This is a genomic window from Cryptosporangium sp. NPDC048952, from assembly GCF_043197895.1.
In the GTDB taxonomy this organism is placed as follows: domain Bacteria; phylum Actinomycetota; class Actinomycetes; order Mycobacteriales; family Cryptosporangiaceae; genus Cryptosporangium.
Window position 1 is genome coordinate 455,614 of record NZ_JBICTY010000001.1, and the last position, 55,823, is coordinate 511,436.

Annotated in this window: 55 protein-coding genes (1 of these 55 running past the window's edge); 30 read left to right on the forward strand and 25 right to left on the reverse strand. The window is 70.8% G+C overall.

The features are described 5' to 3' along the window. Positions 1 to 2 precede the first annotated feature (2 nt). Positions 3 to 1,664, reverse strand: a complete 1,662-nt coding sequence (locus ACGFY5_RS02140; protein WP_392716351.1) for a DNA repair helicase XPB — start codon at positions 1,662 to 1,664, stop codon at positions 3 to 5. A 233-nt stretch (positions 1,665 to 1,897) separates the two neighbouring features. Here ACGFY5_RS02140 and ACGFY5_RS02145 point away from each other — a divergent pair, with 233 nt between their 5' ends. Beyond that, positions 1,898 to 2,644 carry a L,D-transpeptidase gene (locus tag ACGFY5_RS02145; RefSeq protein ID WP_392716353.1) on the forward strand — a complete coding sequence of 249 codons (747 nt, stop codon included), beginning with the start codon at positions 1,898 to 1,900 and terminating at the stop codon, positions 2,642 to 2,644. On the opposite strand, the gene ACGFY5_RS02150 is transcribed toward ACGFY5_RS02145, so the two are convergent. Further along, on the reverse strand, positions 2,641 to 5,004 hold the full coding sequence (locus tag ACGFY5_RS02150; RefSeq protein WP_392716355.1) for a helicase-associated domain-containing protein: 2,364 nt from the start codon (positions 5,002 to 5,004) through the stop codon (positions 2,641 to 2,643). The two genes, ACGFY5_RS02145 and ACGFY5_RS02150, sit on opposite strands and share 4 nt — an antisense overlap. 89 nt (positions 5,005 to 5,093) lie before the next feature. On the opposite strand from ACGFY5_RS02150, the gene yidD reads away from it, so the two are divergent. After that, positions 5,094 to 5,501, forward strand: coding sequence for a membrane protein insertion efficiency factor YidD (yidD, locus tag ACGFY5_RS02155; protein WP_392716357.1), 408 nt, complete (start codon positions 5,094 to 5,096; stop codon positions 5,499 to 5,501). Positions 5,502 to 5,564: 63 nt separating this feature from the next. Further along, complete coding sequence (locus ACGFY5_RS02160; protein ID WP_392716359.1) at positions 5,565 to 5,750, forward strand: hypothetical protein; 186 nt, start codon at positions 5,565 to 5,567, stop codon at positions 5,748 to 5,750. 1 nt (position 5,751) lies between these two features. Here ACGFY5_RS02160 and ACGFY5_RS02165 read toward each other — a convergent pair whose 3' ends face one another. Together ACGFY5_RS02165 and ACGFY5_RS02170 are read right to left on the reverse strand one after the other, a co-directional pair. Continuing rightward, entirely contained in the window at positions 5,752 to 6,027 is a 276-nt protein-coding gene (locus tag ACGFY5_RS02165) for a hypothetical protein (protein ID WP_392716361.1), read from the reverse strand. After that, entirely contained in the window at positions 6,024 to 6,215 is a 192-nt protein-coding gene (locus ACGFY5_RS02170; RefSeq protein WP_392716363.1) for a hypothetical protein, read from the reverse strand. Before ACGFY5_RS02170 ends, ACGFY5_RS02165 begins: the two co-directional genes overlap by 4 nt. A gap of 403 nt (positions 6,216 to 6,618) precedes the next feature. Between ACGFY5_RS02170 and ACGFY5_RS02175 the strand changes: the two genes are divergently transcribed. Beyond that, positions 6,619 to 7,236, forward strand: a complete 618-nt coding sequence (locus ACGFY5_RS02175) for an HAD family hydrolase (RefSeq protein WP_392716365.1) — start codon at positions 6,619 to 6,621, stop codon at positions 7,234 to 7,236. A 42-nt stretch (positions 7,237 to 7,278) separates the two neighbouring features. Here the strand turns inward: ACGFY5_RS02175 and ACGFY5_RS02180 are convergent, their stop codons facing one another. Beyond that, positions 7,279 to 7,545, reverse strand: a complete 267-nt coding sequence (locus ACGFY5_RS02180) for a hypothetical protein (RefSeq protein WP_392716367.1) — start codon at positions 7,543 to 7,545, stop codon at positions 7,279 to 7,281. 157 nt (positions 7,546 to 7,702) lie between these two features. On the opposite strand from ACGFY5_RS02180, the gene ACGFY5_RS02185 reads away from it, so the two are divergent. Next, positions 7,703 to 8,089 carry a cold-shock protein gene (locus tag ACGFY5_RS02185; protein ID WP_392716369.1) on the forward strand — a complete coding sequence of 129 codons (387 nt, stop codon included), beginning with the start codon at positions 7,703 to 7,705 and terminating at the stop codon, positions 8,087 to 8,089. On the opposite strand, the gene ACGFY5_RS02190 is transcribed toward ACGFY5_RS02185, so the two are convergent. Genes ACGFY5_RS02190 through ACGFY5_RS02210 form a run of 5 tightly spaced genes read right to left on the reverse strand, consistent with a single transcriptional unit; the run spans position 8,086 to position 13,330 of the window. Then, positions 8,086 to 10,077: a hypothetical protein gene (locus ACGFY5_RS02190; protein WP_392716371.1), complete on the reverse strand. Its 1,992-nt coding sequence runs from the start codon at positions 10,075 to 10,077 to the stop codon at positions 8,086 to 8,088. The two genes, ACGFY5_RS02185 and ACGFY5_RS02190, sit on opposite strands and share 4 nt — an antisense overlap. A gap of 51 nt (positions 10,078 to 10,128) precedes the next feature. Further along, positions 10,129 to 10,950, reverse strand: a complete 822-nt coding sequence (locus ACGFY5_RS02195) for a 1,4-dihydroxy-6-naphthoate synthase (RefSeq protein WP_392716373.1) — start codon at positions 10,948 to 10,950, stop codon at positions 10,129 to 10,131. 17 nt (positions 10,951 to 10,967) lie between these two features. After that, positions 10,968 to 11,576, reverse strand: coding sequence for a futalosine hydrolase (gene mqnB / locus ACGFY5_RS02200; protein ID WP_392716375.1), 609 nt, complete (start codon positions 11,574 to 11,576; stop codon positions 10,968 to 10,970). Continuing rightward, entirely contained in the window at positions 11,576 to 12,043 is a 468-nt protein-coding gene (locus ACGFY5_RS02205) for a hypothetical protein (RefSeq protein ID WP_392716377.1), read from the reverse strand. Before ACGFY5_RS02205 ends, mqnB begins: the two co-directional genes overlap by 1 nt. A gap of 21 nt (positions 12,044 to 12,064) precedes the next feature. Then, positions 12,065 to 13,330, reverse strand: a complete 1,266-nt coding sequence (locus tag ACGFY5_RS02210; protein ID WP_392716379.1) for an MFS transporter — start codon at positions 13,328 to 13,330, stop codon at positions 12,065 to 12,067. Positions 13,331 to 13,548: 218 nt separating this feature from the next. Here ACGFY5_RS02210 and ACGFY5_RS02215 point away from each other — a divergent pair, with 218 nt between their 5' ends. Genes ACGFY5_RS02215 through ACGFY5_RS02225 form a run of 3 tightly spaced genes read left to right on the forward strand, consistent with a single transcriptional unit; the run spans position 13,549 to position 18,685 of the window. Next, complete coding sequence (locus tag ACGFY5_RS02215) at positions 13,549 to 14,454, forward strand: DUF3027 domain-containing protein (RefSeq protein ID WP_392716381.1); 906 nt, start codon at positions 13,549 to 13,551, stop codon at positions 14,452 to 14,454. Beyond that, positions 14,454 to 17,369 (forward strand): sacsin N-terminal ATP-binding-like domain-containing protein, encoded by a 2,916-nt coding sequence (locus ACGFY5_RS02220; RefSeq protein ID WP_392716383.1) that lies wholly within the window; start codon positions 14,454 to 14,456, stop codon positions 17,367 to 17,369. The genes ACGFY5_RS02215 and ACGFY5_RS02220 overlap by 1 nt, the downstream gene beginning before the upstream one ends. Then, positions 17,366 to 18,685: a TolB family protein gene (locus tag ACGFY5_RS02225; protein WP_392716385.1), complete on the forward strand. Its 1,320-nt coding sequence runs from the start codon at positions 17,366 to 17,368 to the stop codon at positions 18,683 to 18,685. Before ACGFY5_RS02220 ends, ACGFY5_RS02225 begins: the two co-directional genes overlap by 4 nt. On the opposite strand, the gene ACGFY5_RS02230 is transcribed toward ACGFY5_RS02225, so the two are convergent. Then, on the reverse strand, positions 18,682 to 19,005 hold the full coding sequence (locus ACGFY5_RS02230; protein WP_392716387.1) for a type II toxin-antitoxin system VapB family antitoxin: 324 nt from the start codon (positions 19,003 to 19,005) through the stop codon (positions 18,682 to 18,684). The genes ACGFY5_RS02225 and ACGFY5_RS02230 overlap by 4 nt on opposite strands. A gap of 164 nt (positions 19,006 to 19,169) precedes the next feature. Between ACGFY5_RS02230 and ACGFY5_RS02235 the strand changes: the two genes are divergently transcribed. After that, entirely contained in the window at positions 19,170 to 20,531 is a 1,362-nt protein-coding gene (locus tag ACGFY5_RS02235; RefSeq protein WP_392716389.1) for a cryptochrome/photolyase family protein, read from the forward strand. 53 nt (positions 20,532 to 20,584) lie between these two features. On the opposite strand, the gene ACGFY5_RS02240 is transcribed toward ACGFY5_RS02235, so the two are convergent. Then, positions 20,585 to 21,505 (reverse strand): aldose 1-epimerase family protein, encoded by a 921-nt coding sequence (locus tag ACGFY5_RS02240; RefSeq protein ID WP_392716391.1) that lies wholly within the window; start codon positions 21,503 to 21,505, stop codon positions 20,585 to 20,587. Between the two features lie 83 nt (positions 21,506 to 21,588). Here ACGFY5_RS02240 and ACGFY5_RS02245 point away from each other — a divergent pair, with 83 nt between their 5' ends. The 3 genes from ACGFY5_RS02245 to ACGFY5_RS02255 are packed head-to-tail and all read left to right on the forward strand — an operon-like array spanning position 21,589 to position 24,225. Then, positions 21,589 to 22,215, forward strand: a complete 627-nt coding sequence (locus ACGFY5_RS02245; RefSeq protein ID WP_392716393.1) for a UdgX family uracil-DNA binding protein — start codon at positions 21,589 to 21,591, stop codon at positions 22,213 to 22,215. 15 nt (positions 22,216 to 22,230) lie between these two features. Next, positions 22,231 to 23,241, forward strand: a complete 1,011-nt coding sequence (locus ACGFY5_RS02250) for a quinone oxidoreductase family protein (RefSeq protein ID WP_392716395.1) — start codon at positions 22,231 to 22,233, stop codon at positions 23,239 to 23,241. A gap of 15 nt (positions 23,242 to 23,256) precedes the next feature. Then, positions 23,257 to 24,225: a quinone oxidoreductase family protein gene (locus ACGFY5_RS02255; RefSeq protein WP_392716397.1), complete on the forward strand. Its 969-nt coding sequence runs from the start codon at positions 23,257 to 23,259 to the stop codon at positions 24,223 to 24,225. A 49-nt stretch (positions 24,226 to 24,274) separates the two neighbouring features. On the opposite strand, the gene ACGFY5_RS02260 is transcribed toward ACGFY5_RS02255, so the two are convergent. Both ACGFY5_RS02260 and pdxH read right to left on the reverse strand, forming a co-directional pair. Next, positions 24,275 to 25,507, reverse strand: a complete 1,233-nt coding sequence (locus ACGFY5_RS02260) for an MFS transporter (protein WP_392718619.1) — start codon at positions 25,505 to 25,507, stop codon at positions 24,275 to 24,277. Positions 25,508 to 25,635: 128 nt separating this feature from the next. After that, on the reverse strand, positions 25,636 to 26,256 hold the full coding sequence (pdxH, locus tag ACGFY5_RS02265; protein WP_392718621.1) for a pyridoxamine 5'-phosphate oxidase: 621 nt from the start codon (positions 26,254 to 26,256) through the stop codon (positions 25,636 to 25,638). A gap of 322 nt (positions 26,257 to 26,578) precedes the next feature. Here pdxH and ACGFY5_RS02270 point away from each other — a divergent pair, with 322 nt between their 5' ends. The 3 genes from ACGFY5_RS02270 to sepH all read left to right on the forward strand — a co-directional run bounded on the left by ACGFY5_RS02270 (position 26,579) and on the right by sepH (position 30,730). Beyond that, positions 26,579 to 27,682: a citrate synthase 2 gene (locus tag ACGFY5_RS02270; RefSeq protein WP_392716399.1), complete on the forward strand. Its 1,104-nt coding sequence runs from the start codon at positions 26,579 to 26,581 to the stop codon at positions 27,680 to 27,682. Between the two features lie 141 nt (positions 27,683 to 27,823). Continuing rightward, entirely contained in the window at positions 27,824 to 28,933 is a 1,110-nt protein-coding gene (gene serC / locus ACGFY5_RS02275) for a phosphoserine transaminase (RefSeq protein WP_392716401.1), read from the forward strand. Positions 28,934 to 29,113: 180 nt separating this feature from the next. Continuing rightward, positions 29,114 to 30,730 (forward strand): septation protein SepH, encoded by a 1,617-nt coding sequence (sepH, locus tag ACGFY5_RS02280; RefSeq protein ID WP_392716403.1) that lies wholly within the window; start codon positions 29,114 to 29,116, stop codon positions 30,728 to 30,730. A gap of 153 nt (positions 30,731 to 30,883) precedes the next feature. Here sepH and ACGFY5_RS02285 read toward each other — a convergent pair whose 3' ends face one another. Next, on the reverse strand, positions 30,884 to 31,690 hold the full coding sequence (locus ACGFY5_RS02285) for a thioesterase family protein (protein ID WP_392716405.1): 807 nt from the start codon (positions 31,688 to 31,690) through the stop codon (positions 30,884 to 30,886). Between the two features lie 113 nt (positions 31,691 to 31,803). Here ACGFY5_RS02285 and ACGFY5_RS02290 point away from each other — a divergent pair, with 113 nt between their 5' ends. Continuing rightward, positions 31,804 to 32,796 carry an aldo/keto reductase gene (locus ACGFY5_RS02290; RefSeq protein ID WP_392716407.1) on the forward strand — a complete coding sequence of 331 codons (993 nt, stop codon included), beginning with the start codon at positions 31,804 to 31,806 and terminating at the stop codon, positions 32,794 to 32,796. A 32-nt stretch (positions 32,797 to 32,828) separates the two neighbouring features. Here the strand turns inward: ACGFY5_RS02290 and thpR are convergent, their stop codons facing one another. Next, positions 32,829 to 33,350 (reverse strand): RNA 2',3'-cyclic phosphodiesterase, encoded by a 522-nt coding sequence (gene thpR, locus ACGFY5_RS02295; protein ID WP_392716409.1) that lies wholly within the window; start codon positions 33,348 to 33,350, stop codon positions 32,829 to 32,831. Positions 33,351 to 33,449: 99 nt separating this feature from the next. Between thpR and ACGFY5_RS02300 the strand changes: the two genes are divergently transcribed. From ACGFY5_RS02300 to ACGFY5_RS02325, 6 genes are all read left to right on the forward strand, one after another. Continuing rightward, positions 33,450 to 33,890 (forward strand): MarR family winged helix-turn-helix transcriptional regulator, encoded by a 441-nt coding sequence (locus ACGFY5_RS02300; RefSeq protein ID WP_392716411.1) that lies wholly within the window; start codon positions 33,450 to 33,452, stop codon positions 33,888 to 33,890. Next, entirely contained in the window at positions 33,887 to 35,164 is a 1,278-nt protein-coding gene (locus tag ACGFY5_RS02305) for an MFS transporter (protein ID WP_392716413.1), read from the forward strand. The genes ACGFY5_RS02300 and ACGFY5_RS02305 overlap by 4 nt, the downstream gene beginning before the upstream one ends. A gap of 22 nt (positions 35,165 to 35,186) precedes the next feature. After that, positions 35,187 to 35,573 (forward strand): hypothetical protein, encoded by a 387-nt coding sequence (locus tag ACGFY5_RS02310; RefSeq protein WP_392716415.1) that lies wholly within the window; start codon positions 35,187 to 35,189, stop codon positions 35,571 to 35,573. Between the two features lie 62 nt (positions 35,574 to 35,635). Continuing rightward, complete coding sequence (locus ACGFY5_RS02315) at positions 35,636 to 36,040, forward strand: DUF2530 domain-containing protein (protein ID WP_392716417.1); 405 nt, start codon at positions 35,636 to 35,638, stop codon at positions 36,038 to 36,040. A gap of 84 nt (positions 36,041 to 36,124) precedes the next feature. Next, entirely contained in the window at positions 36,125 to 37,072 is a 948-nt protein-coding gene (locus ACGFY5_RS02320) for an ATP-binding cassette domain-containing protein (RefSeq protein ID WP_392716419.1), read from the forward strand. After that, entirely contained in the window at positions 37,069 to 37,896 is an 828-nt protein-coding gene (locus tag ACGFY5_RS02325) for an ABC transporter permease (protein ID WP_392716421.1), read from the forward strand. Before ACGFY5_RS02320 ends, ACGFY5_RS02325 begins: the two co-directional genes overlap by 4 nt. Here the strand turns inward: ACGFY5_RS02325 and ACGFY5_RS02330 are convergent. From ACGFY5_RS02330 to ACGFY5_RS02340, 3 genes are all read right to left on the reverse strand, one after another. After that, positions 37,878 to 41,156: a BTAD domain-containing putative transcriptional regulator gene (locus ACGFY5_RS02330; RefSeq protein WP_392716423.1), complete on the reverse strand. Its 3,279-nt coding sequence runs from the start codon at positions 41,154 to 41,156 to the stop codon at positions 37,878 to 37,880. The two genes, ACGFY5_RS02325 and ACGFY5_RS02330, sit on opposite strands and share 19 nt — an antisense overlap. 107 nt (positions 41,157 to 41,263) lie before the next feature. After that, positions 41,264 to 42,040, reverse strand: a complete 777-nt coding sequence (locus ACGFY5_RS02335) for a DedA family protein (RefSeq protein WP_392716425.1) — start codon at positions 42,038 to 42,040, stop codon at positions 41,264 to 41,266. 73 nt (positions 42,041 to 42,113) lie between these two features. After that, positions 42,114 to 44,270 (reverse strand): MMPL family transporter, encoded by a 2,157-nt coding sequence (locus tag ACGFY5_RS02340; protein WP_392716427.1) that lies wholly within the window; start codon positions 44,268 to 44,270, stop codon positions 42,114 to 42,116. Positions 44,271 to 44,492: 222 nt separating this feature from the next. Between ACGFY5_RS02340 and ACGFY5_RS02345 the strand changes: the two genes are divergently transcribed. Then, positions 44,493 to 45,089 (forward strand): TetR/AcrR family transcriptional regulator, encoded by a 597-nt coding sequence (locus tag ACGFY5_RS02345; protein ID WP_392716429.1) that lies wholly within the window; start codon positions 44,493 to 44,495, stop codon positions 45,087 to 45,089. Here ACGFY5_RS02345 and gabT read toward each other — a convergent pair. The 4 genes from gabT to ACGFY5_RS02365 form a co-directional block, all read right to left on the reverse strand. Further along, positions 45,066 to 46,460, reverse strand: a complete 1,395-nt coding sequence (gene gabT / locus ACGFY5_RS02350; protein ID WP_392716431.1) for a 4-aminobutyrate--2-oxoglutarate transaminase — start codon at positions 46,458 to 46,460, stop codon at positions 45,066 to 45,068. The genes ACGFY5_RS02345 and gabT overlap by 24 nt on opposite strands. A 73-nt stretch (positions 46,461 to 46,533) precedes the next feature. Next, positions 46,534 to 47,772 carry an esterase-like activity of phytase family protein gene (locus tag ACGFY5_RS02355; RefSeq protein ID WP_392716433.1) on the reverse strand — a complete coding sequence of 413 codons (1,239 nt, stop codon included), beginning with the start codon at positions 47,770 to 47,772 and terminating at the stop codon, positions 46,534 to 46,536. Between the two features lie 49 nt (positions 47,773 to 47,821). Beyond that, complete coding sequence (locus tag ACGFY5_RS02360) at positions 47,822 to 48,130, reverse strand: DUF202 domain-containing protein (RefSeq protein WP_392716435.1); 309 nt, start codon at positions 48,128 to 48,130, stop codon at positions 47,822 to 47,824. Further along, entirely contained in the window at positions 48,127 to 48,501 is a 375-nt protein-coding gene (locus tag ACGFY5_RS02365) for a YidH family protein (RefSeq protein WP_392716437.1), read from the reverse strand. The genes ACGFY5_RS02360 and ACGFY5_RS02365 overlap by 4 nt, the downstream gene beginning before the upstream one ends. 216 nt (positions 48,502 to 48,717) lie before the next feature. Here ACGFY5_RS02365 and ACGFY5_RS02370 point away from each other — a divergent pair, with 216 nt between their 5' ends. Together ACGFY5_RS02370 and ACGFY5_RS02375 are read left to right on the forward strand one after the other, a co-directional pair. Beyond that, positions 48,718 to 49,341, forward strand: a complete 624-nt coding sequence (locus tag ACGFY5_RS02370; RefSeq protein ID WP_392716439.1) for an ACT domain-containing protein — start codon at positions 48,718 to 48,720, stop codon at positions 49,339 to 49,341. 246 nt (positions 49,342 to 49,587) lie between these two features. Beyond that, the gene (locus ACGFY5_RS02375; protein ID WP_392716441.1) at positions 49,588 to 50,058 is read left to right on the forward strand and encodes a DUF4870 domain-containing protein; all 471 of its coding nucleotides are present in this window, start codon (positions 49,588 to 49,590) and stop codon (positions 50,056 to 50,058) included. Positions 50,059 to 50,215: 157 nt separating this feature from the next. Here the strand turns inward: ACGFY5_RS02375 and rpsD are convergent, their stop codons facing one another. After that, positions 50,216 to 50,830 (reverse strand): 30S ribosomal protein S4, encoded by a 615-nt coding sequence (rpsD, locus tag ACGFY5_RS02380; RefSeq protein WP_392716443.1) that lies wholly within the window; start codon positions 50,828 to 50,830, stop codon positions 50,216 to 50,218. A gap of 63 nt (positions 50,831 to 50,893) precedes the next feature. Between rpsD and ACGFY5_RS02385 the strand changes: the two genes are divergently transcribed. From ACGFY5_RS02385 to ACGFY5_RS02395, 3 genes are read left to right on the forward strand one after another with little or no spacing between them, the layout of a single operon-like run. Then, positions 50,894 to 51,703, forward strand: coding sequence for a DUF2470 domain-containing protein (locus tag ACGFY5_RS02385; RefSeq protein ID WP_392718623.1), 810 nt, complete (start codon positions 50,894 to 50,896; stop codon positions 51,701 to 51,703). 52 nt (positions 51,704 to 51,755) lie between these two features. Beyond that, positions 51,756 to 52,481 carry a GNAT family N-acetyltransferase gene (locus ACGFY5_RS02390; protein ID WP_392716445.1) on the forward strand — a complete coding sequence of 242 codons (726 nt, stop codon included), beginning with the start codon at positions 51,756 to 51,758 and terminating at the stop codon, positions 52,479 to 52,481. Next, positions 52,478 to 53,314, forward strand: a complete 837-nt coding sequence (locus ACGFY5_RS02395) for a lysophospholipid acyltransferase family protein (protein WP_392716447.1) — start codon at positions 52,478 to 52,480, stop codon at positions 53,312 to 53,314. The genes ACGFY5_RS02390 and ACGFY5_RS02395 overlap by 4 nt, the downstream gene beginning before the upstream one ends. Here the strand turns inward: ACGFY5_RS02395 and ACGFY5_RS02400 are convergent. Further along, complete coding sequence (locus ACGFY5_RS02400; RefSeq protein ID WP_392716449.1) at positions 53,240 to 54,715, reverse strand: glutamate--cysteine ligase; 1,476 nt, start codon at positions 54,713 to 54,715, stop codon at positions 53,240 to 53,242. The genes ACGFY5_RS02395 and ACGFY5_RS02400 overlap by 75 nt on opposite strands. A 121-nt stretch (positions 54,716 to 54,836) precedes the next feature. Here ACGFY5_RS02400 and ACGFY5_RS02405 point away from each other — a divergent pair, with 121 nt between their 5' ends. Then, the gene (locus ACGFY5_RS02405) at positions 54,837 to 55,532 is read left to right on the forward strand and encodes a DedA family protein (RefSeq protein WP_392716451.1); all 696 of its coding nucleotides are present in this window, start codon (positions 54,837 to 54,839) and stop codon (positions 55,530 to 55,532) included. Positions 55,533 to 55,633: 101 nt separating this feature from the next. Further along, positions 55,634 to 55,823, forward strand: partial view of a hypothetical protein gene (locus tag ACGFY5_RS02410; RefSeq protein WP_392716453.1) — the start only. The gene runs 1,031 nt beyond the window's last position; 190 of the gene's 1,221 nt are visible here — the first part of the coding sequence; its start codon is at positions 55,634 to 55,636; its stop codon lies beyond the right edge, outside the window.

Genomic DNA, 55,823 nt, shown 5'->3' on the forward strand with positions numbered 1-55,823 from the left:
CGTCAGCCGACGTCGGGCAGTGGTGGGCCGATCACGTCGTCAGCGTCGACGATCGTGTAGGCGTATCCCTGTTCGGCGAGGAACCGCTGCCGGTGGGCGGCGTAATCGGCGTCCAGGCTGTCGCGACTGACCACCGTGTAGAAGTGGGCCTGCCGCCCGTCCGCCTTGGGTCGCAGGACGCGACCCAGCCGCTGGGCCTCCTCCTGGCGTGACCCGAACGTCCCGGAGATCTGGATCGCGACCGCGGCCTCCGGCAGGTCGATCGAGAAGTTCGCGACCTTGGAAACCACCAGCGTGCTGATCTCGCCCTTGCGGAAGGCGTCGAACAGCCGCTCGCGCTCCTTGTTCGTCGTCTTGCCCTCGATCACCGGCGCCTCGAGCTCGGCGGAGATCTCGTCCAGCTGGTCGAGATAGGCGCCGATCACCAGCACCTGCTCGCCCTGGTGCTTCTCCACCAGCTTGCGGATGACCGGCATCTTCGTGCGCGCGGTGGCGCAGACCCGGTAGCGCTCCTCCGGCTCGGCGACGGCGTACGTCATCCGCTCGGCGTCGGTCATCGTGACGCGCACCTCGACGCACTCGGCCGGCGCGATCCAGCCCTGCGCCTCGATGTCCTTCCAGGGCGCGTCGTAGCGCTTCGGGCCGATCAGGGAGAACACGTCGCCCTCGCGGCCGTCCTCACGGACCAGCGTGGCCGTGAGCCCCAGCCGGCGGCGCGATTGCAGGTCCGCGGTGAGGCGGAAGATCGGCGCCGGCAGCAGGTGCACCTCGTCGTAGACGATCAGGCCCCAGTCCCGGGCCCCGAACAGCTCCAGGTGCCGGTACTCGCCGTTCTTGCGTGACGTCATGACCTGGTAGGTGGCGATCGTGACCGGGCGGATCTCCTTGCGCTCGCCGGAGTACTCGCCGATCTCGTCCTCGGTGAGGGAGGTGCGCGCGACCAGCTCGCGTTTCCACTGCCGGCCGGCGACGGTGTTCGTCACCAGGATCAGCGTGGTGGCCTTCGCCTCGGCCATCGCGGCCGCACCGACGAGCGTCTTGCCCGCACCGCAAGGCAGCACGACGACGCCCGAGCCACCGGCCCAGAAGTTCTCGACGGCTTCCTGCTGGTACGAGCGCAGCGTCCAGCCGTCCTGGGCGAGGTCGATCTGATGGGCCTCGCCGTCGACGTACCCGGCCAGGTCCTCGGCCGGCCAGCCGACCTTGAGCAGCACCTGCTTGAGGCGTCCGCGCTCGGACGGGTGGACCGCGACCGTGTCGTCGTCGATCTTCGCCCCGAGCATCGGGGCGACCTTCTTGTTCCGAGTGATCTCGACCAGCACCGCGCGGTCGAGCGCGTGCAGCACCAGGCCGTGCACCGGCGAGTTCAGCAGCTGCAGGCGGCCGTACCGGTCCATCGTGTCGGCGACGTCGACCAGCAGCGCATGCGGAACGGGGTAACGCGAGAAGCGCACCAGCGCGTCGACGACCGACTCGGCGTCGTGGCCGGCCGCACGTGCGTTCCACAGCCCCAGCGGCGTCAGCCGATAGGTGTGGACGTGCTCGGGCGCACGCTCGAGTTCGGCGAACGGCGCGATCGCCATCCGACACGCTGACGCATCGGGATGGTCGGTCTCGAGCAGTAGTGTTTTGTCCGACTGGACGATGAGCGGTCCGTTAGGCACGCAACAAGTGTCCCTCCTGTTGAGCCCGGCCGCAGGTGGCCGGTCGTGCCGGCCGGACCGGCCTCTCTGGAGGGATGAATCACGGATTCAACCGCCCAGCGTCACTAATCACGTACGCATCGCGCAGTGCCAACTGTCACAAAGGGCAGTTGACCAGCAACGATACGTGCGCGACGGAACGGAATGCGTTGGAGACTCGGCATTTCGTGTGACGCGCGCGTAACCTTCAGCTCGTGCCCGGACGACATTCATCCTCAGCCGAAACCACAGAACTCATCTATATCGCTGAGGAAGCGCCGCGCGGCAAGCACACCCGGAACCGCGGACGGCGGCGTCGGGAGAACCCGGCCGGTCGGGCCGCGAAGGTGGCCTTCGCCGGGATGGCCGCAGCCGCGGTCGCAGGCAGCATCTCCTACGGGGCGGTCTCCATGGTCGCCCGCAGCTCCGACAGCAGCAGCCCGTCGGCGCTCGCCGCCCCGGCTCGCGTCGGCGACGACCGGGCGTCCCGCTCCGGTGGCAACTGCGGACGCACCGGCCCGGGCCAGGCGCGGGTGGAGCAGTACCTCTCGGGCCAGACCGCCCGCTTCGGCCAGATCACGATGGACGCCTCGCAGGACGCCAGTGACTGCGCCGCGATCAAGAAGTTCCAGACCGCCGTCGGGCTGCCGACCGTCACCGGCTTCGCCGACGAGACCACCGCGCAGATCGCCGACCGGCTCTACGCGTCCGCTGCCGGTTCCTGCAAAGCCGATGCCGACGCCACGACGGTGTGCGTCGACCTGTCGCACCAGACGCTGTGGGTCATGAAGGGCGGCTCGGTGGTCTTCGCCCCGGTCGTCGTCCGCGCCGAGGACACCCCCGCTGGTGAATCGACGATCACCGAGAATTTCCAGCAGCAGTTCCACGTGAGCCTGCTCGAGGACGACGCAGCGAAGGTCACCGACCTGACGGCAGCCGGCACCGCGGTCCACGTCTTCTAGTCGGGCGTCCGAATGGCGCTGACCACCCGCTGCAGCTGGAACCGGTGCTCGGTCTCCGTGCGGTCGTCCTCCGCGCGGAGGTAACCGCCCCCGACCGCGACCGGTCGGACGATGCGCGCGGTGACGCCGCCATGGGCGTCGACGTAACTGAGCCAGACGCGCGCCCGGTCGCGCGCCGCCTGCTGCAGGACGCCCAACGCGGCACCGGGGTCGGCCTCACCCGGCTGGGTCAGCACCGGCGCCCGCCGTGCCGCCCGCGCGGCCTCGTCGCCACGCTTGACCGCCACCACGGCCCCGGCGAGGTAGTCCTGGTCGAGCGAGATCTCGCTCGCTCCGCGGGGGGTACTGCGCGGCATCCGTGCCGGCGCCCGACGGGCCTCCGGCCAGCCCAGCACCAGGCCGCCGCCGGCGTCCTCGGCCGCCGGGACGTACCCGCACGCGCGGAGCGTCTCGACCACCCGGTTGACGACAGTCGAGCTGACCAGCACGGTGTCGGCGATGCGGCGGAGGTTCAGGTCGACGCAGCGCCGGTCGGCCAGCACCGTCGCGAGGAGCGCCGGGTCGTCGCTGCGGAGGTACGCCGACGCCGAGCCGACGCGCAGCCCACCGTGCCGCCGCGCCATGTCGTCGATCAGATACGTCAGGGACTGGGGAACCGGCGTCCGCGACCGTGCGGTGAAGAACGATTGCAGGTCGCTGCCGGAGCGCCCGGAGTCCAACGCACGGCGGACGCTCTCCGGCGTGAGGCGGTAGACCGTGGCGGCACCGGCGGACTCGACGTCCGCGACCAGCGCCATCTCGGCGGAGAGCGCGGGCTCCAGCGGCCCGGGGGCCACCACCGTGAGGTCGGCCTGCACGAGCACGTGGTCGACGGGCTCGGGGAGCAGCCCGGCCAGCAGCGGAACCGGGTCCTCGCCGAGGAGCAGGGCCTTGCCGAACGCGGTGAGCGTGGTCTGCGCGACGACGCCGAGCGTCGTCGCCTCGCCGAGCTGCTCACTGATGACCTCGTCCCGTCGACGGCCACTGCGACGCGGCGCCCGCCAGTCCAGGACGCTCACGATGTCGGGCTCACTGAGCGGCCCCGGGTACTCGACGAGGACGTGCAGCGTCTGCGAGCGCAGCGTCGGGGCCGCCGAGCGGGTGACCTCCACCGACAGCGCCGCGATCGCCCGATCACGCTCGTCGCGGGTGCCCACCAGCGCGGGCATCCGCGCCATCGTCAACCAGGCACCCGCCAACTGCGTCCAGCGCCGTTCCGCCGGAGTGGCCTGCCAGACGTCGAACGACGACGTCGGGAGCCAGGTCGGGTCGGCGTCGGTCGTACGGGCGAGCAGCCCGGCCTCGTGGGCGACCTCGAGCAGCAGCGCGGCGGTCGGCTCGTCGACCCCGGCGGCCCGGGCCAGCCGACGCAGCTCGCGGACTCCGAGGCCACCGGCCTTGAGAACGGGCGGCGGGTCGTCGGCGCACCCGTCCAGGAGCGAAGCGGTCTGACGGAGCACTTCCAGGACCTGTCCAGCGGCGGTGCCGTCGATCCGGTCCTTCGTCACCGTCGCGGTCGGGGTCGGCGCGGGCTCGGTCGGGTGCACCGGCCCGAACGGTTGGTCGCCACGGAGGGCCAGACCGACCTCGCGGGGGAGTTCGACGGTCGACGCGTCCAGCGGAACCAGCAGCCCGTGGACGAGCAGCCAGCGCAGGGGTGTGTCGGCGTCGGACGGGTCGGTCGGCCGGCGGACCTCCCGCACCGCACCCACCGGGTTGCCGCCGCCGGCCAGGCGCTCCAGCAGCGCTACCGCTTCCGGCGGGCAGGCGTCCAGCAGGGTCTTCAACCGGACGGGATCGCCGAACGCGTCGCTGATCATCGCCGTGGCCTCGGGCTGCGGCACCGACGGCAGGTGCAGCGCCGCGAGCACGGGTGCGAGGTCGTCGCTGCGCTCGTCGTGGATCAGCCCCGCGATCGGGCGCCCGAGACCCGCGGTGTACCGGGAAGCGACCTCTTCGAGGGTGGACGGGAGCCGCAGCGTGGTCTCGCCGTCGGGCCACGCCAACCCGAGCGTGACCAGGTGGTCGAGCGCCCGCCGCGCCGAGAACTCCGGGGCGTGGCGCAACAGATCCAGCGCCTCTTCACGGTCGGCGCGGTGGTCGGGACCGACCACCAGCCGCAGCGCGTCGAGCACTTCGAGGTGGAACCGGTCGAGGTGGTCGAGCGCGCGGGCCACCGACATCCGGGAGTGCGCACGTTGGGCCAATACGGAGAAGTCGGACGGCACCGGCACGGCCAGATCCGGGCGCGCGGCGAACAGCCGTTCCAGCTGTTCGTCGGTCAGCGCGCGGTAGTGGTCTGCCAGGTTCGCCGTGCTCACCGAATAGACGCTAACCGGTTTCTGGCCTCAACGGTCCGCATGCCGACACGGACGGACCTCACCTGGCCCGTTGGTGCCAGTCTGCGGCCGTGAAACGTCGGCACAAGAAACCACGCAGAAAACGAAGAGCGAACGCGCTCGACGGGTGCAACTGCGACGGCTGCGACAACCTGGATGGTTGCGACGGCTGCGACTGCAACTTCAACATGCTCAGCCTCGGGACGCTCCTCCTGCTGGTGCCGTTCCTGCGTGCGACGCCCGACCTGCGACCCCGCTCGACCGTGGCCGGCCGGGGCGGCGTGGTGCTCATCCGCGCCTACCAGCGTCTGCTCAGCAGACACCTGCCCACGCAGTGCCGCTACCTGCCCTCGTGCAGCGAGTACGGCGCTCAGGCCGTGCGAAGGTACGGCCTGCTCAACGGGTCCCGGCTGATCGCGACGCGGATCAAGCGGTGTACGAGGGGAGTCCCGCTGGGTACTCCCGACCCTGTCCGGTGAGAAACTTGTAACTGGTCAGCTGATGGGTCATCGTGTGCTCGTCAGCATTAGCGAGGAGGAACGATGGCGTCCGAGGCCAAGCACACCAGCAAGAACGCGGTGGTGAAGGACGGGCACCTGGCGGTCAGCGAGTTCCTCGGCGAGCACCAGGGGCCGTCCAGCCCCTTCGGTGACATCCCGCTGCCGCTGCCCGCCGACCGGATCGACTACGTGCACCCCGACAGCGGCGACGGCGCCGCTCACCACTGATCTAGCGGCCGAGAGACTTCTCGACGTTCTGCCAGATGGGGCACGGCCACTGGACGCGTGCCCACGTGCCGGAACACTCCGGGCAGAAGGGCGAACCGTCGCGCGGCTCGTGGAGACGCAGGAACTCCGAGAGTGCGAGCGAGAGGTCGGTCAGGTCGTCACGCGCGTACGCGAGCAACGTGAGGTCGTCGGCCTCCCTGGCGAGCGTGCGCGCTTCTCGTAGGCGCTGCCAGACGGAGTAGTGGCGGCTGAGCCGCTCGGCGTCCTGCCCGATCACGGGTGCCTCCTGGGCGTTTCGCTGGTACCGGGTCGAGCCCCTCCGCAGCGACGGCTCTTGCTCGTGCTGCCGCGGCGGCCTGGGTACGGACGGTGGGCGGTGGTGCCGGTGCGCTCGGACTCCGCGCTGAAGGAACCGCTCTCGTCCCAGAAGTAGACGGTCGCGTGTTCCAGGTAGTCGTTGCTCATTGGTCCTCCTGCACGGGTCCAGGCCGGGAGTTGCAAGAGAACTGTGACCCACGATGGGGACCGGATGTGATTACCGGTCGGATCTTCGCGATACCTGTGGGTATCCGGTGCTGCACCTCGCCCGAGGTCGGTGGTCAGGTCGTGACCACACATGAGACCTATGCTACATTTCGGGTCAAATGACCGTTTGTCGGGTAGGTTCTCAGCCTTCGCCCAGCTCAGGACGGTTGTTCCGGCTCCTCGGGTAGCGGCTGACAAGTGGGTCGTGGCTACTCGGGACGGCGGCGTCGCCTGGTCTGCAACGTGGCGGACCTAGGAAGGGCGTGCGACGTCGCACAGGAGGCGCGGCAGGCGGGCGCAGCTGACCGCCTCCCTGCCGCGCCTCCGACGTAACTTTGGGGGCGTGGCACTCTCTCCGCCGGTCGTCGGTTTCGACCTGGACATGACGCTGATCGACAGTCGCCCGGGTATCGGCGCGGTGTACGACGCGCTGGCCGCAGAAACCGGCGTGTACGTCGACACGGCGCTCGTGACGTCACGGCTCGGGCCGCCGTTGCCCGACGAGCTCGCGAACTGGTTCCCGGCCGCGCAGGTGCCGGCGATGGTCGATCGCTACCGCGCGCTGTACCCGACGCTGGGGATCGCGCCGACGATCGCGCTGCCGGGGGCGGTGGAGTCGCTGGAAGCGGTGCGGGCGCTGGGTGGCAGCACGGTCGTCGTCACGAGCAAGTACGCGCCAAGCGCGCTGTTGCACGTCGAGCACCTGGGCCTGCCGGTCGACGACCTCGTCGGCAACGTCTACGCGGCGGGGAAGGGGCCGGCGCTGGCCGAGCGGGGCGCGATCGTCTATGTCGGCGACCACGTCGCCGACATCGCCGCCGCCAGAGCCGCGCGAACGGTGTCCGTCGCGGTCGCGTCGGGCCCCTTTGCGGCCGACGCGCTTCGCGCGGCCGGTGCGGACGTGGTCCTGGAGGATCTCACCGAGTTCCCGGGGTGGCTGAAGTCGCACGCGGAGGCTTGAACGTTTTGGTGGGGTATACCCCACCAAACGGTTCAAGCCCGGTCAGTCGCGGGTGGCGCGGAGGGCTTCGCGGGCGGCGCGGTTGTTGGCGCGGGCCTGGCGGGTGATGCCGGCGAGCACCAGCACGAAGCCGAGCGGGCCGAGCATCGTGCCGACCGCGGCGAGCGCCGGCTGGGCCGACGAGCCGGCGAAGAACGGCAGGAACACGATCCCCACGAACACCATGCCCGCCACGAAACACGCCGTCCCCAGCCGCAACAACCAGCGTCCGGGCCGACGCGCCAGCGCGGAAATCTCGGTACTCGCCACGCGATCAGCCTACGAGCAGCAATCGCTCCGGGGTGTCACCCAGTGACCAGGGCAACTCCGTTGGTTGACGAGCGTCCGGGTCGCTAGCCTTAAGCAGGGGGCAGGCGGCGCACCGCGGCCCCCGTTTATCGCCACGAGACGAAAACGGGGTCAGGACGTGCCGACCGGCAAGGTGAAGTGGTTCGACCCGGAGCGTGGCTTCGGCTTCCTGGCCCGCGACGAGGGCGGCGACGTCTTCGTCCACAAGGGTGCGTTACCGCAGGGCGTCACCGAGTTGAAGCCCGGTACGCGGGTGGAGTTCGGCGTCGCGGCCGGCCGCAAGGGCGACCAGGCGCTGTCCGTGCGCGTCGTGGACCCGCTGCCCTCGCTGGCGGCGCAGACCCGGCGCCCGGCCGACGAGCTGCACGGCATGGTCGAGGACATGATCAAGGTGCTCGAGGCGCGCGTTCAGCCCGACCTCCGCAACGGCCGCTACCCCGACCGCAAGAACGCCCGCAAGATCGCCGAACTCGTCCACGCGGTCGCCAGGGAGTTAGAGGTCTAGCGCTTCTTCCCGCCCGGAGGAGGCGGCAGGGCCGGCGGCGTCGGGATCTGGTAATCGGGCAGCACGACCAGCTCGATCTTCAGTTCCGGGCGCCGTTTCGCGACATCCCGCAGGCCGGTGGCCAGGTCGTCCCGCGAGACGACGAACCGCACCGGCCGCGGACTCACCTCGGCGACGTGCTCCAGCGTCTTCAGCTCCTTCGAGCCGTTGATGCCGCTGACCGGCCTCGCCGCCTCGCCGCCCTGGCGTCGGAACCCGGCCAGGTACAGCGACGGCGTGTAGAGCCGGTACGCGCTGACCACGAGCGTCACGGTGCCGTCGTTGCCGTCCGGGAACAGCCGGTACGTGTTCACCGCTGATTTGCCGTCGGTCGGACGCCACAGCTTGTCGCCGTGGAACGCGCGTCCACGGCTGGTACCGGCGTCCGGCTCGGTGATCCCACCGCGGTCGGACGTGCGGGTACCGAGCATCCGGTCGGGCACCAGCAGGCCGTACCCGAGCGCCACGACCGCCACCGCGGCGCCAGCCGGGAGCGCGAACGCAGCCAGCCGCCGGAGCGCCGCAGCGGCACCGCCCTGGCCGGCGCCCCAGCTGAACGGGTCCCGGGGCAGCAACAGCGCGATCGCGCCGAACCCGACGAAACCGCAGATCAGCACGCCGTGCACGGCCTTCTCGAAGTAGTACGAGACGCCGCCGGTGTTGACGAGTTGGTAGCCGCCGATCGCGGCCACCATCAGCACGCTGAACAGGATCTGCGCGCCCACCGACCGCCAGATCGGGTTCCGCCGCCCCGCGCGGGTGAGCACCCCGAGCAGCACCAGGACGACGAGCGCGATGACCAGCCGCCGGTCGACCTCCGGAATACCGACGTCGGGCAGCAGCGCCTTCGTGGGCGAGACGCCTGCCCGCAGCGACAACACCGGCCAGACGAGCACGAGCGGGGCGGCCAGCACCGCGATCGCCACAGCGCCGAGTCGCCACGGGCCGCGTGTCCGCGAACGCGCGTAGAACAGCGCCCAGATCAGCACCCCGGCGCCCGCGACCGGCAGGAAGAAGTAGTACGTGAAGCTGACGCCGACCAGGCCGGCCGCCAGCAGGAGCATCTGCTCGCACGGACCCCGCACCGGCCGCGCGGCGAGCGCGAACACCATCGCGAGCAACGCGAGACCGAGCGCCTCACTCGGGTAGCCCCGGTCGAACAGCGACACCAGGTAGCCGCCGCCGGTGCAGCCCGCGATCACGGCGGTCGCGGCGACCAGGCGCCAGCCGCGCAGCGTCGGCCCGCCCACCCAGCGCACGGCCCAGACCAGCGCGAACGCCAGGATGCCGTAGCCGACGAGATTCCACGCGAGGTAGTGGTCGAACGCGACCAGCCCGTCGCCGAGGTCGGTGGACGACCGGGCGAAGTTGTCCATCAGCGCGCTGAACAGGTGCGAGGCCTGGGGGTAGTCGACCACACCGGGGATCACCTGGCGGGCGACCTCGTCGCGGTGGAACGGCAGGTACCCGCCGACCGACCGGATCGTGTCGAAGATCGTGAAGTGGCGGGCCAGGTCCTCCGCGCCGATCATCATCGCCAGCCGCTCGGCGGCCGACTTGCCCCAGAACGACGACCAGAGGAACACCGCCGGCCCGACGCTGCCGACGACGAGGAGCGCGTCGCCCCAGGTGACCTTCAGCGGTAGCCGGGGGGTGCGGCGGCTGATCAGCGCGCCGGCGATCAGGCCCAGGAAGCCCGTCCTGGCCACCGCGACCGGGTCCAGACCCCACGGCCAGACCGAGAACACCAGCCCCACCGCGCTGACCAGCCCGAGGAACAGCAGCAGTGCGAGCGCGACCCGGTCGAGCAGCGTCCGGCCGCCGCGCAGCAGCGAGGCGATCCCCAGCAGCAGGAGGACCGGCAGGACGCCGTCCACCCGGAGTTCGTGCGTGGCCCACGGCAGAATCCAGGCGGCCGGGATCGCGAGAACCGGTACTGCTCGTTTCACTGCTACTCCGCGATCGTCGGTCAGGATGCGTACGCAGGTAACACCGTGTCGCTAAACGGCGGACAACCGGGGGATGGCCACCGGGGGAACCAGCCCGGCCTCGGCGGCCCGGCCCAGCAATGCGTCCACCGCCGCGTAGCCGTCGGCGCCCAGATCGCGGGTGAATTCGTTCACGTACAGGCCGATGTGCTGGTCGACGACGTCGTCCTCCATCTCCTGCGCGTGCTCGAGGACGTACGAGCGACTCGCTGCCGGGTTCGCCCAGGCGGCCTCCACCGAGGCGCGGACGAGCTTGGCGGCTTGGGCAGGAGTGACCTCGGTGGAATCGTTACGGGCCAGGATCGCGCCCAGCGGGATCGGCAGGCCGGTGGTGGACTCCCACCACTCGCCGAGGTCGGCCGCGGCGTGCAGCCCGTACCGCTGGTAGGTGAAGCGGGCCTCGTGGATCACCAGACCGGCGTCGATCTCGCCGGCCGCCACCGCGGGCATGATCTCGGCGAACGGCCGGACGACGACCTCGGCCGGCGGGTGCTCGGACGACCAGAGGCGGAACAGCAGGTACGCGGTCGTGCGGTCGCCGGGAACGGCGACGGTCTTGCCCTCGACGCTGTCCGAGCCCCGGCTGAGCACCAGGGGCCCGCAGCCGCGCCCGAGCGCACCACCGCAGGGCAGCAGCGTGTACTGGTCCAGCAGCCACGGCAGCGCGGCGTACGAAACCTTGACGAGGTCGTACTCGCCGCGTTCCGCGGCGCCGTTCGTGACGTCGACGTCGGCGAAGTCCACCGTCACCGGTGGGGAACCCGGCACCAGTCCGTGCGCCAGCGCGTGGAAGACGAACGTGTCGTTGGGGCAGGGGGAGTACGCCATCCGCATGGCGTCAACGGTAACCGTCAGATCTGTGAGAGGGCCCCCACGGCCCGGCGGAGCGCCTCGAACGCCGCCGGGATGTTCCACGCGCTCCGGTCGCGGCGCCCGATCACGTTGCTCACGGCGCGCAGTTCGGCCCAGCGGACACCGGCCGCCCGCGCCGCCCACGCCACGCCGTAGCCCTCCATCGCCTCCGCGACCGCCGAAGGGTGGACGGCAGCGAGTTCGCTGCCCCGCCGGTCGGTGCCGGTCATCGTCGACAGCGTGAGTATTTCGCCGGTGAGCGCGGGAACGCCGGCGGCGGACAATGCGTCGGTCACGGCGCGACCGCCGGTCGACGGGAGCACGTCCCCGCCGGCCAGGCCCAGCCCGGAGAGGTCGAGGAAGCCTTCGTCGGTGGCGGCGCCCAGGTCTGCCCAGCGGGTGGTCGAAGCGACGACGACCGAGCCGATCGGCGCGCGGTCGCTGAACCCGCCGGCCAGACCGGTCGAGACGACGAGGTCGTACTTCTCGACCGCCAGTGCTCGAGCCGTGCTCACCGCGGCCGCGACCGGGCCCACGCCGCCGACCAGCCCGGTAACGCCCGCCGCGTCCAGTTCCGCCTGGACCGCGGTGACGAACAGGACCCGCATCAGTCGACGTCGAGCACGAACCGCCAGAGACCGCGGGCCTTCTCCGCGTTCTCACCGGGGTGCAGCGCGAGCAGCTCGAGCACGTAGGTGTTGCCGCCGGCCGCGTCGGTCGGCACCGTGAACCGGATCCAGCTCGTGCCCTTGCGGACGAACGACACCGGCGCGATGTTGCCGTCGGAGCTGGCCAGCGCCGCCGTCCAGCCGTCCTCGCCGACGTTCGGCGGTACGTCCACCTGCACTGTGGAACCGGGCCGTACGTCGATGCGTCCGGCGTTCGCCGGGCCGGCCTTGCAGTCGTCACCCGGGGTGGACCCGTTGAACGTGCCGTCCTCGAAGCACCAGGCCGTGGCTTCGCCGCCGGCGGAGTCGCCGCCGCTGGCCACGGTGGCGTAGGGCGCGGGCTTGTCGCAGGCCGCGACCAGGCCGAGCGAGGCCGCTACCAGGGCAAGAGCGAAGGCACGCTTCATACCAAAGAAGATAACTTCGGCTTACCGGGCACCCGCTGGGTGGGTCCACTCCGACGTGGGCGCAGTGGGGGGCGCCACTGCGGCCCGGTGCGACGCCCACGCCCACGCGCTCACCCGCAGCGTGACCGCCGCGACCACGAGAGCCACCAGGAACAGCCCCCACTGGCCGCTGACCGGAATCAGCCCGGCGGCACCGCCGCTCACCCACGAGATCTGCAGCATCGTCTCCGAGTGGGCGAACGCGCTGGCCCGCGACTCGTCCGGCAGCCGCTCCTGGATCACCGCGTCCACCGCGAGCTTCGCCAGTCCACTCGCCAGCGCGGTGCCGAACGCGAGCAGCACCAGCGCTGGCAGCGAGTAGAACACCGCCGCGACCATGGCACCGAACGCGACGCCGCCCACCGCGATCGCGTCCAGCAGAAGTGGTCGTTTCAGTTTGAGGCGGGTGCCGATCAGCGTCGCGACGAACGCGCCGGAGGCCAGCGCCGCCGCCACTGCCCCGAGCGCTGCCAGCGGTGAGAGGAGCAGGTCGTCGGTGCGTACCCGGAACGCCATGAACAGCGCGAGGAAGCCGTACACCGCCCGCAGCGTGCCGCCCGCGGTGATCGCGGCCCAGACCGGCAGGTTCCAGAGTTTGAGCGCTTCGGAGTGCGCGAGCAGGGCGAACACCCGGGGGAGTACTTCCGGCTTGTCCGAGTCGACGCCCGCAGGCAGCCGCAGCGACAGCACCATGCCGACGAGGAACACGACCGTCGCCAGGCGCAACGACCAGCCGGCCCCGAACTGGGCGAGCCCGGCACCGATCCCACCGGCCAGCGCGCCGAAGATCGTCCCGGCCAGCGAGCCGCGTGCGTTCGCCTCCACGAGCGTGATGCGCGGTGGCAGCAGCCGGGGCACCGCGGCCGACCGGGCCACGCCGTACGACTTCGACATCACCAGCACGCCGAACGCCGCCGGATAGAGCACCCAGGTGTCGAGCTGGTCGGCGATCGCGTACGCCAGGAACCCGCGGGCCAGCATCGTCGTGGCCAGCGCGTACCGCCGCCCGTGCCGGAACCGGTCGAGCACCGGCCCCACCAGCGGCGCCAGCAACGCGAACGGCGCCATCGTGATGAGCAGGTACAGCGCGACCCGCACGCGCGCCTCGCCCACCGGGACGTTGAAGAAGATCGTGCCGGCCAGCCCGACCGCGACCAGGGCGTCGCCCGCGCAGGACAGGGCGTGCAGGTCGAACATGCGGTGCAGGCCGGTCTGGTCGGCGCCGTCGGCGTTGCGGGCCCGTTTCACGCGGGACCACGCGGTCGCCAAGGGCTTCCGTGAGCCTTGCCGCACCTCGTTGTCCGCTACCACGCATCCATCGTTACCCACCCGAGGCCCCTACAGTCACCTCCCTACGGAGGGTTCACCTTTACGGACGATGTTCCGTTCGTAGAGTTCCAGCGAGAAACTGCACTACACGCCGATACGGCACCGGGGTTCCCGGCTTCCGGGGCGCGTGAGGAAGAATGAGCAATGTGACGACCCGCACGGTGAACCGTCCAGGTGCCGTACCCCCACTGGAGTCTGTGGTGACCGGGAACCCAGAAGCCATCGACCAGCCCCGTCCTGTGCGTCGGGCAACTCGTGCTGTCAAACTCGACGCCGTGTGCGCCCAGGCCACCGACCTGGCGCTCGAGGCCGCCCGCGAGGTCGGCCACGAGATGGTCGGCGAGGCGGTCGGTGTCACCGCCGACGGCGAGCGTCTGGTCACCCACCGGTTCGCCGCGCTGCAGCCGGGTTACTCCGGTTGGTACTGGACGGTCACGCTGGCGCGTGCGCCGCGCTCCAAGCACGTGACGATCAACGAGGTCGCGCTCCTGCCGGGGTCCGACGCGTTGCTCGCGCCCGAGTGGGTGCCGTGGAGCGAGCGGCTGCGCCCCGGCGACCTCGGCGTCGGTGACCTCCTGCCGACCGCGCCCGACGACGACCGGCTGGTGCCGGGCTACGTGCTCTCCGACGACCCCGAGCTCGCGGAGGTCGAGTACGAGATCGGGTTCGGCCGTCCGCGGGTGATGAGCCGGCTCGGTCGCGAGGAGACCGCCGAGCGCTGGCACACCAGCCGCTCCGGTCCGGAGAGCGACATCGCGAAGGCCGCGCCCGCCCGGTGCGGCACGTGCGGCTTCTACCTGCAGCTGGCCGGTTCGCTCGGTGCGGTGTTCGGGGCGTGCGGGAACCTGTTCGCGCCCGACGACGGCCGGGTGGTCTCGGCCGACCACGGCTGTGGTGCGCACTCCGAAGCGCTGGTCGAGCCGGCGCCGCCGGTGCCGCCCGCGCCGATGGCGCTCGACGACGACCTCGAGGTCATCCGTACCGTGCACACGCCCGGCTCGGTGGAGGATTCCGCCGACGCCGAGCCGCTCGGTCACGGGTGATGAGTCTTGATCTAGCGGCCCGACGGGCAGCTGTTCTCGCCTCCTGGGCCGGGGTCGCGACCCGGTTCCGGGAGGACGCCAACGCCGAGGAGGAGCTCGTCCGCGGCGGGCTCGGCGGGTACGCCGACCGTCTGGTGGTGGAACTCGCCCAGAACGCGTCCGACGCGGCCGCGCGTGCGGGTGTGCCCGGGGTCGTGCGCTTCACCTACGCCGACGGCGTCCTGTCGGTCTCCAACACCGGCGCGCCGTTGGACTCCGCCGGCGTCGACGGGCTCACGTCCCTGCGCGCCTCCGCCAAAACCACCTCGATCGACGCCGATCGAGCCGCCACCGTAGGCCGATTCGGCGTGGGATTCGCTGCCGTTCTCGCGGTGAGCGACGAGCCCTCGGTGTACTCGCGAGGCGGGGGGATCCAGTTTTCGGCCGAGCGGACGCGGGCCGAGGTTGCCGCGCTCGGTGGTGCCGCTGCGGCGGAGCTGGCACGGCGGGATGGCGCGGTGCCGGTGTTGCGGCTCGCGTGGCCGGTCGAGGGCTTGCCGCCCGTCGGGTTCGACACCGAGGTCCGGCTGCCGGTGCGGGCGGACGCGGTCGAGCTCGTGCGCACGCTGCTCGCCGACGTTTCGCCGACGCTGCTGTTCGCGTTCCCGGGTCTGACTCGGGTCGAGATCGACGGGCGGGTGATCGAGCGGGTCCCCTCCACCGGGAACACGACGACCGAGAACACGATCACGCTGGCGTCGGACGGTGCGGTCACGACCTGGCTGGTCGCGGCCGACGAGGGCTCCGTGCCTCCCGAGCTGCTGGCCGAGCGCCCCCTGGAGGAGCGCGTCGCACTGGCGAGCTACTCCACCCTCGCGGCCGTGCCCCTCGATGGTGGCGCGTTGGTCGGTGACGCCGTGCTGCACGCGCCGTCGCCCACCGACGAGCCTCTCTCGCTGCCGGTGTACCTGGCCGCGACGTTCCCGCTCGAAGTCTCGCGGCGCCGGGTCGCACCCGGCGCGCTCGCGGATTGGCTGGCCGCCCGCGCCGCGGACACCGTGGTCTCCCTGGTGGCCGCGGCGCCACCGGCAGTGGAGACCCTGGCGCTGGTGCCCCGACCGGGCCTCGGCAAAGCCCCGGTGGATGCCGCGATCTGCTCTCGGGTCCTGTCGGGCCTCCGCGACACACCCTTCCTTCCGCTCGAGAACGTCCCCGACGAGGCTTCTCGCGAAGGCCTCCCATGGGGCGAAGAGGACCTCGCCTTACTGACCGACGCTTTCGCCGACGCCTTCGGCGTCGGCGAGGAGGGGGAGGCCGCGGCCGCCCCGCCCGCCGCGGGCGGGGGTAGCGCGGCCGTGTGGGACCGGGTGGCGCCGCGCGAGGCCGTCACGTTGGTCGGTGAGTTGGCGCCCTCTGCGGACCTGCTGGTGGGGGCCCTGGCCGGAGTCGTGCCCGGGTTGTTGCCGGCGGACTGGGCCGGACGGGCGGCGGCGCACGCGCTGGACGCGCTCGGTGTGCGGCGGCTCGGTGTGGCGGACGTCGTCGAGGCAGTGGCCGGTCTCGACCGCCCGGCGCGCTGGTGGGGCGACCTGTACCACGCCCTCGAGCCCTCCAGCCGCGACCTGGACGCGCTCTCGGCGCTCCCCGTACCCCTCACCGACGGCCGCACCGTCACCGGCGCCCGGGGCACCCTCCTGCCGGGCCCGGACCTCGCCGCCATCGCCTCGGACACACTCGAACCACTGGGCCTCCGCGTCGTCCACCCCGATGCCGTCGGCAGCGACCTGCTGATCCGCCTGGGCGCCCGGGAAGCCACCGTGGCGACGATCCTCGCCGACGACCGCGTCCGCGCCGCCGTCGCGGACTCGGTCGAGGCCGAAGACCCCGAGCCGCTCGTGAACGCGATCCTCGCGCTGGTCGCGGCGGCAGGCGTCCGCCCGGGCGAGGAACCCTGGCTCGCCGAGCTCGCGCTCCCCGCCGACGACGACTGGTATCCGGCCGGCGAACTCGTCGTGCCCGGCTCGCCGCTGGTACGCGTGCTCGCGGGCATGAACACCGACGACGCCCCCTTCGGCGTCGTCGACGAGGACTTCGCGAACGACGTCCTCGCCGCCCACGGCCCCGACGTCCTCCCCGCGATCGGCTGCCTCACCACGTTCACGGTGCTCGAAGCCGACGACCTGGATCTCGTCGATCTCGTTGATCTGGACGCGGAAGACGCGGACCTGGACCTGGACGGCCTGGCCGACTGGGCAGACGCGGTGATCGAGACGATCGACCCGACCGGAACGGTCGGCGCCCCACCGGGCACCCGCATCGAGCGGTTCCGCGCCATCCGCGACCTCGACCTCGTCGACCAGGACCAGTGGCCGGCCGCCCTGGAACTGCTCGCCTCGGGACCGCCGCGTGAGGTCCTCGACGCGACCGCCCACGCGGTCACGCCGGACGGCACGCGCTACGAGATCGAGAGCTACAGCCGCTGGTGGCTGGCCCGCGAACCCGTGCTGGACGGCCACGCGCCGGGTGAACTCCGCACGCCGGACGCTGTCGACCTGGAAGGGCTCTACGAGGTCGCGCCGACCGACGTGGACCCGGCTCTGCTGCCGCTGCTCGGCTGCCGCACGGGCCTGCTGGACGCGATCGCGGCCGACCCGGCCGACCTCCTGCAGCGGCTCGCCGATGCCGACCGCACGGCGGCGCCGTGGATCGTGCCGCTGGTGTACGCGCGGATCGCCGAGGCGCTGGCTGGGGCGCGTGTTCAGGCTCCGGCCCGCGTGCGGGTGGCCCCGGACGCCGTGGCCGACGCCGATCAGATCGCGATCCTCGATCAGCCGTGGCGCATCGACGCGCTCGAGGGCCGCGCACCGATCCTGGGCGGCGACGACCCGGTCTCTGTCGCCGAGCTGCTCGACGCTCCACTGGTGTCCGAGTTGTGAAGTTCTTACGCACGCTGGTGGCTTTGGCCATCACCGTGTGCGTGGCGCTGCTGGCGGTCGCGATCGCCGGGTACGGCAGCAGCCAGAACATGGGTGACGACGCGAAGGTCCCGGCCGAGGTGTTCGAGCCGTTCGGCTGGCAGGCCAGCGTGACCAAGTCGGCGCCGGGGCCGGCCACCGTGCTGGTCAGCGGTGACGGCTGGGGCATGCAGGGGCCGGTCTACACCAAAGTCGCTGTCGTCGCGGAGTCGGGCGTCTACCGGATGCTGCGCTACAAGACCGACGTGCAGACCGGTGAGGACGTGCTGCTGTCCCCGGACGGCGGCGAGGTGGCCGACGCGTTACCGCACCAGATCGTGGGGCCCTCCGGCTCGCCCACCACGCCTCCGAAGAGCGTCGAACCGGAAATCTGGATCACCGACCTCGTCACCGGTAAGTCGACCCGCTCGACCGTCCCCGGTACCGGCTCGGCTCGCCCGATCGCCTGGTCACCGGACGGCAGGAAGTTGCTCGTCCAGGTCGCGGCCGCCCCGGACCACGGACCCTGGGTCGGCGGCGACCTGAACCTGCTCGACGTCGAGAGCGGCGACGTCCGCCGGCTGGCCGGCCTGGGCTCCGAGCCCGTGAACCGCGCGAACCTGGCCGCGTTCTCCCCGAACGGCAACCGGGTCGCCGTCCAGGTCGGCGACGCGCTCCAGGTGATCGACCTGCGCAACCGCACCACCCGCACGCTGACCCGCCTCGGCGCGGACCGCCGGCTGGCCGGCATCGGCGCGTGGAGCCCGAGCGGCGACCGGATCGCGGTGCTGACGCTCTCCGGCTGCACGAAGCTCTGCACCCGCGACGCGCTGGACGACCGGACCTGGCAGATCGACGAGATCGACGCGCAGTCGGGCTCGCCGTCGGTCGGCGGGTTCGAGCGGGTGACCGGCTCCGCGGTGCGCGTCCTGGGCCGCACCGACGACGGCGAGCTCGCGGTCGTGCGGTACCGCCCCGCCGAAGACCTGAGCAGCGACACCCAGGGCACGCTCTTCGTCGACGGCGACGTGGTCGAGGACACCGACTACGCCGCGGTCGGCGACGTCGAGCTGTTGGGGCTGGACGCGTCCGGTGACCGCCGCACGCTGATCGAGCTACCGCCCGGCTCCCGGCACGTCGACGTCGCCGCCGACCTGGTGAACGACGACCGGTTCGACGGCAGGTCCTCGCGTCCGACGCCGTTCCCGGCGCCGTTCTGGGTCAACGCGCTCGCGGTGCTGGTGCTCGTGCTCGTCGTCTGGTTCGCGCTGAAGGTGCGACGCCGGGCGCGGGCCTAGGCAGAGACCGACGCGTCGTCGGACGCGGGCTCGTACAGCAGCACGCGGACGTGCATGGTCGTACGCTGCTGCAGCGCGGCGCGGAGCGCGCGGTGCAGGCCGTCCTCCAGGTACAGGGCGCCGTCGAACTCGACCACGTGCGGGAACAGATCGCCGTAGAACGTCGAATCCTCGGCGAGCAGTTTGTCCAACGCCAGTTCCCGTTTGGTCGTCACCAGCTGGTCGAGGCGTACCTGCCGGGGCGGAATCCTCGCCCACTCGCGTAGTGACAGACCGTGGTCGGGGTACGGCTTCCCGTCCCGGACCGCCTTGAAGATCACGGTCCTTACGCTCCTTTCGTCCCCAGCCACCGTCGACTCAGCCTAGCGAGCGGCGCACGTCCTAGGGTGCCGACCGCGCGGAGGCGACCTCAACCGTCCGGTCAGATCTTGTGGATCATCACCTCGAGTAGCGAGTCTGACCTCGTCAGGTGAGGATCGGGCCCATGCCGAACACCGTCTTCTGGTTCCGCCGCGACCTGCGCCTCATCGACAATCCGGCGCTGCTCGAAGCCGTCAGCGCCGCCGGTGACGACGGTGTCCGCGTCCTGTTCGTCCTGGATCCGGTGCCGTTCCGGGCGTCCGGCGGCCCCCGGACCAGTCATTTGGCACGTTCATTGCGCGCGTTGGACGAATCGCTCGGCGGTGCGCTGATGATCCGGCACGGCGACCCGGTGAAGGAGGTTCCGCGGGCCGCGGCCGAGATCGGCGCCGAGGAGGTGTACATCGCCGCCGATTACGGTCCGTACGGGTCCCGCCGGGACCAGCGGGTGGAGAAGGCACTGTCCGAGCACGGCGTCACGCTGCACCGCACGGGGTCGCCGTACGCCGTCGCGCCGGGCCGGGTCCGCAAGCCCGACCAGACGCCCTACCGGGTCTTCACGCCGTTCTCCAAGGCCTGGCGGACGCACGGCTGGCGCGCCCCCGTCGTCGCGCCGACGAAGGCATCCTGGCTCCCGGCAACGGGCCGCGACGCCTTCCCCGACATCCCCGACCTGCCGGACGTCGATCTGCCGGAAGCAGGTGAGGATGCCGCACGCGAGCGCTTCGACGCTTTTGTGGACGAGAAGCTCCGGCACTACAAGTCCGACCGCAACCGGCCGGACCACGACGGAACCTCCCGGATCTCGGTCCACCTCAAGTACGGCGAGCTGCACCCGCGGACGATCCTCGCCGAGCTGGCGAAGCACCGCGGGGAGGGTGCGGACACGTTCCGGAACGAGATCTGCTGGCGCGACTTCTACGCGGACGTGATGTTCCACCGCCCGGAGAGCGTCTGGGAGTCGCTCGACCGGCGGGTCGGCAGCATCGAGACCGACTCCGGCAAGCAGGCCGACGAGCGGTTCGAGGCCTGGGCCGCCGGCCGCACCGGCTATCCGATCGTCGACGCGGGGATGCGTCAGCTGCGCAACGTCGGGTGGATGCACAACCGGGTGCGGATGATCACCGCGTCGTTCCTCGTGAAGGACCTGCACCTGCCGTGGCAGCGCGGGGCGGCGCACTTCCTCGACCTGCTGGTCGACGGGGACTACGCCAGCAACAACCACGGCTGGCAGTGGGTGGCCGGCACGGGTACCGACGCGGCGCCGTACGTCAGGGTGTTCAACCCGGTGACGCAGGGCAAGAAGTTCGACCCGGACGGCGGCTACGTGCGACGGTGGGTGCCGGAGCTGGCCGGGGTCGACGGCGGCGCGATCCACGAGCCCTGGACGCTCCCGGAGCAGCCGGAGGGCTACCCCGAGCCGATCGTCGACCACGCGGCGGAGCGTCGCGACACCCTCGACCGCTTCGAACGGGTGCGCGGCTGAGGGTTGCACGCCTTGGTGGCTCATCGGCCCCCAAGGCGTGCAACCCTCGGGGCTCAGACCGGCCGGACGCCCCAGGCGCCGGTCCAGCGCTCACCCGGCTCCAGGCGGATGAGGCCCTCGCCCGAGTTGAACGCGTCCGGCGGGCACGTCATCGGTTCCACAGCGACCGCCTTGTTCGGCTCACCGCTGGGCCCGACGCCGTTGTAGACCTGCACCCAGCCGAACGACGAGTCCTGCCACAGCTGCCCGCCGCGCCCCTCGGCGTCGACGAGTTCGCTGACCGCGATGCCGTCCGAACCGCGCTCGGTGACGACGAACGGGGTGTCCAGCGACGCCGAGCCGATCTTGCGACCGTCCCGGTAGTCCCACTCGGTGCCCGCGACGTCCTCCAGCTCCCCGTTCGGGAGCAGCCGGTCGTCGACCAGAATGCGTTTCCCGGCCGGGAGCGTCAGCGTCGCGGTGTCGAGCGCGTCACCCCCCAGCGTCAGGAACGGGTGGATGCCCAGCCCGAACGGAGCCGCGGTCGGGCCGACGTTGATCGCCTGGTGCTCGACCCGCAGCCCTTCCTTGCCCAGCGAGTACTTCACGCGGAGCACCAGCGCGAACGGGTACCCCGGTCGCGGCTGGACGGTCCGGGCGAGTGTCACCGCTGTCGGCGTGTGATCCAGCCGGTCCCACAGCTCCCAGCGGACCAGACCGTGGATCGCGGTCCGCTTGTCGGTCTCGTCCCACCCGAGCTTGTGGTCCTGACCGTCGAACGTGTACTTGCCGTCGGCGATCCGGTTCGGCCACGGCGCCAGGATCTGCCCGACGCCCTTCGACGCCATCGCGTCAGCCGGGTAACTCGCCAGGACGTCGCGTCCGTTCACCGTGTACTCGCGGAGCCCACCACCGACCTCGACCAGCGTCACGCGCTGGGTGCCCGCTTCGATCGTCCACTGATGTCCGGACGGGGTGTTCCACCGCGCCGTCATCGCGCCTCCACATCGTCGGGGATCCGGACCCTGATTCCTCGAGGAATGCGTAACGCACTCCATCCGGGGCACGATATCGGTCGATGGACGCCAGCACTCTCATCCCCGCCCAAGCCGACCTTCCAGCACTCAAGTCGGCAGCCGATCGATGCACGGCCTGCGAGCTCCACGGGCCGGCGACCCAGACCGTGTTCGGAAGCGGCAATCCGACGGCGAAAGTGCTGCTCGTCGGGGAACAACCAGGTGACGTCGAGGACCAGCGCGGGGTGCCGTTCGTCGGTCCGGCGGGCAAGCTACTGCAGCGCGCGGTCGGAGAAGCCGGATTCGGTCAGGGTGCGGTGTACGTCACGAACGCGGTGAAGCACTTCCGGTTCGAGCTCCGCGGGAAGCGGCGAATCCACCAGACGCCGCAGCCGGAGCACATCCACGCGTGCAACCCGTGGGTGGCGGCGGAGATCGCGGCCGTGAAGCCGCAGATCGTGGTCTGCCTCGGCGCGACAGCGGTGAAGGCGTTGCTCGGTTCGAAGTACCGGGTGACGAAGGACCGGGGTTCGCTGATGCCGTACGCGGGGCCGGGTGCGGAGCCTTCGATGCAGGCGTTGATCACCATCCACCCGTCCGCGATCCTGCGGATGCCGGACGACGCCCGCGACCAGGGTTACGCGGACCTCGTCGCCGACCTGGCCGTCGTCGCGAAAGCTGTTGCCTAGATTTACGCTGGTCAGATGCGTGACTATGCAATTCGGTTGAGCACCACCGGGGGTCCGGAAGTCCTGCAGGTGGAATCGATCGAATTGTCACCGCCGGGTCCCGGCGAGATCCGGGTTCGGCAGACCGCTGTCGACCTGAGCTACGGCGACGTCATGGTGCGCACCGGGGCGATCCCGGCTGAGTTACCCAGCGGGCTCGGCAGCTCCGCGGTCGGCGTGGTCGAAGCCGTCGGGCCGGCCCGACGCCACGCCGTCGACCGGGCGGCCGGTTCGGCGGCCGGTTTCGCCGTCGGGGACCGGGTCGCGTACGCCACCGTGCCGTTCGGGGCCTATGCGACGGTTCGGAACGTGGCGGCGAGCGCGCTGGTTCCGCTTCCGGACGCCGTCGGCGACGAGGACGCGGCCGCGGTACTCGCCAAGGGGCTGCTGGTCTGGGCGCTGATCCGCCAGGTGCACCGCGTCGAAGCCGAGGAGACCGTGGTGTTCCACGCCGCGGCCGGTGGCGTCGGACTGATCGCGGGTCAGTGGCTGAGCCACCTCGACGCCCGGCCGATCGGCACGGTCGGCTCCGCCGACAAGGTCCGGCTCGCGATCGACAACGGCTACGACGAGGTCGTGCTGTACCGCCGGGACGACCTGGCGGCCCGGGCCCACGACCTGACCGACGGCGTCGGCGTGCCGGTGGTGTACGACCCGATCGGCGCGACGACGTTCGCCAGTTCGATCGCAGCGCTGCGCCCCCGCGGCCTGCTGGTGTCGTTCGGTGCGGTGTCCGGGCCGGTCACCGGCCTCGATCTGAGCGTTCTGGCGTCCGGCGGGTCGCTGTTCGTCACCCGTCCGCGCCTCACGACCTACCTTCCGGACGCCACGACGCTGCGCGCCGCGTCGGCAGAAGTGTTGGACCTGGTCGCACGCGGGATCATCCGGCCGAACCTGCGACAGCGGTTCGACCTGGCCGACGCCGGGAAGGCCCAGGAAGCGCTGGAGTCGCGGGCCACGGTCGGCGCTACGGTGCTCATACCTTGATCGGGGAGGCGCCGAATGGCTGACTACGGGATCCGCATCCACGAGACCGGTGGGCCGGAGGTCCTCCGCTACGAAGAGCTGGAACTGCCGCCGCCTGGGCGCGGTGAGGTGCGGATCCGGATCACCGCGATCGGCCTGAACTTCCGCGACACCTACGAGCGCACCGGCCTGTACCCGATGGAGCTGCCCGGCGTGCTCGGCAGCGAGGCGGCCGGCGTCGTCACCGAACTGGGCGAGGGCACGACGGGGCTGGCCGTCGGCGACCGGGTCGCGCACGCGACCGGGCCGAACGGGGCGTACGCGACAGCGCAGAACGTCCCCGCCGAATCCCTGGTGCCGATCCCGGACGGCGTGAGCGACGAGGCCGCGGCTGCGGTGCTGCTCAAGGGCCTGACGGTCTGGTACCTGGTGCGGCGTACCTACCCCGTGCGGTCGGGAGAGACCGTGGTGTTCCACGCGGCGGCCGGTGGCGTGGGGCTGATCGCCGGGCAGTGGCTGCGGCACCTCGGGGTGCGGGCGATCGGCACGGCGGGCAGCGCGGACAAGGCGAAGCTCGCGCTGGAGAACGGCTACAGCGAGGTGATCGCGTACCGGTCGGAGGACGTGGCCGCTCGGGTGCGTGAGCTCACCGACGGCGCCGGGGTGCCGGTCGTCTACGACTCGGTCGGCGCGGACACGTTCGAGAACTCGCTCGACTGTCTGCGGCCGCGCGGGCTGATGGTGTCGTTCGGCAACTCGTCCGGGCCGGTGACCGGGGTGAACCTCGGCATCCTCGCGTCGAAGGGGTCGCTGTTCGTCACCCGGCCGACGCTCAAGCACTACATGGGCGAGCTCCGGACCGCCGCGAGCGAGCTGTTCGACCTGGTGAGCGCAGGCGTGATCACCCCGAACATCGGCGCGCGGTTCCCGCTCGCCGATGCCGCCGACGCGCACCGCGCATTGGAGTCACGCGCCACGATCGGGGCTACCGTCCTCCAGCCGTGAGTGAAGCGGTCCCGTTCGGGCGCGCCGTAGCGCGCCGTAGCGGGACCGCTCACGCGTCCGGTTTGCCGTCGTAGCGGAGGAATTTCGGTACTGAGAGCGCGACGACGGCGACGAGCACCACGCAGATCAGGCCGCCGCCCACCCACGACACGGTGGGGCCGAACCACGACTCGGTGACGCCGGCGCGGAGGTCGCCGAGGCGCGGCCCACCGGCCACGACCACCGTGAACACCCCCTGCATCCGGCCGCGCATCTCGTCCGGTGCGTAGACCTGCAGGATCGTCTGCCGGTAGACCGCCGACACCAGGTCGGCGGCGCCGGCGACGGCCAGCAGCGCGACCGCGAGCCACAGGTTGCGGGCCAGCCCGGCGGCGGCCACCGCGAGGCCCCAACCCATCACCGCGATCGTGAGTGCCACGCCCTGACGCTTCACCCGGCCGATCCAGCCCGACGACAACCCCGCGAGCACGGACCCGATCGCGATCGCCGCGAAGAGCCACCCGACGGCTTCCCCGCCGCCGTACCACTCGTCCGAGACCTGCGGAAACAGCGCCCGCGGCATCGCGAACACCATCGCGATGATGTCCACCGCGAACGACATCAGCAGCACGGGCTTGAGCGCGATGAACGCCAGGCCCTGCCCGACCGCGCGCAACCCCGGGCTGACCCGCTCGCCGATCGGCTCGAGGTGCGGCAATCGCAGCGCCGCGTACAGCGCGAACGTGAACAGCACCGCGTCGACGCCGTACGCGACCGCGTACGACCACTTGGCGAGGATCAGGCCGGCCAACAGCGGGCCGACGACAGTGCCGAAGTTGCTCGCGGTGAAGTTCAGCGTGTTCGCGGACGGCACCTGCTCGATCGGCACCAGCCTGGGGATGATCGCGCTCCGGGTGGGGCCGCTGACCGCGAACGCCGCGGATTGCAGCGCGGTCAGCGCCAGCAGCAGCCAGGGGCTGTCGACGCTGAACAGCGCCTGCACGACGAGCGCGCCGGTCGCCACCCACAGCACCACCGACGAGATGAGCAGCAGCGTCCGCCGGTCGATCGCGTCGGCGAACGCGCCACCCCAGAGGCCGAACAGGATCAGCGGCACGAGCCCGGCGACGCCGAGCATGCCGACCCAGAACGACGACCCGGTGATCGCGTACATCTGTACGGGAACCGCGACAGCGGTCAGCTGGTACCCGATGAACGCGACGCTCTGCCCGAGGAACAACCGCCGATAGGCGACGTTACGCAGCGGCCGCGTATCGACGAGTACCCGCCGCCAGCGTGGCACCGGCGGCTGCTCGCCCGCGCCGGTGGGCGCCGCTGCGGGCGGGGACGCGCCGGCCGACTCGCGGGCGACTTCTTCGGCGGCGCCCGTGGTGGCGGCGGTCGCGCCTGAAGCGGGATCGGGGGAGCCGCTCACGGGCCGAGCCGTTCGACGACCCAGGTTTCGCCGTCGCGGCGGAACCGCAGCCGGTCGTGCAGGCGGTCGGGGCGGCCCTGCCAGAACTCGACGGTGTGCGGTACGACGCGGAACCCGCCCCAGGTTTCGGGTCGGGGGACCGCGTCGGGGTAGCGGTCGGCCAACTCTTGCTGCGCGTGCTCCAGAGTTTCTCGGCCCGCTACGACGCGCGACTGGGGGCTCGCCGCCGACCCCAGCTGGGAGCCGTGCGGACGGCTGTTCCAGTAGGCGTCGGACTCGCTCGGATCGACCCGGTACACGGTGCCGGCCACGTTCACCTGGCGCTGGAGGGGATGCCAGCCGAAGAGCAGCGTCGCCCGCGGGTTCTCCGTCAGGTCCCGGCCCTTGCGCGACGTGTAGTGGGTGTAGAACGTCAGGCCGCGCTCGTCGGCGTCCTTCAGGAGCACCGTGCGGGCGCTGGGCGTCCCGTTCGCCGCCGCGGTGGCCACGATCATCGCGTTCGGCTCGACGATCTCCGGCGCCGCGACGGCCTCGTCGAACCACGCGGTGAACTGGTCGAACCAGTTGTCGGCGAGCGTGTCCTCGGTGAGCGTTCCTCGTTCGTAGCCGACACGCATGCCGCCGACCTGGGAGACGACGCCGTACTCGCGTTCCACCGCTCCTCCTGATTTCCGTGGTCAATGCAACCTTATGCCTGTCTGCGGAGCCCCTCCGACAGGTGTGGCCACCACGTGACGTCGATATGTCTCCGACGTGTCGTCCGTCGATGTGGGCTGCGACACGATCACAATGGGCTTGGTCCGGACTGACCTCGCGGACCTAGCGGGAACGGTAGGAAGATGTCAGAAATCGTTCCCGACTGGTGGAGGGCTACCGCCTGCCGCTGGTCGAGCCGGCCGGGGCGTACCGCCACCGAAGACCACTGGGAGCTGAGCCAGCATGTCGGACTTCAAACCGGGGCTCGAAGGCGTCATCGCCTTCCACACTGAGATCGCCGAACCCGACCGGGACGGGGGCGCGCTGCGCTACCGCGGCGTCAACATCGAAGACCTGGTGGGCCAGGTTTCGTTCGGGAACGTCTGGGCGCTGCTGGTCGACGGCAAGTTCGGTCCGGGTCTACCGCCCGCGGAGCCGTTCCCGGTGCCCGTGCACTCGGGTGACATCCGCGTCGACGTGCAGGCCGCGATCGCGATGCTCGCCCCCTACTGGGGCCTCAAGCAGCTGATCGACATCGGCCCCGAGCAGGCCCGCGAGGACCTCGCCCGGATTTCGGTCACCGCGCTCTCGTTCGTCGCGCAGTCCGCCCGTGGCATCGGCCTGCCGGCCGTCCCGCAGCGTGAGATCGACAAGGCGAACACGATCGTCGAGCGCTTCATGATCCGCTGGCGCGGCGAGCCCGACCCGAAGCACGTCCAGGCCGTCGACGCCTACTTCATCTCCGCCGCCGAGCACGGCCTGAACGCCTCGACGTTCACCGCGCGCGTCGCCGCGGGTACCGGTGCCGACTGCGCCGCCTGCATCTCGTCCGCGGTCGGCTCGATGTCGGGGCCGCTGCACGGTGGTGCGCCGTCCCGCGTCCTCAAGATGCTCGACGAGGTCGAGAAGTCGGGCGACGCCGAGGCGTGGGTCAAGGCGGCGCTCGACAAGGGCGAGCGGCTCATGGGCTTCGGGCACCGGGTCTACCGGGCCGAGGACCCGCGGGCGGCCGTGCTCCGTCGCACCGCCCGTGAGCTGGGCAGCACCCGCTTCGAGGTGGCCGAGGCGCTGGAGAAGGCCGCGCTGGCCGAGCTCCACGCGCGCCGTCCCGACCGTGTGCTCGCCACGAACGTCGAGTTCTGGTCGGCCGTCGTCCTCGACTTCGCCGAGGTTCCGGCGCACATGTTCACGTCGATGTTCACCTGCGCGCGCACGGCCGGCTGGTCCGCGCACGTCGTCGAGCAGAAGAACCTCAACAAGCTGGTGCGCCCGTCCGCGCTCTACACCGGCCCGGGCCCGCGCAAGCCCGACGAGGTCGAGGGTTGGGACACGATCCAGCACAGCTGAGCTGCACGCGAGGGCGGGCCACCGAACCGCCCGGCGCAGTCCGCCCTTGTCGTGGCGGATGACCTCTAGGGCGGGCCACCGAACCGGTGGTCCGCCCTTGTCGTGTCTCAACTCGTTAGCCAACGGTGGGAGGATCTTCGCGTGACCATCACCATCCCCGCAGAGTTGTTGCCCGCTGACGGTCGGTTCGGTTCCGGCCCGTCGAAGGTTCGCCCGGCTTCGGTCGACGCACTCGTCGCCACCGGCCGGAGCTTCCTCGGAACGTCCCACCGGCAGGCGACAGTGCGGAACGAGGTGGCACGCCTCAAGTCCGGCCTCGCCGAGCTTTTCTCGCTGCCCGACGGCTACGAGGTCGTCCTCGGCGTCGGCGGCACCACGGCGTTCTGGGAAGCTGCGGTGTTCGGCCTGATCCGCGATCGCGCCCAGTTCCTCTCGTTCGGTGAGTTCGGCGCCAAGTTCGCCAAGGCCGCGAAGATCGCGCCGTTCCTCGGAGACCCGACGATCATCGAGTCCGCGCCCGGCGACGCGCCGGTGTTCGAGCTCGAGGACGGTGTGGACGTTTATGCCACGCCGCACAACGAGACCTCGACCGGCGTCGCGATCCCGGTCACGCGGGTGCCCGGGGATCACCTGATGCTGCACGACGGCACGTCGGCGGCCGCCGGTCTGCACGTGGACGTGTCCGAGACCGATGTGTACTACTTCGCGCCGCAGAAGGGGCTCGGCAGCGAGGGCGGGCTGTGGCTCGCGATCCTGTCGCCGGCCGCGCTCGCGCGCGTCGAGGAGATCAGCGCGTCGGGGCGGTACATCCCGGCGTTCTTGGATCTGGTCACCGCGATCGACAACTCGCGCAAGGACCAGACCTACAACACCCCTGCGTTGACGACGATCTTCCTCGCTGCCGAGCAGGTGGACTGGTTCAACGGCCAGGGCGGTCTGGCGTGGACGACGCAGCGCACCGCGGAGTCCGCGCGGACGCTCTACGAGTGGGCCGAGGCATCGTCGTTCGCGGCGCCGTACGTCAAGGACGCGGCGAAGCGTTCGCACGTCGTCGGGACGATCGACTTCGCGGAGTCGGTCGACGCGTCGGCGGTCGCAAAGGTGCTGCGCTCCAACGGGATCGTGGACACCGAGCCCTACCGCAAACTCGGCCGCAACCAACTCCGCATCGCCATGTTCCCGGGCATCGACCCGACCGACATCGCCAAGCTGACCGCGTGCATCGACCACGTGGTGACCGCCCTCGGCTGAGCCGCACTTTGTTGTCATGAGTGGCCTCAGTGGCGCGTCGGGACAGACAAACGCGACTTTTGGTGCGTAACGTGGTCTTGGCCGGAGAACGGCGCGCCCATTCGGCGTGGTATGCGGGGCACACGAGCCCTGCCGTCGTATGGTGGGCTCGCTCGCCGGTGTCTGGAGAGGGAGGTCGCAATGCGACCGTTGCGGTTCGTCGCGCTCTCCGCTGACGGGCAGGCCATGATTCTGACCGACGAGGTCGGGCGGATGCTTTCGCTCGCCATCGACGACCAGGTGATCGCCGCCGTCCAGCGGGAGCGGACCGGTACCCCCGGTCAGCTATCGATGGATGTGGAGGCGACGTTGACGCCGCGTGACATTCAGTCCCGGATCCGTTCCGGTGAATCGGCAGAACATGTCGCTCGCCTCGCGAACGTTCCGATGGAGAAGGTTCTGCGCTTCGCCGGGCCGGTGCTGCAGGAGCGCGCCGCGATGGCGCAGCTCGCTCGGCGCACGCGTCTGCGCGGTGCCGACAGTGGGCAGACGCTTGCCGACGTCGTCGACGGACGCCTGCGGGCGCACGGCATCGACGTCGAGACCGTCGCGTGGGACAGCTACCGCCGTGAGGACGGCGGCTGGCGCACCACGGCGACGTGGCCGTCGGGCAAGGCGACCGCGCACGCGATCTGGGATCTCGACCGGGCCCGGTCGATGGTGACTCCGGTCGACGAGATGGCGAACTTCCTCTCGAGCGAGAAGCAGGAAGATCTGCTGATCGGACCGGACGAGCAGATGCTGGCGTTCGGGATTCAGCCCGGGAAGCTGCCGGATGACGTGGACCCGAAGGAGGGTCCGGTCGTGCCGGCGCTGTCGATGCTGCGGCGGCGCGACGAGCGTCGTCGCGAGGAGCCGGCACCCGCCGCCGCGGAGGCCGTGGCCGCGCCGGCGCGGGAGGTTCCGCGGGAGCTGCCCCGGGAGGGGCGCGGTGATCTTCGGCAGGCGGCGCGCGAGAGTGGACGGGGCCGGGCGCTCGACCCCCGGTTCGACGACTTCCGCCGGCCTGAGCCGACGCGTGAGCCGACGCCCACGCCCGAACCTCCGGCGGCCGACGCCGGCACCGGACCCGCTGCACCGGCTGCAGCGGCCGGCGCACCCCCGATCGGCGGCACCGCCCCCGGCCTGGGCAACCGAGACGGCCTCACCGGCCGCCCCGGCCGAGGCGCCCTGACTCGCGACAACGCCAGCCTGGGTGGCCGCGACAGCGGCGCCCTGGGCGGCCGTGACGGCGCTGGTCCGGGCGGTCGTGACAGCGGCGCGGGCCTCGGTGCCCGTGACGGCGCTGGTCCGGGCGGCCGTGACGGCGCTGCGGGTCGGGACGGGCTGGGTGGCCGAGACGGCCTCGGTGGCCGTGGCCTGACCGGTGGCCGTGATGGCGCTCCGGGCCGGGACGGTACGGATGGGCCCGCTGGTGGGCGGGGGGCTGGGTGGCTGGATGAGCCCCGTTCGGCTGGCGGAGCTCGCCCCGACGAGGTGCGTCGGCCCGACCCGTGGGGCGACGACCCGCGTCGACCGGCTGGTCGCCGGGGCGACGTGAGCGAGCAGTCCACTCCCACCTCGGGCAGTGGTCTCGCAGGCCGCAGCGACTGGCGCGAGCGCCTCGACCCCACCGGCGTCGGAACGTCCCCCAGCGCGAACCAGGCGCGCCCCGAGCCGCCGGCTCCCGCTCCCAAGGCCGGCAGCGGCCGCGGCCGCAAAGCCGAACTCCCCAGCTGGGACGACATCCTCTTCGGCTCCGGCGCCCGCCGACCGTAGGCGGCCCGTTCAGGGCGACGCTGCCGAGCGGGCGGCACAACTTGAGTATTACCTATACGCGGCGTTGTCCCGCCCGATCGGCAGCGCCGCCCTGAACGGGCTCCAGCTTCATACAAAGAACTGACGATGCCCCGCGCGAAGCGCGGGGCATCGTCAGTTCTCGGTCGGGGTGGGGACTCGGGGGATTCGGGCTATTTGGCGGGACTGGGCCACCAGGCGGCCCGCGGAATCGCGGATCGTGCAGTCCTCGTCGAACCAGCCGTTCGCGAGCACGCGACCGCGGAGCTCGCACCGCAACCACCCCGGCGCCGGAAGCACCCGCAGATACGTCGTCAGCTGAACGGTGGGCGCCCAGCCGTAGCGCCCGATGGTGAACGTCACCGGCGGGAACGCATCAGCCGCGAGCAGACACACCAGCGGATCGGGATCACGCCCGTCCACCATCCGTACCCACCCACGCAGCGCCATGCTTCCGTCCGGACGCCCGCGCACCACGTTCGCGAACTCCGGCGCGAGCCGGACGTCGACGTGATCCATCAACGCGAGGTTCGTACCCGGCATGACGTCCGACCGGATCCGCGTGCACTGATCCGGCGACGGCAACTCGATCTGCGGCGCCATGTCGAGATCCGGGCTGCTCGAGTCGAGCATGCTCGTCACCACCGACGAAACCAGGCACGGCTGGCCGTCCTGGATCAGCGTGGCCCGGCTCGTGCCGATCGTCTTGCCGGTGCGCAGCCGCTCCACCACGATCTCGGCCTCGCCCGCGTGGGGGGCTTGCAGGAAATCCGTGGTGACCGCCACCGGGTGCGGATGACCCTCTGCCGCGAGCACGGCTCTCACGACCGGCAGCTGGAGGTAACCCCCGTTGAGCGACGAACCGATCGCCCAACCGCCGTCGATGAGTGTCGCGTACCGATCTGGACCGGTCTCCCGGATCTCGGTATGGATCTCCAGCACACACCCACCCTGCCAGGTTTGTGGACGGCCCGCCCAGAACAAGCCTGACAGGCGAGCGCCAGCCTTGCCCCGGGCGGGCTACAGGTTCACACAACGGCGCATACGCTTCGCGTATGGAATATGTGCGGTTGGGACGGTCGGGACTCAACGTCAGCAGGCTCTGCCTGGGGACGATGAACTTCGGGCCGGAGACGTCTGAACAGGACAGTCACCGGATCATGGACACCGCCCATGACCAGGGAATCAACTTCTTCGACACGGCGAACGTCTACGGCCGCAAGACCGGCGAAGGCGTCACCGAGCAGATCATCGGCAACTGGTTCGCGTCCGGCGACGGTCGGCGGGAACGCACGGTCCTCGCGACGAAGGTCTACGGCGGAATGGGGGGCTGGCCCAACCAGGGCAAGCTCTCCGCGCTACACATCCGGCGTGCCTGTGACGAATCCCTCAAACGACTCAAAACTGACTACATCGACCTCTACCAGATGCACCACGTCGACCGCGAAACGCCGTGGGACGAAATCTGGGAGGCCATGGAGGTCCTGCGGCAGCAGGGCAAGATCATTTACGTCGGGTCGAGCAACTTCGCCGGGTGGCACCTCGCCCAGGCCCAGGAGGCAGCGAACTCGCGGCACTTCCTCGGCCTGGTGAGCGAGCAGTCCTACTACAACCTGCTCAACCGTTGGATCGAGCTGGAGGTGCTGCCGGCCGCCCGGCGGTACGGCATCGGCGTCATCCCGTGGTCGCCGCTGGACGGTGGGCTCCTCTCCGGAGCGATCCGCAAGCAGCGCGAGGGTGGTGGCTCGCGGAGCAGCTCCGAGCGGTCCGCGGCCGGCCTGGAGAAGCACCGCACGGCGCTCGAGGCGTACGAGAAGCTCTGCGCCGAGCTCGGGCACGACCCGGCCGAGGTAGGCCTCGCCTGGCTGTTGGCGCAGGACGGCGTCACCGCGCCGATCGTCGGGCCGCGCACCGGCGAGCAGCTCGACAGCGGTCTCCGTGCCGCGGAGCTCACGCTCGACGAGGCTGCGATGACCGCGCTCGACGAGCTGTTCCCCGCCCCGTTCCCGAACGGAAGCAAGCCCGCTCCGGAGGCCTACGCCTGGTAAACCGGCCAGGAGGCCCGCGCCGGGCGCTGCGGTCAGGCCTGCGCCGGGCGCAGCCTCCAGGAGGCCTGTGGCTCGTAGGTGCCCGCGATGCTGCGCATCAAGTGGATCTCGTCGGCCGGCCACGACGGCCCGGCATAGTCCCGGAGCGCGGCCACGTCGGCCCGCAGCTCGTCCCGCGTCACCCGGCCCCGAGGGCGGGCCAGCGTGAGGTGGGCCCGGAACGGCATCGGCTCGGGCGCCAGGAGCCGGACGGCGGAGGCCGTCCGGCTCAGCCCGTCCACGTCGCCGCCCACGCCCGCCCACAGCACCCGCTCACCGAACCGCCCGCTGCCGGCGAGCGACACGGTGGCGCTCCGCCCGGCGGCGACCAGGTCCGTGAGGCGGCCCCGGACGTCCTCCGGATCACCCACCTCGCCGAGGAACGCGAGCGTGAGGTGCCACCTGTCCGGGCGCACCACGCCCGCGTCCGCGCGCACGACGTTGAGCCGCTCCACCGCGCCACGCAGGTGGTCAACGGCAGCGGCAGGCGGTAGCACCGCGACGAACAGACGCACGTCACCAATATTTCACTGGTGGAATGCGACGATCCGAGAGATCGTTACCTGAGGTAATGAGTTGTGCGTAACAACCTCACTGCGTAAGACTTCAAGAGGGTGACACTCACGGATCCGCACGATTACGACGAGTTGGCAGTCCGGCTCCGGTCGGCCACCGGGCGGTTCTTCCGCCGGCTCCGGGCCGAACGCCCGGCACACGGCCTGACGATGACGCAGATCTCCGCCCTGTTCAGCATCTCGAAGGGCGGCGGTGTGCTGACCCCGCGCGGCCTGGCCGAGGTCGAGCGGGTGCAGCCACCGGCCGCCACCCGCACCGCGGCGGTGCTGGAGGAGCGCGGCCTGGTCCGTCGGGCCCCGCACCCGACCGACGGACGACAGATCGTGCTCTCGACGACACCCGACGGCGAAGCGCTCATCGCGGCCGACCGGCAGGCCCGGGAGGCGTGGCTCGCGGCCCGCCTCTCCGAGCTCGACAAAGCCGATCAGGAAACGCTGCGCGCGGCCGCCACGATCCTCGAACGGCTGGCACGCGCATGAGCCCGGCACTCCGCACCATGTTCTCGTCGCTGAGCGTCCGGAACTACCGGCTGTTCGCGAGCGGCCAGATCGTCTCGCTCACCGGTACCTGGATGCAGATGACCGCCCAGGACTGGCTGGTCCTGGACCTGTCGCACAACTCCGGCACCGCGCTCGGCGTCGTCACCGCTCTGCAGTTCACCCCGGTGCTGCTGCTGACGCTCTGGGCCGGCGCCCTGGCCGACCGGCTCGACAAGCGCAAGGTCCTGATCGCCACGCAGGCGGCCTCGATGCTGTTCGCGTTCGGCATGGGCGCGCTCGTGGTCACCGGCTCGGCCGAGTTGTGGAACGTCTACGTCTTCGCATTCCTGCTGGGCACCGTGAACGCGTTCGACACCCCGACCCGCCAGTCGTTCATCTCCGAGATGGTCGGCCCCGACCGGCTGCCCAACGCGGTCTCGCTCAACTCCGCGACGTTCAACTCCGCGCGGCTGCTGGGCCCGGCCGTCGGTGGTCTGGTCATCGCGACGATCGGCACCGGACCGACGTTCCTGATCAACGGTGCGTCCTACGTGGCCGTACTGGCCGGGCTGCTCGCGATGCGCCCCGGTGAGCTGCTCACCGGCAAGCGCGTGGAACGGGCCCGCGGCCAGGTCGTCGAAGGACTGCGTTTCGTCTGGGGCCGGAAGGATCTGCTGCTGGTCCTCGCGATGATGTCGGTGCTCGGCACGCTCGGCATGAACTTCAACCTGACGCTGCCGTTGCTGGCCAAGGTGGAGTTCGACGTCGGCCCGGCGTCGTTCGGTCTGCTCTCGGCCGCGTTCGCCGGCGGAGCGCTGATCGGCGCGTTGATCGGAGCCCGCCGCACCAAGCGGCCTTCGGCCCGGTGGGTGCTGAGCTGCGCGGCCGTGTTCGGCGTCCTCGAGTGCGCGGTGGCCTTTGCTCCGAACTTCCCGCTGGCTGCGCTCGTGTTGTTGTTCGTGGGTCTGACCTTCATCGCACACAACAACGCGGCGAACGCGCGCGTGCAACTCGGTACGCCGGCGCACCTGCGTGGCCGCGTGATGGCGCTGTACATGTTGGTCTTCCTCGGCGGCACACCGCTGGGCTCACTGATCATCGGTCCGATCTCCGAGCGCTACGGGCCGCGCGTCGGCCTGCTCCTCGGGGGCGTCGCCGTGCTGATCGCGGCGGGCACGCTCGCCGTCGCCCGCATGAAGGCACGAAACCGGGAGACGGCATCAGAGCCTCAGCAGATAACTTCTGTCGCGGCAGTGAGCAACATGACAACTTAGGAAATACGGGGAAGGAAGCACGATGGCTGGACTGAACCGGAGATTCGTCGGAGCGACCCTGGCTGCTGCGGCGTTAGCCAGCACGCTGGGCTGCTCGATCATCGGCGCCGACAACTCGGAGGCGTGCGACAACATCAAGACGAAGATCCAGGAGTTCACGTCGGCGTCGCTCAAGAACGTCGACGACCCGGCCGCGCTGGGTGAGTCGTACCACGTCCTCGCGGACGACATCCGCACCGAGGGCTCGAAGGGCGACGGCGACCTCGAGGACGCCACCAAGGACCTCGGCACCGCCTACGACAAGCTCGGCGACACGGTCACCGGGCTGGCCAACAACCCCAACCCGACGATTCCCGACTCGGGTGAGGTCACGGCCGCCGGCGTGAAGTTCAAGAACGCCTGCGAGTGACGCCCTGACTCCGGTGCGGCCCCTCGCGCCGCACCGGAGCACTCCCGCGTTACGCTGCCGATATGGCCCGCCGTCCGACACGTCCGACGCCGGAGCCCCTGGATGTCGACGCGGTGACCGTCGTCACCGCCGGCACGGCGCTCTGGGGAGTCGCCGCACTCCTGTTGTCGACGCTTGGGCGCGGCTGGCTGGAAGACCACCACGACGAGTGGTGGATCTGGACCTGCGTCGCCGGATTCGTGCTCGGCCTGGCTGGTATCGCGTTCGTACGACGCCGCCGCAGCCGGCTCGGACGCGTGGCGGCGGCCCGCGGCGATGACCCCGCCCCCCGACCCCGCCCCCCGGCCCCGGCCCCGGTAGAGCCGGCCCCGGTAGAGCCGGCCCCGGTAGAGCCGGCCCCGGGCGGCAACCCCGCAGCCGAGCCCGCCCAGCAAACAGAGCCCGCCCAGCACACCGAAAAGGCCTGAGCTCGCTCTGTCAGCACGCTGTGCGACGTCTGACAGCGCGAAAGCGCATCGTGGAGTGACTTCCTTCCGACAGGAGACTCCCCGATGTCCTACGCGATCGAGGCCGAAGGCCTCGTGAAGCGGTTCGGGTCGACGATTGCGCTCAACGGCGTCGACCTCGCCGTCCCGACCGGCACGATCCTCGGCGTGCTCGGCCCCAACGGGGCCGGCAAGACCACCGCGGTTCGCGTGCTGGCCACCCTGATCAAGCCCGACGCCGGCCGGGCCCGCGTCGGCGGCTTCGACGTTCTGACGCAGGCACCCTCGGTGCGTGCCCGGATCGCGGTCACCGGGCAGTACGCCTCGGTCGACGAGGACCTCACCGGCTCCGAGAACCTGACGATGATCGGCCGACTGCTCGAGCTGTCCCGCCGCGACGCCAGAGCGCGGGCCCGTGAGCTGCTCGAACGCTTCGAACTGACCGAAGCGGCCGGACGCTCCGCGAAGACCTACTCCGGCGGCATGCGGCGCCGCCTCGACCTGGCCGCGAGCCTGGTCGGCCACCCCGACGTCATCTACCTCGACGAGCCCACCACCGGCCTGGACCCGCGCAGCCGCGGCGAGGTGTGGAACACGATCCGCGAGCTGGTCGCGGACGGTGTGACGGTGCTGCTGACCACCCAGTACCTCGACGAGGCCGACCAGCTGGCCGACTCGATCGCGGTGATCGACCGCGGCGAGCTGATCGCCACCGGCACCCCGGACGAGCTCAAGGCCCAGGTGGGCGACCAGACCCTCGAAGTGCACCCCCTCGACGCCGCTGACCTCGCCGACGTCGAGGCGATAGTCGCCGCGGTCACGCGCGTGCAGACCACCCGCAACGACAACCGGGGACTGGTGACCGCCTCGGTCGCCGAACCCACGATGCTCGCCGACGTCGTCCGACGCCTGGACGACGCGGGGATCGCGGTCGGCGAGCTCGGCCTGCGCCGGGCCAGCCTCGACGAGGTGTTCCTCACGCTCACCGGCCACCCGGCCGAAGACGCAGCATGACAGCGACCCTGGTGGCCACGACAGCGTGGCCGGAAGCAGAAGAGCCGCCGACCCGGTTCGGCCCGATGCGGACGCTCCGCCACGCACTGACGCTCACCTGGCGCAGCCTGATCAAGATCAAGCACTCACCGGAGCAACTGCTCGACCTCACGCTGCAGCCGATCATCTTCGTGGTGCTGTTCGTCTATCTGTTCGGCGGCGCCGTGAGCGGTGACCGGCACGTCTACCTGCAGTTCGTCCTCCCCGGCATCCTCGTGCAGAGCGTCGCGTTCGCCAGCCTCGGCGTCGGCCAGAGCCTCGCCGCGGACCTGCAGACGGGGGTGTTCGACCGCTTCCGCACGATGCCGATCGCCCGTTCCGCACCGCTGATCGGCGCGGTCTTCGGCGACGTCGTCCGCTACGTGGTGACGGTTGCCGTCGTGCTCGGCTTCGGCGCCGTGATCGGGTTCCGGGTCGGGACCGATCCGCTCTCCGCGCTCGCCGCCTGCGCCCTGGTGCTGGTGTTCGCGTTCGGCCTCTGCTGGGTGACCGCGCTGATCGGCCTGTTGCTGCGCAACCCGCGAACCGTGCAGGGGATCGGCGCGATGCTGATGTTCCCGTTGACGTTCGGCAGCAACCTGTTCGTGCAGACCGAGACGCTCCCCGGCTGGCTGCAGGCGTGGGTGAACGTCAACCCGATCACGTTCGTCGTCGAAGCGGCGCGCGGCCTGCTCACCGGGCAGGGTGCGGTCGCCGCGCCCACGATCAAGGTGCTGATCTCGGTCGCGGTGCTCTGCGCGGTGTTCGTTCCGCTCTCGCTGGCGGCCTACCGCCGTCGTACCTGAGCCGCCAGGTCGCGGGCCACCTGCGGCACGCTCTCCCTGGGTAGCGTCTCGCCGTCGCGGAACCTGGCTTCGAACTCCTCGGAGCCGAGGGCCGCGGCGGCGAGTTCGCGGGTGCGCAGGACGTCGGGGTTGCCCAGGTCGGGCAGCCCGCGGATCAGGGCCGCGGCGCCGAGCAACGTCGCCGCGGCGGCCGCGTCACCGAGTGCGAGGACGACGGCCGCGGTGGCGTCGAGCGAGCCGGCCAGCACCGGGGAGTCGTGGGCTTCCGCCGCCTCGGTCAGCGCCTCCAGCACGCAGTCGCCGGCCTTCTCCGGGTCGCCGAGAGCGATCAACGCGTAGCCGTAGTCGGCGAGCAGCAGGGCGTTGATCTGCGGCGGGCCGTACGGCTGGGAGCGGTACCGCTCGACCTCCGCGGCCAGCAGGGCGGTGGCACCCTCGATGTCTCCGGTGAGCCGCAGGACGCTCGCGCGCGCGGCGCCCAGGAAGCCCAGCGCGTTGTCGTCGTCGCCGATGCGGGCGACGTGCGTCGCGCTCTCGTCGAGATACTCGCGGGCGCGGTCGAAGTCGCCGACCCGGGCCCACTCCAGCGCCAGCCACAGCAGGACGCGGGGAAGGTCGTCGAACCCGTTGAGGTCGTAGATCAGCGAGCGGGCCTCCTCCAACGCGGCAATCGCGCCGGGATGGTCACCGCGGAGCGCCTTGATCGACGCGAGCGAGCTGAGCACCGCGCCCGTGCCCCACCGGTCGCCGATCGCGCCGAACGCCGTCCGCGCGTCCTCGAAGAGCCGTTCGGCGGCCAGCAGGTCGCCGTCGTTCTCGTGCAGGTTCGCGTCGAGGAACAGCGCGAGCGCGCTGACCCACGGGTCGCGGTGCTCGTAGACCCGCTTGAGCTTCGCCACGACCTCGTCGTTCCGGTCACCGAGGAAGTGGATGATGCTGTCGGCGAGCACGAGCACGGGGTGCGCGTCGGGCGCCGCCGCATAGGGCCTGATCAGCTCGCTGACCCGCTCCGCCTCGCGCTTCGCCTCCTCATAGGTGCTGCGCAGGCTCGCGGCGGTGAGCCCGGCGAACGCGGTGACGATCGCGGCGCTCTCCGGCGGCGCCTGGTCGGTCAGCGGCAGCACCGCGGTCGACCACCGGTCGGCTTCGGCGTGCGCGCCCCGCAGCGCCCAGTACCAGGCCATTCCGGCGACCAGCCGGACGGCGGGGTCACCCCGTCGCTGGTCGACGGCCCACCGCAGCGCGGCGGTGATGTTCTCGTACTCGGCGGTCAGCGTGTTCGCCCACGTCCGCTGCTCCGGGCTGCGCAGCTTGGGCTCGGAGATCTCGACCAGCTCGACGTAGTAGGCCAGGAGCGCGTCCCGGAGCGTCGCGGTCTCACCCGTCACGTCCAATTGCTCGACGCCGAACGCGCGGACGGTCTCCAGCATGCGGTAGCGCGGGGGATCGGCCTCCGCGACGAGCTCCACCAGCGACTTGTCCACCAGCGATGCGAGTGTCTCCAGGACGTCGCCGGAGCGCAGCAGGTCGTCGTCCGCGCACACGCGCTCGGCGGCCTCCACCGTGGCGCCGCCAGGGAACTGCGACAGGCGCCGCCACAGGACCCGCTCGGGTTCGCTCAGCAGATCCCAGCTCCAGGCCACCACCGCGTGCAGCGTCTGGTGGCGGGGCAGCGCGGTACGGCTCCCGGCGGTCAGCAGCCGGAACCGGTCACCGAGCCGGTCCGCCAGCTGCTCCGGCGAGAGCGAGCGCAGCCGGGGAGCGGCCAGCTCGAGCGCCAGCGGCATTCCGTCCAGCCGACGGCAGATCTCGACGATCGCGTCGACGTTGTCGGGGGTGAGCACGAACCCAGGCCGCACCGCGGCGGCCCGGTCCACCAGCAGCTGGACCGCGGGGTACCGGGCGGCCTGCGCCGGGGTCAGCCGTCCGGGCGGCGGGAGGTCGAGGCTGGGCACCGGGTGCAGCCGTTCGCCCGGGACGCCGAGCGGCTCCCGGCTGGTGGCGAGGATGCGCAGCTCGGGGCAGTCCAGCAGCAGGGAGTGGGCCAGCGACGCGATCGGCTCCAGCAGGTGCTCGCAGTTGTCCAGCACGAGGAGCGTCGGACCGGCGCTGAGCGCTTTCACCAGCACGGCGTCGACGTCCTGGGGTGCGTTGACCTCGTTCGAGAGCTTCGTGTCGAGCAGCCCGGTCTGCCGGCGGCCCAGGCCGGTGAGCACGGCCTGGGGAACCTCGTCACCCTCGCCGATCGGCGCGAGCGGCACCATCCAGACGCCACCGGAGTTGCGGTCGGTGAGCCGGGCGCCCGACTCCTCGGCGAGGCGCGTCTTGCCCGCGCCGCCGGGGCCGATGAGCGTCACCAGCCGTTCGGCGGCGAGCAGGTCGGCCACGGCGGCCAACTCGGTGCGGCGGCCGACGAACGTGTTCAGCTGCGGACGCAGGTTGCCCCGGGCGCGCGCGCCGTTCACCGCTACCGGCCTGGGGGCCACGGGGGCGCGAACGCCGTCTTTGGGCGACACGGTTCTCGGTGCCGCGGTGGGGCCGCCCAGCACCGTGGCGTAAGCACCCTTGAGCACCGGCCCCGGATCGACGCCCAACTCGTCGGCCAGCCGACGCCGGATGCGGTCGAACACGGCCAGCGCGTCGGCCTGCCGCGACGCACCGGAGAGGGCCAGGATCAGCTGCGCGTGCGGACGTTCGCGGAGCGGGTGTTCGGCGGTGAGCGCCTCCAGTTCGGGCACGACCTCCGCATGGCGTCCGAGCTGCAGGTCGGCGTGAATCCGGTCTTCCAGCGCGCCGAGGCGGGCGCCGTCCAACCGGATGACGACAGCTTCCCGGAACGGAGCGTCTCCGATGTCGGCCAGCGCCGGACCGCGCCAGAGGCTCAGCGCCTCGCGCAGCGTGGCGGCGGCGCCGAGCGCGTCTCCGCCTTCCAACGCGCGCCGCCCGGCCGTGGCCAGGTGCTCGAACCGGTGGACGTCCACGGACTCGGCGTCGACAGCCAGGCGGTACCCGGCCGGGGCGGACTCGACGATCCCGGGTGGCAGCGTCCGCCGCAACCGGCTGACCAGCGACTGCAGCGCGTTCCCCGACCCGGCGGGCGGATCGTCGCCCCAGACCGCGTCGACCAGCGTGCTGACCGTGACCATGCGCCCGGCGTCCAGCGCGAGGCGGGCGAACACCGCGCGCAGCCGGTGGCCACCGACGGAGACGGCGGTGCCGTCAACTGTGACCTCGACCGCACCCAGCAGCCCGATCTCCACCGTTCGCACACCTCCGCCGTCCCCGCTCCCCGCCATTCTCTGCCTACGGTCACCTCATCGGCGATTCAGATCCCCCGCTGGTGGTTCGGCGGACAGTGAACAGCAGGTCAGGGGCGACGGCGATCGGTTCGCCGCCGTGGCCGGACGACGCCCAGCGTCGTGCCCGGCTGGCCGGACTGACCGAGGTGGCCCACCGTCAGTACGCGGCGCAGCGTCGAGACGACCGGTACCACGGGTCGGGCCCTGGCGGGAGCGGGACTCTCGGGGTCCGGATTCTCTTCGTCCGGTGCCCGCCGTCGCCGGCGGCGGCGAACCGCCCACCAGCTGACGAGCAGCAGCGCCAGCACGATCAGCCCGGTGTTGCCGATCACTTCCTCGACGCGGTGGTACGAGTCGGCCGCGACGTAGCCGAGGAGCGTCGAGCCGACGCCCCAGAACAGGCCGCCGACGAACGCGGCCGGAACGAACGTCAGCGCCGGCACCCCCGACGCACCGGCGGCGCCGGGAGTGACCGTCCGCAAGAAAGGCAAGAACCTGCTGCCGACGATGACCAGCGCGCCGTGTCGTCGCAGCGTGGCAGTGGCCCGCTCGATCTGCGCACGGCGTCGGCGCAGCAGCCTGCCGTCCAGGACGGCCGGGCCGAACCGCCGCCCGAGCAGGTAGCCGGTCGTGTCCCCGGCGATCGCCGCGACCGTGACCAGGGGGACCACGACCTGCAGCGCTATCTGGTGCTGGGCCGCGAGCACACCGGCAACGATCGCCGCGGTCTCACCGGGAAGAAACATGCCGAGGAGAACCGCGGTCTCGGCGAAGACGACCGCGAGGATGAGGGCGTAGAGGACTGGGGCACGGAGGTCGGTCACGAGTTCGACGACCGAGTCCATCACGCCTCCTTCCGGCGCCGTCGCCGGACGCTCGTACTCCAGCGTCCGGCGACAGTCGCTTGTGGGCAAGTACTTATCCGACGGCGATTGGCTCGCGTTTCTCCTCGGGCCGCGGCGGCGCGACCGGTTCGTCGGCCGGCTCCACCGTGAGGTGCGGCAGACGACGGTCGAGCCACTTCGGGATCCACCAGTTGGCGCGCCCGAACCAGTGCATCAGCGCGGGCACGAGCAGCGTCCGCAGGATGAACGCGTCGATGAAGACGGCGCTCGACAGGCCGATGCCGAACTCGGCGATGACCCGCTGGCCCTCGAAGATGAATGCTCCGAAGACGAAGATCATGATCGTCGCCGCGGCCGTGATCACCCGGCCGGTGCTGGCCTGCCCGACCGTGATCGCCCGCTTGTTGTCGCCGGTGTGCACCCATTCCTCGTGCATCCGGCTCACGAGGAACACCTGGTAGTCCATCGACAGGCCGAACAGGATCGCCAGCATCATCACCGGCACGAACGCCTCGACCGGCCCGGCCGCACCGATGTTGAGCGCCTCGGCGCCCCAGCCCCACTGGAACACCGCCACGATGACGCCGAACGACGCGGCCGCGGCCAGCACGTTCATCACCGCCGCGGTGAGCGGGACGAGCAGGCTGCGGAACGCCACCGTCAGGAGGAGGAAGCCCAGCGCGATGATGACGCCGAGGAACAGCGGCAGCTTGCCGGTGAGCACGTCCGCGAAGTCGTCGAAGATCGCTGTCATGCCACCCACGTAGACCTGCATCGTGGTGCCGTCTTCGATTCCGGGCACGACGTCGTTCCGCAGGCGCTCGATCAGCTCGCTGGTCTCCTCCGACTGCGGAGAGGTCGTCGGGATGACCTGGACGATGCCGACCTCGGCGCCCGGCTGCGTCGGCAGTGCCACGACCGCGGCGACACCCGGGTCGTTCCGGACCTGACCGACCAGCTCGTTGAGCGCGGCCGTGTCACCGGGCGACTTCAGCTCCGCGACCAGCTGCAGCGGGCCGTTGAAGCCCGGCCCGAAGCCGTCGGCCAGCATGTCGTACGCCTTGCGGGTGGTCGAGTCGGCCGGGTCGTTGCCCTGGTCCGAGGCGCCCAGCCGGATGGAGAGCGTCGGGATCGACAGCACGGCGATCAACGCGATCGCGATGGCAGCGAGCATGCGCGGACGCCGCTCGACGATCCCGGCCCACCGCGCCCAGAAGCCGCGGGTGTGGGCGTCGTGCGGACCTTCGGTGGCCAGGCGGCGACGCTCCCGGCGGGAAAGCACGCGCATCCCGAAGAAGCCGAGCAGCGCGGGGAGCAGGGTCACTGCCGTGAGCACCGAGAACAGCACCACGACCGACGCCGCGATACCGACACCGGTGAGGAACGACAGGCCGAGGACGAGCATGCCGAGCAGCGCGATGCAGACCGTGATGCCGGCGAACACCACGGCCCGGCCGGACGTGTTCAGGGCCCGGACCGCGGACTCCTCGACCGACATCCCGGCCATCAGGCCGTTGCGGTGCCGGGTGACGACGAACAGCGCGTAGTCGATGCCGACACCGAGGCCGATCAGCGCGGCCACGGTCGGAGCGATCGTGCCGATCGTCATCAGGTGGCTGAGCAGGATGATCGACGTGGTGCCCGCGGCGAGCGCGATCACCGCGGTGATCAGCGGGATCGCCATCGCCAGCAGCGAGCCGAACGCGATCAGCAGGATCACGGCGGCGGCGATCAGGCCGTAGATCTCCGAGCTGCCCGGCGGCGCCTGGGTGGCCTGCTGGATCGCGTTGCCGCCGAGTTCGACGTCCAGGCCGTCGGTGCGGGCCTTCTCGGCGGTGGCGATCAGGCTGTCGACGGCGTCGAGGTCGACCTCGTCCTCGACCGAGCCCTTGAACGTCACCGTCGCGTACGCGGTCCTGCCGTCCTGGCTGATCTGCGCCGCGCCCTGCTCGGTGTACGGGCTGGCCACGGACGCGATGTCGGAGCGGCCGGCGACCTCGCCGAGCATGCCCTCGATGCGCTGCTGGACGGCCGAGTCCTTCACCGTGCCGCTGTCGGTGTGCCAGACGATGGTGTCGGACTCACCGGCGGCGTCCGGGAACGCGCCCTGGAGCAGGTCCAGTGCCTTCGTCGATTCAGTGCCTGGTAACGCGAAGCTATCGTTGTAGGCGGTACCGGCTGTCTGACTGCCGATGCCGAGCCCCACCAGGCCGACGACCCAGAGGACCACCACAACGATTCGATGCTGATAGCACCACCTGGCCAATCCGGCCATGGCTCACACCCCCGCGGGCTGGAATTAATCGATCGGTCGGTTAATACTTTGGGTAGCCTACGGCTGTGTGTCAACCGTGTGGTGGTCGGTGTCACGTGGAATTCACAAGACCTGTCCGATGGCGCGCGAAGTTCGTACGCTTGGGGGCCAGGAACTCGTGGTGGAGAGGGGTGGATCGTGGCGCGGACGGCTGGGAGCACGGCCGAGGGCACGCGGCAACGGATCCTCGATGCCGCGACGAAGCTGTTCGAGCAGCGCGGGTTCGCGGGAACGTCCATCCGCGACCTGGCGGTGCTCTGCGGCATGACGAAGGCGGCGCTGTACTACCACTTCCCGTCGAAGGAAGAGGTGCTGCAGGCGCTGATCACGCCGTTCCTGGACGACGTCGACCGGATCGTCGCCGCCACCGCGGCCGGGCAGTGGTCACGGGCCGAGCTGGTGAAGCGGCTGATCACACAGATGAACGAGCGCGGTGAGTTCCTCACCGCGGTGCTGAGCGACCCGTCGGTGAAGCACACGATGTTCGATCGGCTCGGGATGAACGACCGGATGGAACGGCTGCTGATGGTGCTGGCCGGTTCCGACGACCCGGCCGCGCTGCTGCGCGGCCGGTGCGCGATGGGCGCGCTGATGTCGGGACTCCTGCACCACCAGAAGCCCGATCAGCAGGGTCCGCTGCTCTCCTCCGACGAGCAGAACGTCGTCTGTCGGGCCGTCCTGGCGGTGCTGGACTCCGAGGAGCCCGTCGGTTCAGTCCGTGTCGGGGCGGGGTGACGGGGCCGCCTCGGCGGCGGGAAGTGACTTCGCTACCTCGTCGAACGCGTCGGCGATCAGGTCGAGCGCCTCTTTCAGCAGCTCCTCGCCGATGACCAGCGGCGGCAGGAAGCGGAGCACGTTGCCGTAGGTGCCGCAGCTGAGCGTCACCAGGCCGCGCTGGTGGCACGCCTTGTTCACGGCGCCGGCCAACTGCGCGGCCGGAGCGCTGGTGCCCGGCTCCACGAGCTCGACCGCGAGCATCGCCCCGCGTCCGCGCACGTTCCCGACGAACGAGTGGCGCTTGGCCAGCCCGTGCAGCGCCGGCAGCATGATCTCGCCGATCTGACGGGCCCGACCGGCGAGGTCCCGGCTCTCGATCTCCTCGATCGCAGCCAGCGCCGCCGCGCACGCGACCGGGTTGCCGCCGTACGTGCCGCCGAGCCCACCGGCGTGGGCAGCGTCCATGATCTCGGCGCGGCCGGTGACCGCGGCCAGCGGCATCCCGCCGGCGATGCCCTTCGCGGTGGTCACCAGGTCCGGCACGATCCCCTCGTGCTCGGACGCGAACAGGTCGCCCGTGCGGCCGAAGCCGGTCTGGATCTCGTCGGCGACGAACACGATGCCGTTCGCCGTGCAGTACTCGGCGATGGCTGCCAGGAACCCGGGCGCGGGCTCAATGAACCCACCCTCACCCTGGATCGGCTCGATGATCAGCGCGGCGACGTTCTGCGCGCCGACCTGCTTGTCGAGGACGCTGAGCGCGCGAGCGGCCGCGGCCGGCCCGGACGCGTCGAGGCCGGCGTCCTCGTCGCGGTACGGATAGGACATCGGCAGCCGGTAGACCTCCGGCGCGAACGGGCCGAACGAGTGCTTGTACGGCATGTTCTTCGCGGTCAGCGCCATCGTGAGGTTCGTCCGGCCGTGGTAGCCGTGATCGAAGACGACGACGGCCTGGCGCTTGGTGTACGCGCGGGCGATCTTCACCGCGTTCTCCACGGCCTCGGCGCCCGAGTTGAACAGCGCCGATCGCTTCTCGAAGTCGCCGGGGGTGAGGCGGTTCAGCGCCTCGCAGACCGCGACGTAGCCCTCGTAGGGCGTCACCATGAAGCAGGTGTGGGTGAATGCGGCGGCCTGGGCGGCGACCGCGGCGGCCACCGCGGGGTTCGCGTTGCCGACGTTGACCACCGCGATGCCCGAGCCGAGATCGATGAGCTGGTTGCCGTCGACGTCGACGACGATGCCGCCGCCCGCGGCCGTGACGAAGACCGGGAGCCCGATGCTGACACCCTGCGCCACGGCCGCGTTGCGTCGAGCGAGAAGTTCTTCGGAGCGGGGCCCCGGGATCGCCGTGACCAGCTTGCGCTCCTGCGGAACACTTGTCTGAGTCATTAGGCCCTCCCGAGGCGCTCGCGGTCGCGGAAACCGCAGTATTGCACGGCTTCCGCGACGGATCGAGTGGCTGTCAACGCAGTCCGGGAATGGATATCTCGATCAACTCGATGTCGTCGGCCTTACCGGTGATGCGGCCGTCGTTGCCCGGGAAGTTGTTGTCGTTGGTGACGAACACCTTGTCGCCGCGGAGCGGCAAGATCGTCTCGACCGACTGGAACGGGAACGCGAACGTCGGCCCGACGCCGAACTCGCCCTCGCGCGCCGGGGACGAGATGCCCTTCGGGTCCGCGATCTTCAGCAGGTCGGCGACCGTCGTCGACTTCACCACGCCGGACTTGTCGGCGGTGTCCAGATCCGCGACGTGGATCTGCTTCACCTTCGCCTCGGCGCCTTCGAAGTTGTCGCGTTCCAGCCAGGCGATCCGACGCCCGTCGAGCACCTGCGCGTCGGCCACGAGCTGCCCGACCGCGCCGACGTTGATCGTCCAGGTCCTACCGGTGTACTTGTTTTTCCGGACCGAGAACTCGTAGACGACCCGGCGGGTCCTGTCGGTGTCGGCGACCTTCGGCCCCTCGAGGATCGGGTAGAGGGTCTTCCCGTCCGTCGAGATCGCCATGGCCTCGAAGCCGTTGCTGGCGGCCAGCGACGGCGTCTCGCCCGCCTTCAGGTCCGGCGACTGCGGCGACTTGGTGCCGTCGGCCAGCGGGATCGGCGCCTGCAGCACCTTGCCGGTCTTGTCGACCTTGATCAGGTACGGGCCGAACTCGTCGCCGATCCAGAGGTTGCCGTGCGCGTCGCGCTGCAACGACTCGATGTCGAAGTCGGCGCCGGTCAGCAGCCGGTCCTTCGTGTCCTTGTTGACGATGTCGAACGGAACCCTGTGGTCGGGGTCGCGGAAGCTGACGAATCCGTCGATCTTCACGTCGCCGTGGCGGTAGTCCGGCTCGACGTAGTACGCGCGCAACAGGAAGTCGGCGGAGTTGTTCTTCGCGCCGAAGCCGTTGTCGGGCATCGCGAGCAGGCGGCGGCCGGACTTGTCGCCCGCAGTCGCGGTGATCGCGGCCGAGAAGCCGGGGATCGGCTGGCCTTTGAACGGCGGCGTGACGCCGTTCACCGTCGTCTTGTCCAGTGCGGCGCCGGAGTCGGGGCCGGGCTGGTAGTCGGTGGCCGGGATCGAGGCGCGGCCCAGAAGGGTGACTGCAGCTCCCGCGTGAGTGGGAACCGCTGCGGTGGCCGGGGCCGCGGACAGCGTGGCGAGTGCGGTGCCGACGAGGAGGGCGAGACTCGAGAACCTGTACCAGGGTTGCATGGTGCGTATCGAAGCGCTTTCTGGCGAACACCGGATGAATCGGCGCGACCTATCGCACCAACACCGCGCCGCCCAGCGCAGCGACGAGTACCGCGCCCGCAGTGATCACGACGACGACCGTGCGCGGCGGTGGCCCCGGCCGCGGAAGCCGTAGCGCGATCCACCGACGTTCGCCGAGGTAACCCGCGCCGAGCACGAGGAGACCGATGACGGCGATCCCGATCGCCGCCGGCAGCAACGGCCAGTGCACGAGCATGCCGCGCGACACCAGCAGCCCGGCCCCGACCAGGCCGATCAGCGACCGCACCCAGGCCAGCGCGGTCCGCTCGGACGCCAGTCCCGGCGGTCGTGGCCTCACCGGTCGATGCCCAGCAGCACCACGACCAGCAGGAGTGCCGCACCGAGGGCGACCACCACCGCGAGCACCCGGGGGTACGACGAGCTGGGCAGTTCGTGGCCCGACCGCATCTGCTTCTCGACCCGCACCCAGCGGAACGCGGCGTGCACCGCGGTCGCCGCGCCGAGCACGAGCAGCACTGTCGCGATCGAGACCCGCAGCGCCGTCGGCCGGCCCAGCTCGGGGAGGAGCTGGTCGACGGCGAGCCCACCGCCCACGAGCGCGAGGGCCGTCCGGATCCAGGCGAGGAACGTCCGTTCGTTCGCCAGTGAGAACCGGTAGTCGAGTTCGTCCCCCGGTTCGGTAGGCCTTGTCTCGTTTGGTAGGCGCACGTCTAATCCTACGAATGCCCGGTGTTTGACCAGTGGTCCACTGCGGGAACATCAGACGCGGGGAGGGTCACCCGTTCTGCTGGTACTTCGGTACCGGCGTCAACGCCCGCAAGGGCACGCGGTGGCCCTCTCTCGCTTTCAGCGAGCAGAGTCCTTAAATTGTGGCCCTGACCACCGGCAACACGGTGGTAACGCGGCCGTGGCAGGCTGACTGACATGTTGCTTCGGGTGCGGGTCTCACTGCCGGACCGGCCCGGCGCGCTCGGCGCCGTCACGCGCACCCTCGGTGCGGCCGGCGCGGACATCCTGCAGGTGACGGTCCTCGAGAGCGCTGTCGGCCGAGCGCTGGACGAGTTCACGGTCTCGGTGGCCAACCCCGCGGTGCGCGAACGTGTCGCCGCCGGGCTGGAAGCCGCGCCCGGCGTCCGGGTCGACGGCATCTGGGAAACGTTCGAGCCTCCCGGCGCGCTGTCCGACCTCGGCGTGCTGTCCCAGGTCGCGGCGAACCCCGGCCGCGGACTGGCCACTCTGGTCGATGCAGCCCCGGCTCTGTTCAGCGCGGAGTGGGCAGCACTCGTGGAGACCGATCCGTCACTCCAAGTAGTCAGGACGAGCTGGCAGGCGCCCGAGAACTTCAGCTACCCCGAGCTGACGCCGCTGCGACCGCGCACGATCAGCGTGCCGGACGGCCCGCACCTGGCCGTGACCCCGTTCGAGGGCACGTCCACCGTCCTCGTCGTGGCCCGCCACGAGGCGCCGGCTTTCCACGACGTCGAGCTGACGCGGTTGAGCGTGCTCTCCGACATCGTCGGCGCGATCGTCGGCAAAGACGCCTGGTAAACGCGTCGCGAGGTGTGTTCCTCGCCATGTAATTGCTGTCGTTCGCCCGACATCGATTTCGCTTGCGCGCGGTTGGATGGTTATGGAGGGGCGACCAGCCTCCGGGGTTCTCCCTGGGATTCGGCTGGGTGCCCGGCCAGGGCTAGAACCAGTGGGATCCCTGACGCGCTCGGACACCGTTCGCGAGCACGATGGGGCCACACCGGACGACAACGGGGGTCCGGGGGAAGTCGAGGAGGGGTTCGGATGAGCGTCATGACGCCGGTGCTGGACGGCGGTGTGCGGCCGGTACGGCTGCGCCCGGCCCGTCGCCCGGTCGCCGCTACCGCTCCCACTACTGTGCGTGAGCTAAAGGTCGCCGCTCCGGTGCTGGTGAGGCAGCCGCTCGCGCCGACCGCGACCGAGCGCGCCTGGGTCGTCCTGGCGCACCTCTCGGGTGCGGTGTCGAGTGCCGCCGGTCCGCTGGTGATCTCCCGGCTGGTCGGCGAACGGTCCGGTTACGTCCGGGAGCAGGCGCTGGCCGCTGCCAACTTCCAGCTGGCGTTCCTGGCCGCGTTGGCTCCGATGCTGCTGCTGGGCGTGTTGACGTTCGGTTTCGCGGCGCTGTTCGTGGTGCCGCTGGTGCTGGCGTGGCTGCTCACCACGGTGCTCGCCGCGTTCTCGGCCGCCGGTGGCGAGCGGTACCGCTATCCGGTCTCCCCGGCGCTGCTGCACTGAACAGTGCAGTTCTGCGCTGACGAACAACTTGAGGGCGGCCCCATCCACATCGGATGAGGGCCGCCCTCGCGTTGCTCCCGCACCGCGTTGCCGCGGTAGACCGGACCGGGGTCCGGCCGCCGGCTGCGACAGCCCGGCTCGCGTGACTTCAGTCGCGTCAGCGGGAGTAGAACTCGACGACCAGCTGCTCGTTGCAGATCACCGGCACCTCGGAGCGCACCGGGTCGCGCAGGACCCGCGCGGTCAGGTTGGCGATCGAGACGTCGAGATAGGGCGCCGTGGGGCCGGCGCCGACGTGCGCGCCCGCTGCCGAGGTGAGGAACGGCGTCATCTGCCGGCTGCGCTCGTGCACCTGGACGACGTCGCCTTCTTCGACGCGGTACGACGGCTTGTCGACCCGCTGGCCGTTCACCGTGATGTGCCGGTGTGTCACGAACTGGCGGGCCTGGTAGATCGTCCGCGCGAAGCCGGCGCGCAGCACCGTGGCGTCCAGGCGGCGCTCGAGCAGCGAGACGAGCACGTCGCCGGTCTTGCCGGAGCGGTTCTTGGCCGCTTCGTCGAAGACGCGGCGCAGCTGCTTCTCGCCGATGTCGTACTGGAAACGCAGCCGCTGCTTCTCACGCAGCCGCAGCGAGTAGTCGCTCTGCTGCCGGCGTCGACGGCCGTGGACGCCGGGCGGGTAGGGACGCCGCTCGAAGTACTCCACGCTCTTCGGCGTGAGCGGAATCCCCAGTGCGCGCGACAACCGGACCTTGGGCCGGGACTTGTTCATCAAACACCCTTCTAGGTTAGGCTTCGCTAACTAAGGTGAGCCTAACCGTATTTTGGAGGCGTGATGGAGCCGACCCCGGCAGAAGTCGCACGAACGCTGGCGGCCGGGCATCTGCCTGCCCGAATTCGCACGGAATGCCAGCCGGACGTTTGTTCCACCGTCACCGAGTTCGCGGTCACGCACGTCGTCGATCGCATGGGGCGTGTCCTGCTGTTGCTGGCCGAGGACAGCCCGGTCGACCGGGCGCTGCGCCCAGTGGCCGCTGACGGCGACGCGGTCGCGCAGCTGATGGTGGCCGACCGGCAGCCGGTGGCCGGCAGCCCGTGGCGCGGACGGATCACGATGTCCGGCTGGGCCACCCGGCTCACCGGGATCGCCGCGCACCGCGCCGCGATGGACTTCGCTGAGGTGAACCCGATCGGGGAGCTGCTCGACATCGGCCGGGGCAGCGTGCTTTACCGGCTCGACCTCGCCGAGATCGAGTGGGTCACGCCCGGCTACGACGCCGAGGACACCGGCGCTGACGGCCTCCGCCGGGTCGACGTCGACGTGGACGCGTTCCTCGACGCCGAGCCCGATCCGTTCGCAACCGAAGAGCAGAAGCTGCTCAACGACCTCGCCGACCACCATGAGGATCTGCTCGCCGAGCTGTGCGCCCAGGCGCGCGAGACCGCGGTGCCCGGCGCGAGCAACGCCCGCGCGCTCCGCCTCGACCGCTACGGGCTGACGCTGGGCGTCGAGGTCGCGGGGGAGGAGCGGTGGATCCGGGCCGGCTTCCGGCACCCGATCACCGATCTCAAGGAACTCGCCGAGGTCTTCCACCTGCTTGCCTGCTGTCGTTGCCGTCCGGAGTCCCACCAGCACACGCACTAAGTTCATCGGGCGTTCCTTCCGCTCGACGTGTAGGCCGCGTTACACCTCGCATATGCCTTCAAGCGTTCTCGTCTCGGCGGGGTATTCGGTGGTTCTCGCGACGGAAGCCGCCGAGATCCGCGCAGCTCAGGAACTGCGTTACCAGGTGTTCGCCACCGAGCTCGGGGCGGCGATCAATGGTCCGGGAATCGACGTCGACAAGTTCGATGCGCTCTGCGACCACCTGCTGATCCGGGACGACGCGACCGGCACCTGCGTCGGTACGTACCGGATGCTGCCGCCGGGACGCAGCGCCGAGCTGTACTCCGACGGCGAGTTCCATCTCGACCGGCTCGCGGCGCTGCGGCCGGAGCTCGTCGAGACCGGTCGGTCCTGCGTCCACCCCGATCACCGCAACGGAGCGGTGATCGGCCTGATGTGGGCCGGGATCGCCCGCTACCTGCACCTTTCCGGGCACGGCTGGCTGGCCGGCTGCGCGTCGGTACCGCTCGCCGACGGAGGCGAGGCGGCCGCCGCCACCGCGAGCGTGGTGAACGCCAAGTACCTGGCGCCGGCCGCGCACCGGGTAGAACCCCGGAACCCCTGGGTCGGTCCGGTCGGCGCACCCGCGCGGCTCTCGCTCGTCCCGCCGCTGCTCCGCGGTTACCTGCGGCTGGGCGCCAGGGTCTGCGGCCCGCCGGCGCACGACCCCGCGTTCGGCACCGCTGACTTCTTCGTGCTGCTGTCGCTCGCCGACACCGACCCGCGCTACCTCCGTCGGTTCTTGGGCGAACCGTGATCTGGGCGCCGTACTCACCCTGCGCGGTCGGCTGCCTCACCGGCGACGAGGAGCGGGTCCCGCTCGCGACGACAGTCTTCCGTCTGATCGCGCTGTGTGTCGCAGTGCTCGCCGTGATCCCGCTGGCTGCGGTCTACCCGCTGCTGGGCGCCGCCGAGCGGACCGCGGTCGCGCGCGGCTGGTGCCGGTCACTGCTGCGGGCGCTCGACGTCCGCATGATCGTCGATTCACCGGACGAGGCGCCTGCGGGCGCGCTCGTGGTCTCCAACCACATCTCGTGGTTGGACATCCTCGCGGTGGGCTCGATCCGCCCTGGTCGCATGGTCGCGAAGTCCGACTTGCGGAGATGGCCGCTGATCGGCTCACTGGCTGCCCGGGGCGGGACGATCTTCGTCGACCGGAACCGGCTCTCGACGCTGCCCGGAACCGTTGCCGACGTCCGGGCCGCGCTCCTCGCGGGCGCTCGGGTCGTGGCGTGGCCGGAGGGCACGACCCGGTGCGGCGTCGAGACCGGCCGGTTCTACCCGGCGGTGTTCCAGGCCGCCATCGACGCCGGAGCCCCGGTCGAACCGGTCACCGTCGGGTACAGCGCCGCCGGCCGGCCGACCACCGTCACGGCGTTCCTCGGCGACGACCCGCTCACCGCGTCGGTGTGGCGCATCGCGCGCGCCCGCGGCGTCGCGGTGGCGGTGCGGTGCCATCCGGTCCTCCCGCCGGGCAGGAACCGGCGGATGCTCGCCGCGGCAGCGGCGAGCATCTCAGTCCTGGCTCCACGTGTGGACCGGCTCGTTGGAGTGCATTCGGGCCAGGTAGTCAACAGTCATCCGGCGTAGCGCCTCGTCCCGGTGGAGGCCCGAGCGCTCGTAGGCCTCGACGGTGGCGACCTGCCAGTCCGAACCGGTCCGGTGGGTCAGGCAGCGACCCTCGATGATCCCGAGCAGCCGGTCGCGCTCGTCGGCCGACACACCCCAGGCGTCCAGTCCCTCGGCCGCCAGCGGCAGCAGACGCCGGAGGACGAGTTCGGAGACCGGCACCTCACCCGCGCCGGGCCAGTACTGGCGGCTGTGGATCCCGTCACGCGCACCGGCGTGGAAGTTCTCCTGCGCCGCGGCGAACGACATCTGGCTCCACACCGGCCGCTCCGAGTCGACCAGCGCCCGCACCAGCCCGTAGTAGAACGCCATGTTCGCCGCGATGTCGACGACGGTCGGCCCACCGGGCAGCACCCGGTTCTCCACCCGGAGGTGGGGCCGATCGTCGACCACGGCGTAGACCGGCCGGTTCCAGCGCCAGATCGTTCCGTTGTGCAGGGTCAGCTCCGGCAGCGACGGTGTGCTGCCTGCCGCGAGCACGGCTTCCGGGTCCTCGTCCTCGCACAGCGGCAGCAGCGCGGGGAAGTACCGGCTGTTCTCCTCGAACAGGTCGAACACCGACGTGATCCACCGCTCGCCGAACCAGACCCGTGGCCGGACGCCCTGCGCCTTCAGCTCGTCGGACCGGGTGTCGGTGGCCTGCTCGAACAGCGGGATCCGGGTCTCGGCCCAGAGCCGGCGCCCGAACAGGTACGGGGAGTTCGCGCCGAGCGCCACCTGTGCACCCGCTATCGCCTGGGCGGCGTTCCAGTACGCGCCGAACGTCGTCGGGCTCACCTGCAGGTGGAACTGGACGCTGGTGCAGGCGCCCTCGGGCGCGACGCTGTCGGCGTACGTGTCGAGCCGCTCGACGCCGTCGATCCGGATCGGCAGGTCCTCACCGCGCGCGGCGAAGATCTGCTCGTTGAGCAGCCGGTACCGGTCGTTGGCCGAGAGGGTCTCCAGGTTGACGTGCGTCTCGCGCAGCGTCGGGAGGATGCCGATCAACGCCAGCCGGGTTCCCAGCGGACGGGCCTTCTCGTCCGCGGCGTTGAGCGCGTCGCGGACCTCCTTCTCCAGCTCACCCGCGCCGGCCGCGGCGATCCGGCGCGGCGGCATGTTGATCTCCAGGTTGAACTGGCCGATCTCGGTGGCCCACTGGTCGTCGGCGATCGCGTTCAGAACCTCGGCGTTGCGCATCGCGGGCTGCCCGTCGACGTCGACCAGGTTCAGCTCGATCTCCAGACCGGTCAGTGGCCGATCGAAGTCGAAGCGGGACTCCGCCAGCATCTGCGCCAGCGTGTCCAGGCACTGCCGGACCTTTTCCCGATAGCGACGGCGGTCATCCCGAGTGAAGTCCACCGCCGGTACGTCCCGACCCATGCTTCTCCCCTCGGCCTTGGCATCGGCCCGTCTACCCGATACCCGCCACCGGTGGTGCGGAACCAGTGATGCGGCCCGCATAGGGAACCATCGCACCCGGGTAACCCGTTGCGGAGTGGGAATGCCGCATCGGGTGAAGGGTGTGCTGCACGTGGCAGAAATGGTCCCCGTTCTCGCTGGTGGACACGCGAACGATCCACAGCAGCTCACCGGTTTGTCCGGTTGGGTGGTGGATGTCGTCGAGCTCCTCGGTCCCTTCGGCGTCGGCCTGCTCGTGTTGCTGGAAAACCTGTTCCCACCGATTCCCAGCGAGATCATCCTTCCGCTGGCCGGCTACCTGTCCGGCACCGGGCGGCTCAACCTGGTGGCCGTGATCGCTGCGGCGACGCTGGGCTCGGTGATTGGCGCGCTCGCGCTGTACTGGTTGGGCGCCGCGGTGGGTGAGGCGCGGATCCGTGTGTGGCTGCGAAGGTTGCCCCTGATGCAGGAGAGCGACCTCGACCGTGCGCAGAGCTGGTTCGACCGACACGGCGGCACCGCGGTACTGATCGGGCGGATCATTCCGGTCGTCCGGAGCCTCGTGTCGATCCCCGCAGGTCTCCAGCGAATGCCGCTCTGGCAGTTCACGCTGTACACCGCAGTCGGCAGTGGCGTCTGGAACACGATCTTCGTCGTTCTGGGGTACGTACTCGGCAGCCAGTGGGAAACGGTCGGTCAGTACAGCGACGTACTCAACTACATCGTGATCGGCGCGATCGTGCTCGCAGTGGTCTATTTCGGTTGGAAGCGAGTGCTGCGGGCGCGACACTCGGCGTAGCCACACCACCATTCTGAAATACTGCGTACCGTTTTGAACACGCGTCACGCGTCGGCGCGGAGCGGTCCGGTGAGCCTGGACGACCATGTTTGGATAGAGGTATGGCCCAAGGCGAAGAGCAGAACCTGTTCACCCTTAGCGACCCCGCAACCGCCGAGGTCACGTTCGACCTCGCTCTCCGCGGCTACGACCGACGTCAGGTCGATCGGTACATCGCCCAGCTCGAGAGCGAACTGTCCCAGTTCGCCGCACGCCGGGACGATGCGCTGGCGCAGAACCACGCGCTGGCCG

Excerpts from the sequence above, each read along its gene's own strand:
- ACGFY5_RS02160 (WP_392716359.1), top strand. The coding sequence starts at position 5,565 with ATGGCGTCCGAGGCCAAGCACACCAGCAAGAACGCGGTGGTGAAGGAC.
- ACGFY5_RS02170 (WP_392716363.1), bottom strand. The coding sequence starts at position 6,215 with ATGAGCAACGACTACCTGGAACACGCGACCGTCTACTTCTGGGACGAG.
- ACGFY5_RS02195 (WP_392716373.1), bottom strand. The coding sequence starts at position 10,950 with ATGCGGATGGCGTACTCCCCCTGCCCCAACGACACGTTCGTCTTCCAC.
- mqnB (WP_392716375.1), bottom strand. The coding sequence starts at position 11,576 with ATGCGGGTCCTGTTCGTCACCGCGGTCCAGGCGGAACTGGACGCGGCG.
- ACGFY5_RS02205 (WP_392716377.1), bottom strand. The coding sequence starts at position 12,043 with ATGAAGCGTGCCTTCGCTCTTGCCCTGGTAGCGGCCTCGCTCGGCCTG.
- ACGFY5_RS02215 (WP_392716381.1), top strand. The coding sequence starts at position 13,549 with ATGAGCAATGTGACGACCCGCACGGTGAACCGTCCAGGTGCCGTACCC.
- ACGFY5_RS02220 (WP_392716383.1), top strand. The coding sequence starts at position 14,454 with ATGAGTCTTGATCTAGCGGCCCGACGGGCAGCTGTTCTCGCCTCCTGG.
- ACGFY5_RS02235 (WP_392716389.1), top strand. The coding sequence starts at position 19,170 with ATGCCGAACACCGTCTTCTGGTTCCGCCGCGACCTGCGCCTCATCGAC.
- ACGFY5_RS02240 (WP_392716391.1), bottom strand. The coding sequence starts at position 21,505 with ATGACGGCGCGGTGGAACACCCCGTCCGGACATCAGTGGACGATCGAA.
- ACGFY5_RS02245 (WP_392716393.1), top strand. The coding sequence starts at position 21,589 with ATGGACGCCAGCACTCTCATCCCCGCCCAAGCCGACCTTCCAGCACTC.
- ACGFY5_RS02250 (WP_392716395.1), top strand. The coding sequence starts at position 22,231 with ATGCGTGACTATGCAATTCGGTTGAGCACCACCGGGGGTCCGGAAGTC.
- ACGFY5_RS02255 (WP_392716397.1), top strand. The coding sequence starts at position 23,257 with ATGGCTGACTACGGGATCCGCATCCACGAGACCGGTGGGCCGGAGGTC.
- pdxH (WP_392718621.1), bottom strand. The coding sequence starts at position 26,256 with ATGCGTGTCGGCTACGAACGAGGAACGCTCACCGAGGACACGCTCGCC.
- ACGFY5_RS02270 (WP_392716399.1), top strand. The coding sequence starts at position 26,579 with ATGTCGGACTTCAAACCGGGGCTCGAAGGCGTCATCGCCTTCCACACT.
- sepH (WP_392716403.1), top strand. The coding sequence starts at position 29,114 with ATGCGACCGTTGCGGTTCGTCGCGCTCTCCGCTGACGGGCAGGCCATG.
- ACGFY5_RS02290 (WP_392716407.1), top strand. The coding sequence starts at position 31,804 with ATGGAATATGTGCGGTTGGGACGGTCGGGACTCAACGTCAGCAGGCTC.
- ACGFY5_RS02305 (WP_392716413.1), top strand. The coding sequence starts at position 33,887 with ATGAGCCCGGCACTCCGCACCATGTTCTCGTCGCTGAGCGTCCGGAAC.
- ACGFY5_RS02310 (WP_392716415.1), top strand. The coding sequence starts at position 35,187 with ATGGCTGGACTGAACCGGAGATTCGTCGGAGCGACCCTGGCTGCTGCG.
- ACGFY5_RS02315 (WP_392716417.1), top strand. The coding sequence starts at position 35,636 with ATGGCCCGCCGTCCGACACGTCCGACGCCGGAGCCCCTGGATGTCGAC.
- ACGFY5_RS02320 (WP_392716419.1), top strand. The coding sequence starts at position 36,125 with ATGTCCTACGCGATCGAGGCCGAAGGCCTCGTGAAGCGGTTCGGGTCG.
- ACGFY5_RS02325 (WP_392716421.1), top strand. The coding sequence starts at position 37,069 with ATGACAGCGACCCTGGTGGCCACGACAGCGTGGCCGGAAGCAGAAGAG.
- ACGFY5_RS02335 (WP_392716425.1), bottom strand. The coding sequence starts at position 42,040 with ATGGACTCGGTCGTCGAACTCGTGACCGACCTCCGTGCCCCAGTCCTC.
- gabT (WP_392716431.1), bottom strand. The coding sequence starts at position 46,460 with ATGACTCAGACAAGTGTTCCGCAGGAGCGCAAGCTGGTCACGGCGATC.
- ACGFY5_RS02355 (WP_392716433.1), bottom strand. The coding sequence starts at position 47,772 with ATGCAACCCTGGTACAGGTTCTCGAGTCTCGCCCTCCTCGTCGGCACC.
- ACGFY5_RS02370 (WP_392716439.1), top strand. The coding sequence starts at position 48,718 with ATGTTGCTTCGGGTGCGGGTCTCACTGCCGGACCGGCCCGGCGCGCTC.
- ACGFY5_RS02375 (WP_392716441.1), top strand. The coding sequence starts at position 49,588 with ATGAGCGTCATGACGCCGGTGCTGGACGGCGGTGTGCGGCCGGTACGG.
- rpsD (WP_392716443.1), bottom strand. The coding sequence starts at position 50,830 with ATGAACAAGTCCCGGCCCAAGGTCCGGTTGTCGCGCGCACTGGGGATT.
- ACGFY5_RS02385 (WP_392718623.1), top strand. The coding sequence starts at position 50,894 with ATGGAGCCGACCCCGGCAGAAGTCGCACGAACGCTGGCGGCCGGGCAT.
- ACGFY5_RS02390 (WP_392716445.1), top strand. The coding sequence starts at position 51,756 with ATGCCTTCAAGCGTTCTCGTCTCGGCGGGGTATTCGGTGGTTCTCGCG.
- ACGFY5_RS02400 (WP_392716449.1), bottom strand. The coding sequence starts at position 54,715 with ATGGGTCGGGACGTACCGGCGGTGGACTTCACTCGGGATGACCGCCGT.
- ACGFY5_RS02405 (WP_392716451.1), top strand. The coding sequence starts at position 54,837 with ATGCCGCATCGGGTGAAGGGTGTGCTGCACGTGGCAGAAATGGTCCCC.